At 63.4% G+C, this 57,671-nt stretch carries 54 protein-coding genes, 1 tRNA gene and 2 pseudogenes (2 of these 57 running past the window's edge); 23 read left to right on the top strand and 34 right to left on the bottom strand.

The genetic code is table 11. The features are described 5' to 3' along the window. The 4 genes from FOY51_RS21030 to infC all read right to left on the bottom strand — a co-directional run. A protein-coding gene (locus FOY51_RS21030) for a TrmH family RNA methyltransferase (RefSeq protein WP_149432218.1) crosses the window boundary here: on the bottom strand, positions 1–616 show its 5' portion. 182 nt of this gene lie to the left of the window's left edge; the window shows 616 of its 798 coding nt (coding positions 1–616); it begins with the start codon at positions 614–616; the stop codon falls past the left edge of the window. A gap of 23 nt (positions 617–639) precedes the next feature. Next, the gene (gene rplT, locus FOY51_RS21025; RefSeq protein ID WP_149432217.1) at positions 640–1,032 is read right to left on the bottom strand and encodes a 50S ribosomal protein L20; all 393 of its coding nucleotides are present in this window, start codon (positions 1,030–1,032) and stop codon (positions 640–642) included. 92 nt (positions 1,033–1,124) lie between these two features. Continuing rightward, entirely contained in the window at positions 1,125–1,319 is a 195-nt protein-coding gene (gene rpmI / locus FOY51_RS21020) for a 50S ribosomal protein L35 (protein ID WP_149432216.1), read from the bottom strand. 48 nt (positions 1,320–1,367) lie between these two features. Further along, positions 1,368–2,045 carry a translation initiation factor IF-3 gene (gene infC / locus FOY51_RS21015; protein ID WP_149432254.1) on the bottom strand — a complete coding sequence of 226 codons (678 nt, stop codon included), beginning with the start codon at positions 2,043–2,045 and terminating at the stop codon, positions 1,368–1,370. A 358-nt stretch (positions 2,046–2,403) separates the two neighbouring features. Between infC and FOY51_RS21010 the strand changes: the two genes are divergently transcribed. The 3 genes from FOY51_RS21010 to FOY51_RS21000 all read left to right on the top strand — a co-directional run bounded on the left by FOY51_RS21010 (position 2,404) and on the right by FOY51_RS21000 (position 4,238). Continuing rightward, positions 2,404–2,748, top strand: a complete 345-nt coding sequence (locus tag FOY51_RS21010) for a DUF1844 domain-containing protein (protein ID WP_149432215.1) — start codon at positions 2,404–2,406, stop codon at positions 2,746–2,748. 68 nt (positions 2,749–2,816) lie between these two features. Beyond that, positions 2,817–3,215, top strand: a complete 399-nt coding sequence (locus tag FOY51_RS21005; protein WP_149432214.1) for a GNAT family N-acetyltransferase — start codon at positions 2,817–2,819, stop codon at positions 3,213–3,215. A gap of 174 nt (positions 3,216–3,389) precedes the next feature. After that, the gene (locus tag FOY51_RS21000; RefSeq protein ID WP_235916585.1) at positions 3,390–4,238 is read left to right on the top strand and encodes a YdcF family protein; all 849 of its coding nucleotides are present in this window, start codon (positions 3,390–3,392) and stop codon (positions 4,236–4,238) included. 58 nt (positions 4,239–4,296) lie between these two features. Here the strand turns inward: FOY51_RS21000 and FOY51_RS20995 are convergent, their stop codons facing one another. Both FOY51_RS20995 and uvrA read right to left on the bottom strand, forming a co-directional pair. Further along, positions 4,297–4,791, bottom strand: coding sequence for a DUF1801 domain-containing protein (locus FOY51_RS20995; RefSeq protein WP_149432213.1), 495 nt, complete (start codon positions 4,789–4,791; stop codon positions 4,297–4,299). An 8-nt stretch (positions 4,792–4,799) separates the two neighbouring features. Continuing rightward, on the bottom strand, positions 4,800–7,718 hold the full coding sequence (gene uvrA / locus FOY51_RS20990) for an excinuclease ABC subunit UvrA (protein ID WP_149432212.1): 2,919 nt from the start codon (positions 7,716–7,718) through the stop codon (positions 4,800–4,802). 141 nt (positions 7,719–7,859) lie between these two features. Here uvrA and FOY51_RS20985 point away from each other — a divergent pair, with 141 nt between their 5' ends. Next, positions 7,860–8,543 (top strand): MBL fold metallo-hydrolase, encoded by a 684-nt coding sequence (locus tag FOY51_RS20985; RefSeq protein WP_149432211.1) that lies wholly within the window; start codon positions 7,860–7,862, stop codon positions 8,541–8,543. Between the two features lie 97 nt (positions 8,544–8,640). Here FOY51_RS20985 and FOY51_RS20980 read toward each other — a convergent pair whose 3' ends face one another. The 4 genes from FOY51_RS20980 to FOY51_RS20970 all read right to left on the bottom strand — a co-directional run bounded on the left by FOY51_RS20980 (position 8,641) and on the right by FOY51_RS20970 (position 11,454). Further along, positions 8,641–9,222: a hypothetical protein gene (locus tag FOY51_RS20980; protein WP_149432210.1), complete on the bottom strand. Its 582-nt coding sequence runs from the start codon at positions 9,220–9,222 to the stop codon at positions 8,641–8,643. Positions 9,223–9,313: 91 nt separating this feature from the next. Then, the gene (locus tag FOY51_RS27290; protein ID WP_187776409.1) at positions 9,314–9,460 is read right to left on the bottom strand and encodes a hypothetical protein; all 147 of its coding nucleotides are present in this window, start codon (positions 9,458–9,460) and stop codon (positions 9,314–9,316) included. A gap of 61 nt (positions 9,461–9,521) precedes the next feature. Then, positions 9,522–10,181, bottom strand: coding sequence for a class I SAM-dependent methyltransferase family protein (locus tag FOY51_RS20975; RefSeq protein WP_149432209.1), 660 nt, complete (start codon positions 10,179–10,181; stop codon positions 9,522–9,524). A 79-nt stretch (positions 10,182–10,260) separates the two neighbouring features. Then, complete coding sequence (locus FOY51_RS20970) at positions 10,261–11,454, bottom strand: L,D-transpeptidase (RefSeq protein WP_149432208.1); 1,194 nt, start codon at positions 11,452–11,454, stop codon at positions 10,261–10,263. Between the two features lie 121 nt (positions 11,455–11,575). On the opposite strand from FOY51_RS20970, the gene FOY51_RS20965 reads away from it, so the two are divergent. From FOY51_RS20965 to FOY51_RS20945, 5 genes are all read left to right on the top strand, one after another. Next, positions 11,576–11,902 carry an antibiotic biosynthesis monooxygenase family protein gene (locus tag FOY51_RS20965; protein WP_149432207.1) on the top strand — a complete coding sequence of 109 codons (327 nt, stop codon included), beginning with the start codon at positions 11,576–11,578 and terminating at the stop codon, positions 11,900–11,902. Positions 11,903–11,938: 36 nt separating this feature from the next. Then, entirely contained in the window at positions 11,939–12,790 is an 852-nt protein-coding gene (locus tag FOY51_RS20960; RefSeq protein WP_149432206.1) for a DoxX family protein, read from the top strand. Between the two features lie 79 nt (positions 12,791–12,869). Continuing rightward, positions 12,870–13,649 carry an SDR family NAD(P)-dependent oxidoreductase gene (locus FOY51_RS20955; RefSeq protein ID WP_149432205.1) on the top strand — a complete coding sequence of 260 codons (780 nt, stop codon included), beginning with the start codon at positions 12,870–12,872 and terminating at the stop codon, positions 13,647–13,649. A gap of 78 nt (positions 13,650–13,727) precedes the next feature. Continuing rightward, the gene (locus tag FOY51_RS20950; RefSeq protein WP_371830472.1) at positions 13,728–16,064 is read left to right on the top strand and encodes a HelD family protein; all 2,337 of its coding nucleotides are present in this window, start codon (positions 13,728–13,730) and stop codon (positions 16,062–16,064) included. Then, complete coding sequence (locus tag FOY51_RS20945) at positions 16,061–16,447, top strand: DUF732 domain-containing protein (RefSeq protein WP_149432204.1); 387 nt, start codon at positions 16,061–16,063, stop codon at positions 16,445–16,447. Before FOY51_RS20950 ends, FOY51_RS20945 begins: the two co-directional genes overlap by 4 nt. Here FOY51_RS20945 and FOY51_RS20940 read toward each other — a convergent pair whose 3' ends face one another. Then, positions 16,448–16,900 carry a universal stress protein gene (locus FOY51_RS20940; RefSeq protein WP_149432203.1) on the bottom strand — a complete coding sequence of 151 codons (453 nt, stop codon included), beginning with the start codon at positions 16,898–16,900 and terminating at the stop codon, positions 16,448–16,450. A 196-nt stretch (positions 16,901–17,096) separates the two neighbouring features. Between FOY51_RS20940 and FOY51_RS20935 the strand changes: the two genes are divergently transcribed. Then, positions 17,097–19,889, top strand: coding sequence for an alpha/beta fold hydrolase (locus tag FOY51_RS20935; RefSeq protein ID WP_149432202.1), 2,793 nt, complete (start codon positions 17,097–17,099; stop codon positions 19,887–19,889). Then, entirely contained in the window at positions 19,886–20,752 is an 867-nt protein-coding gene (locus FOY51_RS20930; RefSeq protein ID WP_149432201.1) for an ABC transporter permease, read from the top strand. Before FOY51_RS20935 ends, FOY51_RS20930 begins: the two co-directional genes overlap by 4 nt. Positions 20,753–20,770: 18 nt before the next feature. Here FOY51_RS20930 and uvrB read toward each other — a convergent pair whose 3' ends face one another. Then, on the bottom strand, positions 20,771–22,927 hold the full coding sequence (gene uvrB, locus FOY51_RS20925; protein WP_149432200.1) for an excinuclease ABC subunit UvrB: 2,157 nt from the start codon (positions 22,925–22,927) through the stop codon (positions 20,771–20,773). Between the two features lie 94 nt (positions 22,928–23,021). Here uvrB and FOY51_RS20920 point away from each other — a divergent pair, with 94 nt between their 5' ends. Further along, positions 23,022–23,549 carry a ribonuclease FAU-1 family protein gene (locus tag FOY51_RS20920; protein WP_149432199.1) on the top strand — a complete coding sequence of 176 codons (528 nt, stop codon included), beginning with the start codon at positions 23,022–23,024 and terminating at the stop codon, positions 23,547–23,549. On the opposite strand, the gene FOY51_RS20915 is transcribed toward FOY51_RS20920, so the two are convergent. Next, positions 23,530–24,342 carry a crotonase/enoyl-CoA hydratase family protein gene (locus FOY51_RS20915; protein WP_149432198.1) on the bottom strand — a complete coding sequence of 271 codons (813 nt, stop codon included), beginning with the start codon at positions 24,340–24,342 and terminating at the stop codon, positions 23,530–23,532. The two genes, FOY51_RS20920 and FOY51_RS20915, sit on opposite strands and share 20 nt — an antisense overlap. A gap of 29 nt (positions 24,343–24,371) precedes the next feature. Next, positions 24,372–25,286: pseudogene (gene coaE / locus FOY51_RS27685) on the bottom strand (dephospho-CoA kinase); the annotation flags it as partial. Between the two features lie 124 nt (positions 25,287–25,410). On the opposite strand from coaE, the gene FOY51_RS20905 reads away from it, so the two are divergent. Then, positions 25,411–25,623 carry a hypothetical protein gene (locus tag FOY51_RS20905; protein WP_149432196.1) on the top strand — a complete coding sequence of 71 codons (213 nt, stop codon included), beginning with the start codon at positions 25,411–25,413 and terminating at the stop codon, positions 25,621–25,623. Between the two features lie 73 nt (positions 25,624–25,696). Continuing rightward, positions 25,697–26,608: pseudogene (locus tag FOY51_RS20900) on the top strand (cyclase family protein). A gap of 64 nt (positions 26,609–26,672) precedes the next feature. Here the strand turns inward: FOY51_RS20900 and rpsA are convergent. Then, the gene (gene rpsA, locus FOY51_RS20895) at positions 26,673–28,157 is read right to left on the bottom strand and encodes a 30S ribosomal protein S1 (protein ID WP_149432195.1); all 1,485 of its coding nucleotides are present in this window, start codon (positions 28,155–28,157) and stop codon (positions 26,673–26,675) included. 209 nt (positions 28,158–28,366) lie between these two features. Between rpsA and FOY51_RS20890 the strand changes: the two genes are divergently transcribed. Continuing rightward, on the top strand, positions 28,367–29,215 hold the full coding sequence (locus tag FOY51_RS20890; RefSeq protein ID WP_149432251.1) for a class I SAM-dependent methyltransferase: 849 nt from the start codon (positions 28,367–28,369) through the stop codon (positions 29,213–29,215). A gap of 46 nt (positions 29,216–29,261) precedes the next feature. Here FOY51_RS20890 and FOY51_RS20885 read toward each other — a convergent pair whose 3' ends face one another. The 4 genes from FOY51_RS20885 to FOY51_RS20870 form a co-directional block, all read right to left on the bottom strand. Then, a complete protein-coding gene (locus FOY51_RS20885; RefSeq protein ID WP_149432194.1) occupies positions 29,262–30,023 on the bottom strand; it encodes an amino acid ABC transporter ATP-binding protein in 762 nt (253 codons plus the stop codon). Continuing rightward, positions 30,020–30,976 (bottom strand): amino acid ABC transporter permease, encoded by a 957-nt coding sequence (locus FOY51_RS20880; protein ID WP_149432193.1) that lies wholly within the window; start codon positions 30,974–30,976, stop codon positions 30,020–30,022. The genes FOY51_RS20885 and FOY51_RS20880 overlap by 4 nt, the downstream gene beginning before the upstream one ends. A gap of 42 nt (positions 30,977–31,018) precedes the next feature. Further along, entirely contained in the window at positions 31,019–31,945 is a 927-nt protein-coding gene (locus FOY51_RS20875; protein ID WP_149432192.1) for an ABC transporter substrate-binding protein, read from the bottom strand. A gap of 147 nt (positions 31,946–32,092) precedes the next feature. Then, positions 32,093–33,202 (bottom strand): isocitrate/isopropylmalate dehydrogenase family protein, encoded by a 1,110-nt coding sequence (locus tag FOY51_RS20870; protein ID WP_149432191.1) that lies wholly within the window; start codon positions 33,200–33,202, stop codon positions 32,093–32,095. Here FOY51_RS20870 and FOY51_RS20865 point away from each other — a divergent pair. From FOY51_RS20865 to FOY51_RS20855, 3 genes are all read left to right on the top strand, one after another. Then, on the top strand, positions 33,201–33,722 hold the full coding sequence (locus FOY51_RS20865) for a 2'-5' RNA ligase family protein (protein ID WP_149432190.1): 522 nt from the start codon (positions 33,201–33,203) through the stop codon (positions 33,720–33,722). The two genes, FOY51_RS20870 and FOY51_RS20865, sit on opposite strands and share 2 nt — an antisense overlap. A gap of 43 nt (positions 33,723–33,765) precedes the next feature. After that, the gene (gene trxA / locus FOY51_RS20860) at positions 33,766–34,146 is read left to right on the top strand and encodes a thioredoxin (protein WP_149432189.1); all 381 of its coding nucleotides are present in this window, start codon (positions 33,766–33,768) and stop codon (positions 34,144–34,146) included. A gap of 99 nt (positions 34,147–34,245) precedes the next feature. After that, entirely contained in the window at positions 34,246–34,605 is a 360-nt protein-coding gene (locus FOY51_RS20855; protein ID WP_149432188.1) for a YciI family protein, read from the top strand. Between the two features lie 24 nt (positions 34,606–34,629). On the opposite strand, the gene polA is transcribed toward FOY51_RS20855, so the two are convergent. The 7 genes from polA to FOY51_RS20820 all read right to left on the bottom strand — a co-directional run bounded on the left by polA (position 34,630) and on the right by FOY51_RS20820 (position 43,499). Next, a complete protein-coding gene (polA, locus tag FOY51_RS20850) occupies positions 34,630–37,365 on the bottom strand; it encodes a DNA polymerase I (protein WP_235916581.1) in 2,736 nt (911 codons plus the stop codon). 44 nt (positions 37,366–37,409) lie between these two features. Next, positions 37,410–38,183, bottom strand: coding sequence for an ABC transporter ATP-binding protein (locus tag FOY51_RS20845; RefSeq protein ID WP_149432187.1), 774 nt, complete (start codon positions 38,181–38,183; stop codon positions 37,410–37,412). Continuing rightward, positions 38,170–39,162 (bottom strand): ABC transporter ATP-binding protein, encoded by a 993-nt coding sequence (locus tag FOY51_RS20840; protein ID WP_149432186.1) that lies wholly within the window; start codon positions 39,160–39,162, stop codon positions 38,170–38,172. Before FOY51_RS20840 ends, FOY51_RS20845 begins: the two co-directional genes overlap by 14 nt. Beyond that, positions 39,159–40,367 carry a branched-chain amino acid ABC transporter permease gene (locus FOY51_RS20835; protein WP_149432185.1) on the bottom strand — a complete coding sequence of 403 codons (1,209 nt, stop codon included), beginning with the start codon at positions 40,365–40,367 and terminating at the stop codon, positions 39,159–39,161. Before FOY51_RS20835 ends, FOY51_RS20840 begins: the two co-directional genes overlap by 4 nt. Then, complete coding sequence (locus tag FOY51_RS20830; RefSeq protein WP_149432184.1) at positions 40,364–41,401, bottom strand: branched-chain amino acid ABC transporter permease; 1,038 nt, start codon at positions 41,399–41,401, stop codon at positions 40,364–40,366. Before FOY51_RS20830 ends, FOY51_RS20835 begins: the two co-directional genes overlap by 4 nt. A gap of 117 nt (positions 41,402–41,518) precedes the next feature. After that, positions 41,519–42,769, bottom strand: a complete 1,251-nt coding sequence (locus FOY51_RS20825) for a branched-chain amino acid ABC transporter substrate-binding protein (RefSeq protein WP_235916580.1) — start codon at positions 42,767–42,769, stop codon at positions 41,519–41,521. Between the two features lie 130 nt (positions 42,770–42,899). Beyond that, the gene (locus tag FOY51_RS20820; RefSeq protein WP_149432183.1) at positions 42,900–43,499 is read right to left on the bottom strand and encodes an ANTAR domain-containing response regulator; all 600 of its coding nucleotides are present in this window, start codon (positions 43,497–43,499) and stop codon (positions 42,900–42,902) included. 122 nt (positions 43,500–43,621) lie between these two features. On the opposite strand from FOY51_RS20820, the gene FOY51_RS20815 reads away from it, so the two are divergent. Then, positions 43,622–43,698 (top strand) — tRNA-Leu (locus FOY51_RS20815). A 347-nt stretch (positions 43,699–44,045) separates the two neighbouring features. Then, a complete protein-coding gene (locus tag FOY51_RS20810; RefSeq protein WP_235916578.1) occupies positions 44,046–44,939 on the top strand; it encodes an alpha/beta hydrolase in 894 nt (297 codons plus the stop codon). On the opposite strand, the gene FOY51_RS20805 is transcribed toward FOY51_RS20810, so the two are convergent. Beyond that, entirely contained in the window at positions 44,936–45,598 is a 663-nt protein-coding gene (locus tag FOY51_RS20805; RefSeq protein ID WP_149432181.1) for a hypothetical protein, read from the bottom strand. The two genes, FOY51_RS20810 and FOY51_RS20805, sit on opposite strands and share 4 nt — an antisense overlap. Positions 45,599–45,895: 297 nt before the next feature. Between FOY51_RS20805 and FOY51_RS20800 the strand changes: the two genes are divergently transcribed. From FOY51_RS20800 to FOY51_RS20790, 3 genes are all read left to right on the top strand, one after another. Then, entirely contained in the window at positions 45,896–46,591 is a 696-nt protein-coding gene (locus tag FOY51_RS20800) for a maleylpyruvate isomerase family mycothiol-dependent enzyme (RefSeq protein ID WP_149432180.1), read from the top strand. A 298-nt stretch (positions 46,592–46,889) separates the two neighbouring features. Further along, the gene (locus FOY51_RS20795; RefSeq protein WP_149432179.1) at positions 46,890–47,798 is read left to right on the top strand and encodes a serine/threonine-protein kinase; all 909 of its coding nucleotides are present in this window, start codon (positions 46,890–46,892) and stop codon (positions 47,796–47,798) included. 237 nt (positions 47,799–48,035) lie between these two features. After that, entirely contained in the window at positions 48,036–49,535 is a 1,500-nt protein-coding gene (locus FOY51_RS20790) for an amino acid permease (protein ID WP_149432178.1), read from the top strand. A gap of 44 nt (positions 49,536–49,579) precedes the next feature. Here FOY51_RS20790 and FOY51_RS20785 read toward each other — a convergent pair whose 3' ends face one another. The 7 genes from FOY51_RS20785 to trpB all read right to left on the bottom strand — a co-directional run. Further along, positions 49,580–51,421, bottom strand: a complete 1,842-nt coding sequence (locus FOY51_RS20785) for an ABC transporter ATP-binding protein/permease (protein WP_149432177.1) — start codon at positions 51,419–51,421, stop codon at positions 49,580–49,582. An 83-nt stretch (positions 51,422–51,504) separates the two neighbouring features. Further along, positions 51,505–52,386: an acyl-CoA thioesterase gene (locus FOY51_RS20780; protein ID WP_149432176.1), complete on the bottom strand. Its 882-nt coding sequence runs from the start codon at positions 52,384–52,386 to the stop codon at positions 51,505–51,507. Beyond that, positions 52,382–53,800: a pyruvate kinase gene (gene pyk / locus FOY51_RS20775; protein ID WP_149432175.1), complete on the bottom strand. Its 1,419-nt coding sequence runs from the start codon at positions 53,798–53,800 to the stop codon at positions 52,382–52,384. The genes FOY51_RS20780 and pyk overlap by 5 nt, the downstream gene beginning before the upstream one ends. 216 nt (positions 53,801–54,016) lie before the next feature. Further along, positions 54,017–54,787, bottom strand: coding sequence for a TM2 domain-containing protein (locus tag FOY51_RS20770; RefSeq protein WP_149432174.1), 771 nt, complete (start codon positions 54,785–54,787; stop codon positions 54,017–54,019). Next, a complete protein-coding gene (gene lgt / locus FOY51_RS20765) occupies positions 54,784–56,430 on the bottom strand; it encodes a prolipoprotein diacylglyceryl transferase (RefSeq protein ID WP_149432173.1) in 1,647 nt (548 codons plus the stop codon). The genes FOY51_RS20770 and lgt overlap by 4 nt, the downstream gene beginning before the upstream one ends. Next, positions 56,427–57,227, bottom strand: coding sequence for a tryptophan synthase subunit alpha (gene trpA / locus FOY51_RS20760; RefSeq protein WP_149432172.1), 801 nt, complete (start codon positions 57,225–57,227; stop codon positions 56,427–56,429). Before trpA ends, lgt begins: the two co-directional genes overlap by 4 nt. Next, positions 57,224–57,671, bottom strand: partial view of a tryptophan synthase subunit beta gene (gene trpB / locus FOY51_RS20755; RefSeq protein WP_187776407.1) — the 3' portion only. It continues 851 nt past the right edge of the window; 448 of the gene's 1,299 nt are visible here — the last part of the coding sequence; the start codon falls outside the window, past its right edge; the stop codon is at positions 57,224–57,226. The genes trpA and trpB overlap by 4 nt, the downstream gene beginning before the upstream one ends.

Here is a 57,671-nt window from a genome sequence, read left to right as displayed (position 1 = left end):
GATCGTCGGCGTCGTCGAGGTCGATCTCGCCGTCGGCAGCCGTCGCGAGCAGTTGCACACCCGCCGCCTGCAATCCGTCCAGCGCATCCGCCGCGTTACGCACGCGAGCGATCGGCAGGTGAAAGATGCTGCCCGCCGACGATCGCACTGCCTTGCCGTTGTGCGGATCGACGGTATCGCCCGCGAACACCACGGCGTCGGCACCCACCGCGTCGGCGACCCTGATGACGGCGCCGGCATTGCCGGGCTCGGCGATCTCGACCGGCACCGCGAACAAGCGCGGAGTGCCCTGCAGCGCTTGCTCCAGCGGGATGTCGACAAGCCCACACACCGCAACCAAGCCCGGCGGCGTGACGGTATCGCCCAACCCGCGAGCAGCTTTGTCGGTCACCAAAGCTGTTCGTACACCGGTCGATTCAGCACGCGTGATCAGGTCTGCGTAGCGATCAGCGGCGTCCGCCGTGAAGTACAGCTCACGCGCACGCCCACCGTCGAGTGCCGCTTCCACCGAGTTGGCGCCCTCGACCAAGAACTGGCCGACCTTGCGCCTGCCGGCGGAACGTAGCAGCTTGACAGCGGAAACGACCCGCGGAGTGCGCTCGGTGAGAGCGTCCACGGGCCGTTCCGGATGTGTATGAATCAGGCAGCCGAGTCGGTCGATGCCGCATTGACATCGGCCGGCAGTGCAGCCTTCGCGAGAGCAACCAAGCCGGTGAAGGCTTCGGCGTCGGAGACGGCCAGCTCCGCGAGGATCTTGCGGTCCACCTCGACACCAGCGGCCTTGAGGCCCTGGATCAGACGGTTGTAGGTGATGTCGTTCGCGCGGGCTGCAGCGTTGATACGCGTGATCCACAGCTTGCGGAAGTCACCCTTGCGCGCCCGACGGTCGCGGTAGGCGTAGGTGAGCGAGTGGAGCTGCTGCTCCTTGGCCTTGCGGTACAGGCGCGAACGCTGTCCGCGGTAGCCGGCGGAGGCTTCGAGAACTGAACGGCGCTTCTTCTGGGCGTTGACCGCCCTTTTTACGCGTGCCACTGGTAAATCCTGTCGATCTGGGGGCAAGAACTGCCCGGTTGGTCACATGTCATTTGTGCACCGGCAGGGGTGCGCCAAAAAAGCTTGGTGCGTCAGATACCGAGCAGACGCTTGATGCGCGGGGCATCGTTTGCGCTGACATCTTCCGTGCCGCTCAGACGACGAGTGCGTCGCGACGACTTGTGCTCGAGCAGGTGGCGACGGTTGGCCTGCTCACGCAGGAGCTTGCCGCGGCCGGACACCTTGAAGCGCTTCGAGGCGCCGCTGTGGCTCTTCATCTTGGGCATACGATCCTCAGTTCTGTCTTCGTACTCTGCTTTGTCTGACGCTGCGGTCTAGCTGGTCGCTGCGTCACCCGGGGCATCGGCCGGGGCGGCCGGTGCTGCCGGAGTGGCTGGTGCTGCAGGGGCGTTGGCCGGTGCGGGTGCATTGGCTGCGGCCTCGGCGCCCTGCTGCGCCTTCACTCGGGTCTTCGCACCCTTGTGCGGGGCGAGGACCATGGTCATGTTGCGGCCGTCCTGCTTCGCGGATGTCTCGACGAATCCCAGGTCGACCACGTCTGCGGCGAGGCGCTGAAGCAGTCGGTAGCCCAATTCGGGGCGGGACTGCTCGCGGCCACGGAACATGATGGTCACCTTGACCTTGGACCCGACCTCGAGGAAGCGAACGACGTTGCGCTTCTTGGTCTCGTAGTCGTGATCGTCGATCTTGGGCCGGAGCTTCTGCTCCTTGATGACGGTCTGCTGCTGGTTCTTGCGAGACTCGCGCGCCTTCTGCGCCGTCTCGTACTTGAACTTGCCGTAGTCCATGATCTTGCACACTGGTGGACGGGCGTCGGGCGCTACCTCGACCAGATCGAGATCTGCTTCGATTGCGACGCGGAGCGCATCTTCAACACGCACGATCCCAACTTGTTCGCCGCCCGGTCCGATGAGTCGAACCTCGGGAACTCTGATGCGATCGTTGATGCGGGTCTCAGTGGTGATGGGGCCTCCTAGGTTGAGCGGTGTCAGTGATGACCGCGCGCAGCAGGCTAGGGCCTTCCAACTCAACGAGAAAGCCCCGCTCGGCTCGAATGCCGATACGGGGCCCGCTGTCGACCGGTCAATGACGATCAACGCCGTCAGCGCTGCTCGCATTCCCTCATATGCTCGAGGGAGCCCACTCGAAACTGGCCGTTCGAACGGGCGACCGGGACCGCTGAACAGCCGTCGTAACTGCCGTAAAGCGGTGGGAGTCGGGCTCCACTTGATGCCCTACGCATAAGCGCAGGGCGGTCGTCGGCGTCTACTTTAGCATTTACCCACGTCGGAGCCGAATCGGCCGCGCGGAGTGCCGACAGATGCTCGAGCTGTGGAATCGTCTTCAAGTATGACGCAGAACGACGAGCCCGACTCGGTACGCGAACTGGTGGACATTCCAGCAGTCGAGGTGATCAGCCGTGCAGCCGTGATGCTCATGAGTTCGGCAGCCGAGAAGCTCGGATTGTCGGATCCCGACCCGGAGAACAGCCCACATCGCGATCTCGACGAGGCGCGCCGGGTGATCACCGCTCTGGCCGGCCTGGTCACATCGTCCGTCGAATACCTCGGGCCGCACGCGGGTCCGATCCGCGATGGCTTGAAGTCGCTGCAGAAGGCCTTCCGAGAAGCGTCCGCTCACCCCGACGAGCCGGGCAAGGGTCCCGGCGAGAAGCTGACCGGCCCGGTCTACTGATAGTGGCCCCGCTGGTCGACGTATCTCTCGGGTCCCCTCGCGCCGATGGAGTCGCGGCGTTGCTGCAAATGAGCGCGGCCTATGCCAAGTCGCTCTATCCGGCGGAGAACTGTTTCATGCTCGACGTTCACGAGCTGGAGGGTCCCGATGTGTCCTTCTACCTGGCCAGCCTCGACGCGATTGCCGTAGGTACCGCGGCACTGGTGTGCAAAGACGGCGCCGCGGCCGAATTGAAGGCGATGTTCGTCCACCCCGATGCACGTGGGAGCGGTGTGGCGGGCGCGCTGCTCGGTCGTGTCGAGACGGACGCACGGGATCGCGGCGTCGACGAAATCGTGCTCGAAACCGGCACGCTGCACACGATGGCGCGGCAGCTCTATCGCAAGCACGGATATCGCGAAATTCCGCTGTTCGGCCAATACATCGGAGAACAATTCAGCGTGTGCATGGCAAAGAATATCCACTGATCCACTGCGGGTAACGCGACTCTGTATCTACAAATGCAGCAATACATTTGTCGTGGTAAATAGAATCGTTATTTCCCGGCTCGATTATTTGTGTACCTTGAAGCGATGATGAGTGGTGCGGACGAGGTCGACTCCAGAACATCCCTTCACATAACTCGAATCGCGCGAATTGCCGTGACAGCAATTGTGTCCGCGTTGCTGACCATCGGACTGTCCGTCGCGAATGCGCCGCTGGCAGCGGCGGCGAATACGACTCAGTTGTACAACGACGCGCAGAATGCTTTCGCCCATGGCGACGCCGCAGGGGGCATCGGCAAGCTCGGCGAGCTGCTCGGCGCGGCACCCAACGACACCGATGCGCTCGCATTGCGCGCAATCTGGGCCGATTACGCCGGTGATCGTGGCGCGAAGATCGATGCGAGCGCCAAACTCGGTGCCGACGATCCCAGTAGGCAAGCCGGCGTGGACAACGTCCTACGCGTCATATCGACCGCTGCACTCACCCCGCCCAATCCGTTCCCGTCCTTTCAGGGTCCGCAGACCGCGGTTGTGGTCCTCGGCTTCGGACTGCTACCGAACGGAGCGCTGCGCCCTGAGTTGGTCAGTCGCCTGCAGGCCGTTGCCATCCAATCGATCACGGCACCTGCGTCTCCGATCATCGTCACCGGCGGCAATCCACAGAACGGGATCACCGAGGCCGCGGCCATGAAGGACTGGCTGGTCCGCCACCTCGTGCCGGAGGGACGGATTCACGTGGAGGACCGCGCCGGCTCGACGGTCGAAAATGCCCTGTTCTCGACGCAGATGATTCGGGACCTGGGCGCCGTCAACGCTGCGGTGGTCACTTCTGCCAACCACATCCGCCGAGCCACCGCGGACTTCACCATCGCAGGCACCCCGGTGGTCGGCGCAATGAGCACCCTCGACCAGATCGTGTCGCAAATTCTCCCGCTGTCGAAGGCCAATCAGCGGGGAATGTATCTGGATGCGACGCGCGTATTCGGACTTCCCGCGACGCGATGAATGGGTTGGCGATTGGGCATTCTTTGCTCAATCCAAATAGCCGGATTACTCGAATTCGCTAAACGGTTTTCGCACTACGGCCGTGCCGGAGCACCAGCGATCCTGCCGTAAGTCCCGCGTCGAGAGTGGCGATCATGGTGCTGAATTTATGCGAGTCGACGTCAGCGGCTCGCGCAAATCGCAGCGCACCGGTCGGGCTGATATTCACCGAGCCGATCGAGTGCGGATACGTCGTCGTAAACGGTCGATCGCCGTCACGTGCAGTGATATCGACAGCAGAGATATACACGCTGAAATAGCTTTTCTGCAGCGCAAGCCCGACGACTGGCCAGGCGACGCGCACCGTCGAACTCTTCACCGTGTAGTGGAACTGGCCGTATCCGATCATCGACATCGCCATGCCCGGCTCACCCGCCGGTGTTCCCCCGACGAACCAGCGGTTCAGCGACGGCGCAGCCGATCTGATGATCGCGTCCACGGCCCGAAGGTCGGCCTCGCGAACTGCATCGAACGCGAAGTACTCGTCGACAGAGGCTGCGGTGACGCGGAACATGACGACTCCTATCCGACGGCTGCGACCTTCCGGGGCGCGCGCTTCTTCGGGGCACGTTTGACCGCGGTCGGTTTCGCTGCCAACACAGGCTTCAGGAACTGCCCCGTGTAGCTCTCGTCGACCTCGACAATCGCCTCCGGCGCTCCCTCCGCGACAACCATGCCGCCAGCCGAACCGCCTTCGGGTCCCATGTCGATGACCCAGTCGGATGTCTTGATCACGTCGAGGTTGTGCTCGATCACGATCACGGTGTTGCCCTTGTCGACAAGTCCGTTGACCACGAGCAGCAACTTGCGAATGTCCTCGAAATGCAAACCGGTCGTCGGCTCGTCGAGGACGTAGACAGTTCGACCGGTCGATCGCTTCTGCAATTCGGCGGCCAACTTCACGCGCTGCGCCTCGCCTCCGGAGAGCGTCGGCGCGGGCTGTCCGAGCCGCACGTATCCGAGTCCGACGTCGTTGAGCGTCTTGAGGTAGCGGTGAATCGACGTGATCGGCTCGAAGAAGTCGGCTGCCTCCTCGATCGACAGGTCGAGCACCTCGGCAATGGTCTTGCCCTTGTAGTGCACCTCGAGGGTCTCGCGGTTGTAGCGGGCGCCGTGACACACCTCGCACGGCACATATACGTCCGGAAGAAAGTTCATCTCGATCTTCAACGTGCCGTCACCCGAGCAGGCCTCGCAGCGACCGCCCTTGACGTTGAACGAGAACCGCCCTGGCTGGTAGCCGCGGACCTTCGCCTCGGTGGTCGCCGCGAACAAGGTGCGAATCTTGTCGAAGACTCCGGTGTAGGTGGCGGCGTTGGATCGCGGGGTCCGACCGATCGGCGACTGGTCCACCTGGACGAGCTTGTCCAGATGATCGAGTCCCTTGATGCGGGTATGGCGGCCGGGCACCTGGCGTGCGCCGTTGAGCTTGTTCGCCATCGCGGTGGCCAGGATGTCGTTGACCAACGTCGACTTGCCCGACCCGGACACGCCGGTGACCGCGGTCAACACTCCGAGCGGGAAGCTCACGTCGATGCCCTGCAGGTTGTGCTCGCGCGCACCGACCACGGTCACCTGGCGTTTGCGATCGATCGGCCGCCGAACCAACGGAACCGCGATCTCGGACCGGCCGGAAAGGTATGCACCGGTGAGGGATTCGGTATCGGTGAGCAATTCTTCGTACGGCCCGCTGTGCACCACGTTGCCGCCGTGCTCGCCCGCGAGTGGACCGATGTCCACCACCCAATCGGATGCGCGGATCGTGTCTTCGTCGTGCTCGACGACGATCAACGTGTTGCCGAGGTCGCGCAGCCGCGTCAGGGTTTCGATGAGTCGCCGGTTGTCGCGCTGGTGCAAGCCGATGGACGGTTCGTCCAGTACGTAGAGCACACCGACCAGCCCGGACCCGATCTGCGTCGCCAATCGGATCCGCTGTGCTTCGCCTCCCGACAACGTGCCTGCGGCGCGGGACAACGACAGATACTGGAGTCCGACGTCGAGTAGGAATCCGAGACGCGCCTGCACCTCCTTGAGGACCTGACCGGCGATCGCCTTCTCGCGAGGGCCCAACGTCAGGTTGCCGAGAAATTCGGCACAGTCGGAAATCGAGAGTTCGCTGACCTGGGCGATCGACTTCTTGTCGTCGCCCGCTGCAATGGTGACCGCCAGAATCTCGGGTCGCAGACGAGCACCGTCGCATGCCGGGCACGGCACGTCGCGCATGTAGCCGTCGTAGCGCTCCTTCATCTGCTCCGACTCGGTGTTCTCCAGCCTGCGATGCAGGAAGGGCATCACACCCTCGAAGTCCGCGTAATACGAGCGCACGCGACCGTAGCGGTTCTTGTACTTGACGTGGACCTGATCGGAGCTGCCTTCGAGTACGGCTTTCCGCGCCTTCGCGGGAAGGTCTTGCCACGGCGTCCGCATCGAGAAACCCTGGATATCGGCGAGGCCGGACAGCAGCCGACCGAAGTATTCGGCGGTCTGGCCCATCGACCACGGTGCGATCGCGCCGTCCTCGAGACTCAGTTCGGGATCGGGCACCACAAGGTCCGGGTCGACCTCTTTGCGGACGCCCAGACCCGAGCAATCCGGGCAGGCACCGTAGGGCGAGTTGAAGGAGAACGAGCGCGGCTCGAGATCGTCGATGTCGAGTGCGTGGCCGTTGGGGCAGGCGAGCCGTTCCGAAAAGCGACGCTCTCGGTCGTGCGCGTTCTCGTCACGATCGACGAAGTCCAGGACGACGATGCCGTCGGCCAACCGCAATGCCGTCTCCACCGAGTCCGTCAGACGCAGCTTGGAGCTCGCCTTCACGGTCAACCGGTCGACGACCACCTCGATGTCGTGCTTTTCCTGCTTCTTGAGCTTCGGCGGATCGGTGAGTTGGTGGACGACGCCGTCGACGCGAACACGGGCGTAGCCCTGCGTCTGCAGCTGTTCGAAGAGGTCGACGAATTCACCCTTACGAGTGCGAACGGCCGGCGCGAGGACCTGAAACTTGGTGCCCTCGTCCATGGCCAGAACCTGGTCGACTATCTGCTGCGGCGTCTGCTTGGCAATCGTCTCGCCACACACGGGGCAGTGCGCGTTGCCTGCACGCGCGTAGAGAAGGCGCAGGTAGTCGTACACCTCGGTGATGGTGCCTACCGTGGATCGCGGGTTTCGGTTGGTCGACTTCTGGTCGATGGACACCGCGGGCGAGAGCCCTTCGATGAAGTCGACGTCGGGCTTGTCCATCTGACCGAGGAACTGACGGGCATACGCGGACAGCGACTCGACGTAGCGCCGTTGCCCCTCCGCGAAGATGGTGTCGAACGCGAGGCTCGACTTTCCAGAACCGGACAGGCCGGTGAATACGATGAGGCTGTCCCTTGGCAGGTCGAGATCGATCCCGCGCAGATTGTGTTCCCGCGCACCTCGCACTATCAGGCGATCCGCCACAGACAATCCCTTCAGTTTCGACGACACTCACACGACATACTCGTCGCGCGGTGCACATGCTATTCCCGACCACCGACACGTTTCCGTCGACGATCGGTACCAGCGGTTATTCGGCGATCAGGGCGCGGTAGCGTGCGAGACATGGCGCCGCACATCGACCTCGACCGCAACTACACCGGCCATCTCTCCCCTGGTTCGCTTCCTCAACAACGCGAAATCCCGGGGGCATCGATCATCAAGATGTCGGTGGGCCCCATGGACAACAACGCGTACCTGGTCCAGTGTTCCGCAACTGGCAAATCGGTGCTAATCGATGCGGCCAACGAAGCTCCTCGGCTGATCCAGTTGATCGGCGATCACTCCGGGTCGTTGCAGCTGATCGTGACCACCCACCAACACCCCGATCATTGGCTCGCGCTGAAGGAGGTAGCCGGTGCGACGGGCGTTCAAACAGCGGCCCATCCGCTCGACGCCGATCCGCTGCCGGTGACGCCCGATCGCTTGCTGGACGACGGCGACACGGTTTCGGTCGGTGACCTGAACTTCGACATCGTCCACCTGAGCGGGCATACGCCGGGTTCGATAGCGCTGGCGTTGACCGAGACCGGCGGCCGCGTGCACCTGTTCACAGGTGATTCGTTGTTCCCGGGCGGCGTAGGCAAAACGGCGGATGCCGAGAAGTTCACGTCCTTGCTGGGCGATGTGGAAAGCAAGCTCTTCGATCGCTTCGGTGACGACACGGTGGTGTATCCCGGTCATGGCGACGACACGACGCTCGGCACTGAACGTCCGCAGCTGGCCGAATGGCGTGCCCGGGGCTGGTAGCGGACCGGAGTGAAGGTCACCTTCGGTCCGGCAGACGACACGAAGGTGACGTTGACTCCGACGGAATCGGACTCGACGGATCATCAGCAGACGTCGCCTATACCGCGACAGCCATGCGACGAACACGCACCGCGCGGGCGACGAGCAACGAACCGACGAGGATCAAGATCCCGTGCGCGATGCGCAGCTCCGGCGGGGCAAAGAACTGCGGGAGGAACAGTACGAATCCGACGGCGAGGACTCTTGCGTAGCGGTGCTGTCGAGCGAATGCGACAGTGCCGATCGCGATCAGCACCAGCCCAACCCCGAACATCGTCATCTGCACTGCCGAGTAGCGGATCGAGCTGGCCAGGTCGAGCAGCGCCGGATTGGATGCGTCGACCGCCGATCGACCGATTGCGTTGAGCGCGAACGCCTCCGCGCCGTAATACGGCAGCACCAATCCGATACCTATCCAGGTGCTGATAACCGCTGTGTTCGGCAGCCCGGCGCCCCTGGCGTAGAGCATGCCGAGGCCGAGGGCGATGAAACCGAGCATCGCGCAGGTATGCGCGGCGACCCACAGCGGCGAGCCGAACGCCTCGGCACCCGCCATTCCGGTCTCACTCGAATACGGCCGCAGAATCGGATACACGGCGAACATGACGCCGGCGAAACCGAACAAGGTTGACGTTCTCATGTGACTGCTCCTTCATTCGAGAGCGGCGCTCTCTCTATAGAGCAGTATTCACAAGACCGTCGGTAATTTCAAGAGCACTGCTCTCGCAATTTCACCGACCGAGGATGTGGTCCATGAATGCCCTGTCTGGATTACCCACATCGAAGTTCCCGACCATGGCTGTGCCACCGTCGGCCAAGTGGTCGTGGATCCAGTCGAGCAACACCACGACCAGATTGTCGTCGAGGTAGTCGATCAACCCGACCGAGTAGATCAGGTGTTGCCGCGGCAGCTCGATGACCCTCGTCCGAGCGCGAGCTTCACGACGTCGGCGCGAACGAATGTGAACCGATCGTCGACGCCGGCCCTTTTGCGATCGACGACGCGTGCGCGAGTGCCTGATCATCGATGTCGACACACGTTGCGTGGAGGTCGACGGACGTGTTCGACACCAGTACGTCGACAAACTCTCGGGCCGGGCCGCTGGCAAGACTGGTGACGAGGCATCGTCCACCTGCCGATCGGACGGTATCGAGTATCACCGCACCGAGAAGTGTTCGGCGATTCTTGACTGCCCGCGCGGCGGGAATGTCGAGAAACCAACGGTCGACGAACCGGCCGAGCCGACCGCTGCCGGTCGCGACGTCGTCGTAGACCTTCTCGATCGTCAGGTAGTCGCCCGCATACCCACGTGGCTTGACGAACGACCTGTCGATCAAGTTGCTCATCGCGAAGAACGGGAACGTCTCGCGAAAGTAGGCGCCCACGGCCGACTCGTGGTCGCGATCGAGCTCGAGTTGCTCGCGAAGATGCGCGGTGACGAAGTACGACGCCGCGCTTATCTTGTCTTGAACCTGATCGTGCACGACCCTGCCCGCGATGATCGAGCGGTCAGCGGCAAGCAGGGCCGTCTTGAATTCCTCTACGGTCTCGCGCAGGGGTTCGGGTACGACGAAAGCAGCGACATCAGGTGCCACCATCCAAGCAGCATCTGCCGACCGCGCCTCGACGCCGTGAGTAGTCGGCTACTCCATTTCGCGAGCGCTGTGTGTGAACCAGCTAGGCGTTCGCGTTACCCGCTTGCCATTCCGGCCACGGCACCGACCAGTCGCCATAGGTGTCCCACACCGGCAGCGCGCCGCCACCGGAGTTGGATATCTCGACGACATCGCCGATGTTGAAGTTGTCGAACATCCACTGCGCATTCGCCGGGGCAAGGTTCACACAGCCGTGTGAGACGTTGCTGTTGCCCTGGTCCCCCACCGACCACGGCGCCGAGTGGACGAATTCACCGTCGTTCGAAATGCGCAGGTCGAGGTCGACCTTTTCGTTGTAATAGTCGGGATCGCCCTTGCACACGCCGTAGGTGCACGAGTCCATGATGATGCTCGGCTGTTTGTCGGAGATGACGTGTGTGCCCTCGTGCGACGGATGCCCAGGGGAACCCAAACTCATAGGCATCGAATTCACCTGTTGACCGTTGTGGAACACCGTGAGCACCTCGGAATTGCCGTCTGCTCGTGCCACCCAGGAGTCGTGCACGGTGTAATCGGCGGAGTTGTCCTCGGCGGCGAACACGCCGTTGCCCAGATCGAGGCCGTACACATCTGCCTCGATATGAATTTTGGTCCCGGGCTGCCAGTAGTTCTCGGCGCGATAGTGCGCGTTGGAGTCGTCGGTCCAGTACCAGGCTCCGGGCTGCGGCGGGGTGGTCGTCACCTTCAGGTGCTTCTCCACCTCGGCCTTGTTGACCACCGGCTGGGTGAATTGAAACACCATCGGCTGACCGACCCCGATTCCGGTCTCGGCGACCACGTCGGGCGCGGGGACCACGTTGGCGTACGCCGTCTGCGCAGGCGCAATCGTCGTGACGGTGAACGACTTCTCGACCGGCTTCTTCTCCGCGTTCACCGCGTCCGCCACCACCGTGTACGACGCCGCGTAGCCGAGGACGTCCTTTGCGGTCCAACTCAGATGATCGGGTGCGAAGTCGCCGTTGACCGCCTTGTTGTCCTCGGCGGGGTTGGTCACCGTGACCTTCGTCAGGGTGCCGCCTGCAACGTTGACCACAACGGGGGCGGTGGGGTTGATCGGGCCTTGATCGGCTGCGGGAACGGTGATGGTTGCCGGCGGCAGTGCCACCGTGGTGTGCGTACTCGATCCCGAATCGCCGCTGCCGATGGTGCAACCCACCACGAGCGACGCGGTAGCCGCCAAAATTGCGGCACCGATCAATCGTTGGCGCTGAATCACGACTGCCTCTTTCGTCCTTTTCGACAATTTCGCCGCCGCGACACCCCGGATCGCTTCTGGCGGTTACCGATCCAGACTAGTCTGCCCGCGGACCCGAACCCCCTCACGCAACGGAGAGTCCGTGATTCTCGAACACGCTCTATTGCCCGTACGACCTGGCCTGGAGGCCGATTTCGAGGCAGCATTCGGGCAAGCCCACGCGATCATCGCGTCGATGCCCGGATTTCGATGTTTGCACCTTTCCCGAAGTATCGAGACGCCCAGCACCTACTTGTTGCTGGTCGAATGGGATCGACTCGAAGATCACACCGAAGGTTTCCGAGGCTCGCCCGAATATCTGCGCTGGAAGCAGCTCCTCCACCACTTCTACGATCCGTTTCCGCAGGTGGAGCACTTCGCCTCGGTCCACACCGTCGACGACCCGTTTCGCGATCGAAAGTCTGGGTAACCCCTGTCGGTAAACCGACAAAATGGAGGACTGCCAATGCTGATTCGCCGAATTGCTCGCCCACTCTTGGCAACCGCGTTCGTCGCCGAAGGGGTCGATGTGTTTCGCAACACTTCCGAGTCCGCTGCTGCCGCTGGACCGGTTCTCGACAAGGGTCGTGAAGTCCTGCCGGACGGCGTTTCGCAACAATTGCCCTCGGATGCCGCAACCCTGATTCGCATCAATGCTGCCGTCCAGATCGGCGGCGGTGCTCTGCTTGCCTTCGGCAAGTTCCCCCGCGTCGCGTCACTGGCGCTCGCGGGCACCCTGGTGCCGTCGAAGCTGGGCTCACACCAATTCTGGAACGAGACCGATCCGGACAAGAAGAAGGCAGAACGCAAGGAATTCCTCACCGGCGTGAGCTTGCTCGGTGGGCTGATGATCGCCGCGGTCGATACCGAAGGCAAGCCGTCGCTCGGCTGGCGCGGACGACGAGCCGCAAGCCGCGCATCGAGCGCAGTGGTCGGAGTGCTGCCGATCGGTTCGTCCAACAGCGCGACCGCCGATCATCTCAGCGAGGGCTGGCATGCGGCGGCCGAGAAGGGCAGGGACCTCGCGGCAGTCGCTCAACAGCGTGGTGCCGAGCTGGCAGAGACCGCACGTGATCGCGCTCCCGATGTCGCCGACGCCGTTCGCGAGCGCGGCAGTCAGCTTGCGGACCTTGCCCGCGACCGTGGACCCGACCTGGCTGACGCCGTGAAGGATCGCGGCAGTCACTTGGCCGACGTCGCCCGCGACCGCGGCCCCGACGTCGCCGACGCGTTCAAGAATCGCAGCGGCCTTGTCGCCGAGGCTGCTCGCGAGCGCGCTGCCGCTGTCGCGGAGGCCGCCCGGGAGCGCCGCAGGTAGAGATCGACGAGTCGCCCGACAGGTGCAGGCCCGGCGAAACGCGATCTCTCGCCTGGCATTCGCTCGTAGTGTGGTGCGCATGACAAACCTCGCACTTGTCACGGGTGCTTCCTCCGGCATCGGCAAAGCATTCGCCGAGCGACTGGCCTCGGACGGCTACGACCTGATAGTCGTCGGCCGTCGCAAGGATCGGCTCGACGAGCTTGCCGCATCACTACCCGACGTGCATGTCCAGGTCGTGGCCGCCGACCTCTCCACAGACGAGGGCGTCGACTCGCTCGCAGAGGTCTGCGCGACCCAACCACTGACGATGCTTGTGAACAACGCGGGCGTCGCGCACTACATGCCGATCGCCGATCTCTCGGCGGCGCAAGCGCGCGAATTGGTTCACGTGAAGGTGGTGGCACCGACCATGCTGTCGCGGGCTGCGGTACCGGGGATGTTGTCCCGCGGCACGGGAACGATCGTCAATATCGCGGGAATGATCGCGTTCTCCGGGCCCGCACCGTCGTCGCAGATGCCTCGTCGCGCGGTCTACGCCGGGACATTGGCGCATATCGTGGCACTGTCGCAGACGCTGAGTGCCGAACTGGAGGGCACCGGCGTCCAGGTCCAGGTGGTCTGTCCTGGAGTGGTCGCCACCGAGTTCCACACCGTGCAGGGCATGGACCTGTCCGCCGTTCCACGAATGACCGCGGCCGACGTCGTCACCGGCTCGCTGCGCGGCCTCGAGCTGGGCGAGGTGGTGTGTGCACCCGGCGTCGAGGACGCCGGGTTGCTGCAGACCGTCTTCGATGCCGACCTAGCTGCATTCGGTGCCCAGAGCCCGCAACTCGCAACGCGGTATCGGACGAGCTGAGCTGCTGGTTCGGCGGGAATTTCGATATCGCATTAGACTCCTCTAGGCATTTTCGCGCCCGACACACGAGGAGATCTGTTGCCTGAGGACGGCCAGGATCGCGACACCAGCGACTCCACTCGACCGGCCGAGTTCGATCGTGAACAGGCATATGTTTCCGTGCTGTACCAGCAGCTCGACGGCATGCGCAGCTACGCGAAGACTCGTTTGAGCAAGGTGCTGTTGGAATCCGGGGGCACCCCGCAAGCTCGCAGCGAACGCGAATCGTTCAGCCAGATGTACACCGAGGATCTCGCGAAGTACGACGCCGCCGAGAACGGCCTGTGTTTCGGCCGCATCGATCTGGCCGACGACGAGGAACGTTATGTCGGTCGCATCGGCATTCTCGACGAGCCCAACGACTACCAGACGTTGCTACTCGATTGGCGTGCGCCGCTTGCTCGACCGTTCTATCTCGCTACGCCCGCAGCGCCCGACGGCGTGACCCGGCGACGCCACATCCGTACCCGCAGCCGCCGAGTGACCGCCGTCAACGACGAGTATCTGAGTCTGGATGCTGCACAGCAGGCCGGTATCGCCGAGGACGCGGGCGGTGTCGGTACCGAAAGCGCTCTGCTCGCAGCGCTGAATGCGGCCCGCACCGGTCACATGAACGACATCGTCGAGACCATCCAGAGCGAGCAAGACGCGATCATCCGGTCCGAACACAAGAGCGTGCTGGTGGTCCAGGGCGGTCCCGGCACGGGCAAGACGGCCGTCGCGCTGCACCGTGCCGCCTATCTGCTCTACACCTATCGCCAGCAGCTCGCGAAGAGCGGCGTCCTGATCATCGGCCCTAATGCGACCTTCTTGGACTACATCGGTCAGGTACTCCCGTCGTTGGGCGAGACCGGAGTGCTGCTGTCCACGATCGGCGACCTGTACCCAGGGGTGCAGGCGACCGGCGAGGATCCGCTGCGCGCAGCCGAGCTCAAAGGCTCGCTCGACATGATCGGCGTGCTGAAGAACGCCGTCCGCGACCGGCAAGAACTGCCGCGCGAAGCCATTTCGCTGCGCTTCGAGTCGAACACCCTCACGTTGGATCGCAAGGTGGTGACCCGGGCGCGGGGTCGGGCTCGGTCGTCGCGACGGCCGCACAACCTGGCGCGGCCGATCTTCGTATCCGGGGTGATCGATGCGCTCGCCGATCAGTTGGCCGCCGTGCTCGGTGCGAACGTGGTGGGCGGCGCAAATCTGTTGAGCCGCGACGACATTGCCGATATTCGAGACGAGATGCGCTCGGATCCCGACGTGATGCGCGAGATCGGGCGACTGTGGCCGGAGCTGTCACCGCAGGAGGTGCTGTTCGATCTGTTCGCGTCGACGGACCGATTGGCAAGTGCAGCAACGGATCTCGACGAGACCGATCTCGACGCTCTGCTACGCACCCCAGGCGCAGGCTTCACTGCGGCCGACGCTCCCCTGCTCGACGAACTTGCCGAACTGCTCGGCGTCGACGATGCCGAGGAACGGGAGCGGGCCCGGCGACGCTGGCGTTCGCAGATCGAAGATGCACAGGGTGCGCTGGACATCCTCACCGGTTCGGCGCCACAAGATCTCGACGACGAGCACTCTCCGGAAATCCTCATGGCCTACGACCTGATCGACGCCAGCCAGCTCGCCGAACGCCAGAACGTGGGCACTCGGTTGACCACGGCCGAGCGAGCTGCAGGCGATCGAACGTGGACCTACGGGCACGTGATCATCGACGAGGCGCAGGAACTGTCCGAGATGGCGTGGCGAATGGTGATGCGCCGCATCCCCAATCGGTGGGTGACGGTGGTCGGTGATGTCGCACAGACCAGCGACCCGGCAGGTGCGGTGTCCTGGCAGCGCATGCTGGAACCGTATGTCGCACAACGCTGGAAGCTCGCCGAACTGAGCGTCAACTATCGAACACCGTCCGAGATCATGGTTGCCGCACACGATGTGCTCGCCGCCATCGATCCCGGCAGTTCGCTGCCCCGGTCGGTGCGCGACTCCGGCGTTCGCCCGTGGTCGCTACGCGTTGCCGAGAGCGCGGTATCGGATACCGTTCGCGAGATGGTCGCCGCGCAGCGTGGCCCTGGTCTGACCGCCGTGATCGCCGACCACGCAACGGCCGCGAGTCTCGCCGACATCGCCGGCGACTCGGTCAGCGTGTTGACGGTGCGCGAGGCGAAGGGCCTGGAATTCGACCACGTGATAATCGCGGAGCCGCAACGCATTCTCGACGAATCGCCGCGTGGGATGAACGATCTCTACGTTGCGTTGACCCGCGCCACGCAACGCCTCGCCGTAGTGCACTCCGGCCCGTTGCCCGACGTGCTGACTGCGCTGGACGACGTTGCGTCGAACCAGTGGGTCGACGATCGAACGGCGGCGGGCACCCGGTGAGAAGAGTTGCCCTGCTCGCTGCGGCCTGTGTCGTCGTCGCGGGTTGCGGGTCGACGGAATCACCTGCCGCATCGGAGGTTTCGTCTACCCCGGTGGTCACCGGCAGTGCGCCGCAGCCACCGCTGGACACCCGCGCCCAGCAATACCGGGACGCGTTGTTCGCCGCGGGAATTCCTCGCAGCCAATCCGATTCGACCACCCTGCTGTTGGCAGAGGGGATCTGTCGCCAGTTGACGGCAGGCACACCCGAACCCGCGATACTCGACAACCTGCGTCCGCTCGCGGATTACACCGCGACGCAATCGCATGGGTCGCTGACCGGAGATCGAGTGGCCCACCTCTACCTCGACACCGCCAAGGCGGGTTACTGCACGTCGAGCTGACTAGCGAACGGTGTGGACGATCAGCACGTCGGACGTGGACTTGCGTGCGGCGTCGGACGGCACCGATCCCAGTAGGCGGCCGGTGAGGCTGTTCAGCCCACGGTTACCGATGACGAGCAGGTCGCCACTGACTTCTTCCACCAACGCAAGCAACGATTCGACGGGTGCGCCGACAACCGGCCGCTCGACGACATCTTGCGCTCCGGCCGCATGGGCCTTCTCTCGCGCGGTTCGCAAGATCTCGTTGGTGGGCGCGGAGCCGTGCACCTGGTACGCGTCGTCCTTGAGAATGTCGCTTGCGGCGGAAACGTCGCGGTCGTCGGTCGGGTAGTACGCGCACGCGATCACGAGCTTGGCGCCCGCCGCACCCGCCAACGCGGCTGCCTTCTCGACGGCTTTGTACGACGAATCCGAACCATCGGTACCGACGACGATCGTCTGGTAGGCGGTCATCTATTTCCTCCAAAGGTGCTCATGGTCATAGCCGAAACACCGACACATCAGCTCGACGGGGCGTCTCGGCAGCTTCGCTGACCCTATCGGTATCCGGAGCGCCATAGAAAGGATTTGCGGTAGAAGCCACATGGGTGCCGCATTCCGACGACCGTCACCCGCCGCCCGATTGTGAATCTCGCATAGATTGGGAACCATGCGGCTGCCACGGTTCCGGAGGCCGACGCGCCGTGGCTATCTTCGGATCGCCGCATCGGTTGCGGTGCTCGCCTTGATCGCAATCCTGATCGCGACGACGTCCGGCACCGACGACAAGCCTGCGGTGGCCGCGCACGACGAATCGATGACGCTGCCCGAGGCCCCTGGATCGGCGGCGACGGTGACCATCGACGCGAGGGAATACCTCCCCGCGCACACGCCCGCACCCGCCGTGCTGCTGGCGCACGGCTTCGGCGGAAGCAAAGAATCGGTCGACGGTCAGGCGCGCGCGTTGGCGCGCGACGGCTTCGTCGTACTCGCATACAGCGCAAGAGGATTCGGCAAGAGCACCGGCACCATTTCGCTGAACGATCCCGACCGCGAAGTCGCCGACGCGCATGCGCTGATCACCTGGTTGGCGGGACGACCGGAGGTGAAGCTCGACGCACCGGGCGATCCGCGCGTCGGCGTCGCGGGCGGATCGTACGGCGGGGCACTTGCCTTGATGCTCGGCGGAACCGACAAGCGCATCGATGCGGTGGCGGCGGCGATCACCTGGAACGACCTCGGCCAAGCGCTCTTTCCAAATTATGGGACGACCGTCCCACCGGGGCAGCCGACACCGGGCGTCCTCAAGCGCGGTTGGGCAGGTGTGTTCTTCGGCGCGGGCGCAGCGCCTGCGGTGCCGGGCGTGTCGACGGGCGATCTGCAGACCGACATCTGCGGCCGTTTCGACGTCGGAATATGCCAGGGCTACGTGCAGGCAGCCGTCACCGGCGCACCCACCCCTGAGCTTCTTGCGTTGTTACGCGCGCACTCCCCTACTGCGGTTGCGCGAAACATCACGGCGCCCACACTGCTCGTGCAGGGCGAGCGCGACACCCTGTTCGGGCTTGATCAGGCGGATGCCAATGCGCGTGAGATCGCCGCGGGCGGTGCGCCTGTCACGGTTCGCTGGTTCAACGGCGGGCACGACGGTGACGCCGACCGCTCGGACGGCACCGTGCGGTCGTTCCTCGACGATCAGTTGCTCGACAGTCACACCGACCGGACCGACGATCCGGCATCGTTCGGCTTCTCGCTGCCTGGTACGCCGGACGAGCAGGGGCAGACGCAGAGTCGCAGAATGAGTGCGGACAGCTATCCCGGCCTGCCCGGCACCGGCGAGATGCCGCAGGCGACACTGCAGTTGACCGAGGCATCGGCACCGATGCAGAGCATTTCGCGCCCACCGGGTGCGTCGCCGGGTGCGGTGTCGAGCATTCCCGGTTTCGGATCCGCCGTATCGGCGCTCTCCGCCGTCGGCGGGGGTGGACTCGGCATCGATCCACCGGGGCAATTCGCGACGTTCCGCACCGCGCCGCTGGGTCGAGCGATGACCGTCACCGGCTCGCCCAGCGTCGAGGTCCGAGTCCAATCGTTCGCGGCGCCAGGCGAATCGGTGCTGTTCGCGAAGCTCTACGACGTCGGAAGCGGCGGGCGTCGAATACTTCCAGGCGGCGCGGTCGCCCCAATTCGCCTACCTGACGCGTCGGGCGCGCCGGTGGACGTTCGTATCGCCCTCCCTGCCGTTGCCTATCAAATCCCCGAAGGCCATCAGCTCGAACTGTCCGTCGGGACAACGGATCAGGCCTATTCGGTCCCGCTGAGCCCAGCGCGATTCACTGTGTCCCTGGCGAATTCGCAGCTGACCGTTCCGAGCGTCGCTGCCACGCCGACGAGTCGGGCGGTACCGCTGGCTCCCCTGGTGGGGATCGGTGTGATCGCGGGCTGCCTGGCGTTGCTGATCGCCGGAGCCACCATCAGATCTCGGCGCCGCGGAATTGCCGATGTCGACCCAGAATCGATCGACGTTCCGATCGTCGTCACGAACCTGTCGAAGACGTACAACAACGGTTTCACGGCGGTCGACGGTGTCAGTTTTGCTGTGCAGCACGGCCAGGTACTCGGTCTGCTCGGGCCCAACGGCGCGGGCAAGACCACCACGTTGCGAATGCTGATGGGCTTGATCACGCCGTCCAGCGGCGACATTCGCGTGTTCGGCCATCGCATAACCCCGGGCGCACCTGTTCTGTCGCGCCTCGGCGCCTTCATCGAAGGGCCCGGGCTGCTGCCTCACCTGTCCGGCTCGGACAATCTGCGGCTGTTCTGGCAGGCGACCGGACGACCGATCGAGGATGCCCACCTCGACGAGGTGCTGGCCATCGCCGACCTCGGTGTGGCGGTCGATCGCAAGGTCCGCTCGTACAGCCAGGGCATGCGCCAACGATTGGCCATCGCGCAGGCCATGCTCGGTCTGCCCGACCTGCTGGTGCTCGACGAACCGACCAATGGCCTCGACCCGCCGCAAATTCGGACCATGCGCGATGTATTGATCCAGTACGCGCGCGGTGGCCGGACCGTCGTGGTGTCGAGTCATCTCCTAGCCGAGGTCGAACAGACCTGCACCCACGTCGTGGTGATGGACCGAGGGAAGGTGATCAGCGCCGGCACGGTCGCCGATCTCGTCTCTACCGGTGGACCGACCGAGATCCGAGTCGACGACGCTGCAGCGGGTGCTGCGGCTCTCGCACAGGTCGACGGCATCGGCCACGTCGTGGAAACCGACGGCGCACAACCGACGCTGCGCGTGGACCTGGGCACAGCGGGCACTGCCAAAGTGATTCGGGCGCTCGTCGAGGCAGGAGTCGCGGTGGACGGAGTGTCGACGTCGACCAGACTCGAAGACGTGTTCCTCGCGCTGGTGCACGATCCGCGTGCTGTCAGCCAATCCGATGAGGTCGCGACATGACAGATTCGACGCCCGTGCACGACGACGGTCGTGCCCTCGGTCACCGACCGAGCCGCACCCTGCCGTTCCGCACCGAATTGGAACGCCAGCTGCGACGCAGGCGAACACATGTGGCCCTCGGATTCCTCGCGATACTGCCTGGAATCCTGGCGATCGCGTTCGCGGTCGGCGGGGCGAGCTCCGACGCAGGCACTCCCGGCCTGGTCGAGCTCGCGACCCGCGGCGGCGTGAATTTCACGGTGTTCGCATTACTGATGTCGGTGGGGTTTCTGCTGATCGTCGTCGTGGCACTGTTCTTCGGCGACTCCGTGGCCAGCGAGGCATCCTGGTCCAGCCTGCGCTATCTGTTGGCGATACCGGTGCCGCGCTCACGTTTGCTGCTGCAGAAGGCGGCCGTGTCGGCGACGCTGTCCGCACTCGCCCTGCTGGTGCTCGTGGTGTCTGCGCTGGCGTTGGGCACGATGCTCTATGGGACCGACCCACTGGTCAATCCATTCGGCGACTCGCTGCCGTACGGCACCGCCGTGCTGCGGTTGCTGATATCGCTGGGCTACATCGCCGTCAATCTCACCTGGATCGCCGGATTGGCGATGCTGTTGTCCGTGGTCACCGATGCGCCGTTGGGCGCGGTCGGCGGCACTGTGATGGTGTCGATCCTGGTGCAGATCCTCGATCAGATAACCGCGTTGGGAACGTTGCGCGACTACCTACCGGGCCACTTCTCGTTCGGCTGGACGCGCGCGCTGTCGATGACAATCGATTGGCACGACATCACCGTCGGATCCTTCTCAGCCCTCGCGTACGCATCCGCGTTCGCAGTGCTGGCGTGGATCCTGTTCTCCCGCAAGGACATCACGAGCTAGGACTTATTTCGGGCTCGTCTATTTCAGGCCCGCCGCATCCATTCCGCGCAGCTCCTTCTTCAGATCGTGAATCTCGTCGCGTAGACGGCCTGCAAGTTCGAACTGCAAGTCGCGAGCGGCACTCATCATCTGAGCTGTGAGCTCCTTGACCAGATCGGCCAATTCGGCTCGCGGCATCGACTTGACGTCGCGACCCTCGTAGATGCCCGCACTGACCGCCCGGCCCGGCTCACCTTGGGCACGACGACCACGACTCGCGTTGCGACCGGAACCGCCGACCTCGACGTTCTCCGTGTCTTCGGCCTCTTCGTAGACCTGGTCGAGAATGTCCGCGATCTTGCGTCGCAGCGGCTGCGGATCCACACCCTTCTCCAGGTTGTAGGCGATCTGCTTTTCGCGGCGGCGCTCGGTTTCCTCGATCGCGTAGGCCATGGAATCGGTGATCTTGTCCGCATACATGTGCACTTCGCCCGAGACGTTGCGGGCGGCACGGCCGATCGTCTGGATCAGCGACGTGCCGCTGCGCAAGAAGCCTTCCTTGTCCGCGTCGAGAATCGCGACCAACGACACCTCCGGAAGGTCGAGGCCCTCACGTAGCAGGTTGATGCCGACCAGCACGTCGTACTCGCCGAGCCGAAGCTGGCGCAGCAACTCCACCCGACGCAGTGTGTCGATGTCGGAGTGCAGGTAGCGGACCTTGATGCCGAGCTCGAGCAGATAGTCGGTGAGATCCTCCGCCATCTTCTTGGTCAGCGTGGTGACGAGGATGCGCTCGTCCTTCTCGGCCCGTTCCCTGATCTCGTGGATCAGGTCGTCGATCTGCCCCTTCGTCGGCTTGACGACCACCTTCGGGTCGATCAGTCCCGTCGGCCGAATGACCTGCTCGACGAATTCGCCGCCGGCCTGGCCCAACTCGTATTTACCCGGCGTCGCCGACAGATACACCGTCTGCCCGATCCGCTCGGCGAACTCTTCCCAAGTGAGCGGTCGGTTGTCCACGGCCGACGGCAGACGGAACCCGAACTCCACCAGGTTGCGCTTGCGAGACATGTCGCCCTCGTACATGCCGCCGATCTGCGGGACCGTGACGTGCGACTCGTCGATCACCATCAAGAAGTCGTCCGGGAAGTAATCGATCAGCGTTGCAGGTGCGGTACCCGCACCGCGCCCGTCGATGTGCCGCGAGTAGTTCTCGATGCCCGAGCAGAATCCGACCTGCCGGATCATCTCGAGGTCGTATTGCGTGCGCATCCGAAGCCGTTGCGCCTCCAGCAGTTTGCCCTGGTTCTCGAGTTCGGCGAGCCGCTCTTCCAACTCGGTCTCGATGTCGCGGACCGCACGTTCCATCCGCTCGGGCCCCGCTACATAGTGCGTCGCGGGGAAGATGCGCAGCATGTCCACCTTGCGCACCACATCGCCGGTCAGCGGATGCAAATAGTAGAGCGCCTCGATCTCGTCGCCGAAAAATTCGATGCGCACCGCCAGCTCTTCGTACGACGGAATGATCTCCACGGTGTCGCCGCGTACCCGGAACGAGCCACGGGTGAACGACAGGTCGTTGCGCGTGTACTGCACGTCGACCAGCAGGCGCAGCAGGGCGTCGCGCGGCACCTCGACGCCGACTTCCAGCTGCACGGACCGGTCGAGGTAGGACTGCGGTGTGCCGAGACCGTAGATGCAGGAGACCGACGCGACCACGACCACATCACGGCGAGACAGCAGATTCGACGTTGCCGAGTGCCGTAGCCGCTCGACGTCGTCGTTGACCGAGCTGTCCTTCTCGATGTAGGTGTCGGTCTGCGCGATGTACGCCTCGGGTTGGTAGTAGTCGTAGTACGAGACGAAGTACTCGACCGCGTTGTTCGGCAACATTTCGCGGAGTTCGTTCGCAAGCTGCGCGGCGAGCGTCTTGTTGGGTGCCATGACCAGCGTCGGCCGTTGCAACTTCTCGATCAGCCAGGCAGTGGTCGCCGACTTACCGGTACCGGTGGCACCGAGCAGGACTACGTCCTTCTCCCCCGCGTTTATCCGTCGTTCCAGGTCAGCGATGGCGGCCGGCTGATCGCCGGCGGGCTTGTGGTCGCTGACAACCTCGAATACGCCGTCGGTGCGCTCGATCTCGCCCACCGGCCGGTGCTCCGAGTGCGCGACTGGATGTTCGGATGCAAACGCCATGACTCCAGGGTATGTGGCCCCACCGACACGTTTCGTGTCGAACAGGTCATTTCGCTCAGCGCGTGATTTCGCTGAACGGTACTGTCGGGTCGTCATGACAGTTCATGTGCACGCACCCAAGGTCGAGACCTTCGACGTGGCGGCCATGACGAACACGGATCCCAAGGGGTTCGTCAGGCAAGTCGAGGAATATCGGCTGGAACCGTGGGGTCTCTACATGGCCCGACCGTCCGATCACCCGACGTTCCACTACCTCGAATCCTGGCTGTTGCCGAGTCTCGGCATTCGGGTCTCGGTGTTTCACTACCTGCCCGAGTTTCGACGCGATCAGGACTTCTACGTCGACATCGGCGAGTTCACGGCGGGCGACACCGTGTGGACATCCGTGGATCACTATCTGGATCTGGTGATCCGGTCCGGGCAGGACACCGAATTGCTCGACGTCGACGAACTCCTCGATGCTCGAGTTGCGGGTCTCCTCGACGCGAAAACCGCTCAGGGCGCCATCGAATGTGCAGCGGCAGCGATCGACGGTATCGCCGCGCACGGCTATCTGCTGGAGGGTTGGCTGGCGTCGCAGGGGGTTCAGTTGAGTTGGCGCACTAGGACAGAGACCGCGTAACCCATTTCGGAATCTCTTTCGCCTTGCCCGCGGCCCGCGCGATCTTGTGGTTCTTGCCCAGGATCAGGCGCAACTGCAGCTGGCTCTCGGTCCAGAATGCCGAGCGCGGCGAAGACGTCCAGGTGTCGTGGAAAAGCCGCTTCGTCAGTGCAACGGAATCCGGTGAGCGCGTGCAGATCTGGGCTGCGAGTGCCTTTGCCGCGGCAAGCGGGTCACTGGACACCTCGGTAACGAGCCCCAGTTCCTTGGCCCGCGTGCCGTCGAACACCTCGGCAGTCATGGTGAGGCGCTTAGCGACGTCGATGGGAACCAACTCGCGCAGGGTCACCGATCCGGTCATATCAGGGATCAGCCCCCACTTGCCTTCCATCACCGACAGTTCGCAATCGGGGGTCGAGATCCTGAAGTCGGCCGCGAGTGCCAGTTGCAAACCACCGCCGAAGCAAAATCCACGCAGCACAGCGATCACCGGCACCGGCAACTCCCGCCACGCCCAACACGCCTTCTGGTAGAGGTTCGTGGTCTGCACCGGCAGCTTCGCGAAGCCGCGGACCTGCGCAACCTGGTCTTTGCCGATCGACGCGAAATCCAGGCCGCTGCAGAATGCGGTGCCATCACCCTGCAAGATCACAGCGCGGATCGTGCGATCCTCAGCGATCCGGCCAGGCACCGATGCCAACGCCTGCAGCATCGGCATGTCGAGCGCGTTCAGCTTGTCGGCACGGTTCAACGTCGCGTAGGCGATTCCGTCGATTACGTCGAGGGTGACGCGATCTTCGCGTGGTTCGGACACAGTGCCCACCTTAGCGGCGGCTACTCCCCTACTCGAACGTCGACGTTGGCCGGGCGGCCGGGATCGGCACTGCCATAATTGCCTGCCTCGATTTGTGGAAAGCCTGCGGCAGCGAGCGGTTCGACGAGTTGTTTTGCCGCTTCCTGGTTCGCGGTCGTGATCTGCAGTTCGATCACGTCTTGCGCTTCCGTACCCGCCGCGGTGGACCCGACGTGATCGATGCGCGTCACCTTGTCTCCACATACAGCGCGAAGCCGCGCGACCAAACGTGCTGCCTGAGCGGGCCATTCATGATTTGCAGGCACAATTTCCGGCAAATACTGCGAGGCGATGCGCTCACGGACGTTGCGCTCGAAGGGAACCAGACGCTCGTCCCACAATTTCCGCACCACGCTGTCGAGGCTGCCGGGTTCACCGCTGTTGTCCAGCCACACGTCGGCGGCGGCCCGGCGCTGGTCGTCGGTGGCCTGCGCCGCAATACGTGCTCGCGCATCGGATTCCGGGATGTCGCGGAACTCCACCAACCGCCGCACTCGTTCTTCGGCGTCGACCCACACCACGATCACAAGGTTGAAGAAGGCACCGAGCTTGCCCTCGACCAGGAGTGGAATGTCTTGCACCACAATTGCGTCCGCAGGAGCACCGTCGATCAGTTCGGCGGTGCGAGCACCCACAAGCGGATGCACGATCGCGTTCAACTTCTTTGTCGACTCAGGGTCGGCGAAGGCTTTGGCGGCCAGCGCTGCACGGTCGAGGGTCCCGTCCGGGCGCAGTAGGTCGTCGCCGAAAGCCGTTACCAGCGAGGCGAGTCCGGGCGTTCCCGGCTCGACAACCTCACGCGCGATCGCATCCGCGTCGACGATGACGGCGCCCAGTTGCGCAAGCACCTTGGACACCGTCGACTTACCTGCTCCCATGCCTCCTGTGAGGCCAATTCTCAGCACGTTGTTCAGTCTCTCATCCAACACGCCGAAAGATCATCAGTCCCAAATGCACCAAGTTCAACATTCCGTCGGTTATCTTCGAACTCGGCGAGCCAGGCCACCGAATCTCTAACAAAGGAACACCATGCGAAGCAATGAATTCCAGGCCGGTCGGCACCGCCTGGGTATGGCGAGTGGGATGCACTGCGTCCTTATTCCCGAAGTTGCGGCCGCGCTCGCGGAGCACCGTCGCAACTGGTTCACCTCGCTGATCAGCCCTGCCCGTCACAGCTTTGCTGCTATGCGCAAGCAGACCGCATCGGCTGCAACTCACTGGGTGCCTGCCACGGCCAGCTGAACCGACAAAACCACCTCGAGTGGCCCGGTCCGCAACTGCGGGCCGGGCCACTCGTGTTCGATAGTGTCGTGCGATGGAACAGTATCGAGCCGTATTCGACGCAGAGATCACCTTTCTGAACGGTGGCGGCCTACAGGCCAACGGTTTTCGGCTGGACGTACCGGATGGCGACGCAACGGAAGAACAGGTCGGCGCGCTTCTCGTCCGCCATCTTGGCCTACTCATGGTCGATCAGGTGCGACTTGCCGACTTCCAGATCGTGGCCGAGGAGCATCGGGGCTCCCGCGGCGGACCCTCCGATACAACGCAGCGCGAAGAACCCGGCCGATGGCTGATCGAACTGTCGCACGTGATTCGCGAAGGATTGATCACCTATCCCGGGCTGCCCGGACCGCACATCACTCCGCACATGACTCGAGCGGATTCACGTTCCAAATACGCCGAGGGCACCGAGTTCGCGATCGACGCCATCACGATGGTCGGCAACACCGGCACCTACCTCGACAGTCCGTTCCATCGCTATGCCGACGGACCGGACCTGTCCGGGTTGCCGTTGGAATCCATTGCGGACCTGCCGATCTCGATCGTCCGACTCGATGGCAGTGGTCGGCGCGGGATCGAGCCGCAAGCCTTGGCCCACCTCGAGATCGCGGGCCGCGCTGTGCTCTAGCACACGGGGTGGGACAAACACTGGGACACAAAGGAATACGGCGATCCCGCACCCTATCTGACCGCGGCCGGAGCACAGTTTCTCGTCGACGCGGGCGCCGCCCTTGTCGGAATCGACTCGGTCAACATCGACGACACCGTCGGCTCGGAACGTCCCGCGCACACGATCCTGCTCGGCGCGGATATCCCAGTCCTCGAACACCTCACCGCGTTGCGCAACGTACCGACATCGGGTGCCCGCCTGCATGCCGCTCCCCCGCTGGTCGCCGGCTTCGGGACCTTCCCCGTTCGGGCCTACGCCGTCGTCGGCGGTTAACCCCCGCCCACGCGAAAGGCCCTGATCCCGTTGGGGATCAGGGCCTTTCGAGTACTAGCTGCTATCAGGCGTTGCCGGACAGCTTCTCACGCAGTGCGGCGAGCTGCGCATCGCTCGCCAGCGAGCCACCAGCGGACTCGGCCGGTGCCGCGGCACCGGTCTCGCCGTCGGCGCTGTCACCCGAGCCGGTCTCCGAGGAGTAACCGGCGGCGGCCTGAGCAGCCTCGGTTGCCTCGTCGGCGGCCATCTTCTCCATCTGAGTGGTGTGCATCTTGTGGCGACGCTCGGCCTCGGCGTAACGGCCTTCCCACTCTTCCCGGACCTTGTCCGAACCCTCGAGCCATTCGTTGGTCTCGGCGTCGAAGCCCTCGGGGAAGATGTAGTTGCCCTGATCGTCGTAGCTGTCGGCCATGCCGTACTTCGACGGGTCGAACTCGGCGTGGTAGTCCTCGTTCGCCTGCTTCAGCGAGAGCGAGATACGACGACGCTCCAGGTCGATGTCGATGACCTTGACCATCGCGTCGTCGCCGACTGCGACAACCTGGTCCGGGACCTCCACGTGGCGCTCGGCCAGCTCGGAGATGTGGACCAAGCCCTCGATGCCCTCTTCGACGCGCACGAATGCACCGAACGGAACCAGCTTGGTGACCTTGCCGGGCACGATCTGGCCGATGGCGTGGGTACGGGCGAACTGACGCCACGGATCTTCCTGCGTTGCCTTGAGCGACAGCGAAACCCGCTCGCGGTCCAAGTCGACGTCGAGAACCTCGACGGTGACCTCGTTGCCGACCTCGACAACCTCGGACGGGTGGTCGATGTGCTTCCAGGACAGCTCGGAGACGTGCACCAAGCCGTCGACGCCACCCAGGTCCACGAAGGCACCGAAGTTGACGATGGAGGACACGACGCCCTTGCGGACCTGGCCCTTCTGGAGCTGGTGCAGGAACTCGCTGCGGACCTCGGACTGAGTCTGCTCGAGCCATGCGCGACGCGACAGGACCACGTTGTTGCGGTTCTTGTCGAGTTCGATGATCTTGGCCTCGATCTCCTTGCCGACGTACGGCTGGAGGTCGCGGACGCGACGCATCTCGACGAGCGAGGCAGGCAGGAAGCCACGAAGACCGATGTCGAGGATCAGGCCGCCCTTGACGACCTCGATGACGGTGCCCTTGACGGCCTCGTCCTTCTCCTTGAGCTCCTCGATGGTGCCCCAGGCACGCTCGTACTGAGCGCGCTTCTTCGACAGGATCAAGCGGCCTTCTTTGTCCTCCTTGGTGAGGACGAGAGCTTCGACCTCATCGCCCACGGAGACGACCTCGTTGGGGTCGACGTCGTGCTTGATGGAGAGCTCACGAGAAGGGATGACGCCTTCGGTCTTGTAACCGATGTCGAGCAGAACCTCGTCGCGATCGACCTTGACGATGGTGCCTTCGACGATGTCGCCATCGTTGAAGTATTTGATCGTTGCGTCGATGGCTGCGAGGAAGTCCTCGGCGGAGCCGATGTCATTGACGGCTACCTGCGGCGAGGTGACGGTGGAGGAGGGCATATGTTGAATTGCTCCGGACGGGTTGATGGTCGGTTGGTGGATGTTTTGTCGGACACGTGCATCGCCGTCCCGCCTGTCTCAGCGCAGCACAAAGGACACTCGCGGGTAACAGGGTACGCGACCCGGGCGGAGGCGGGCAAACCGGCGACCGCTTTCCGAAGCCCTACTGTATTCCCATGTCGGAAGAGCGCCACGCGGTGCCGATTGGCATGTCCGAAGAGCGCCATGCGGAAGCAAACGCCCTGCTCGGAACGGTCGGCGTGAGTCGAACCAAGATCGACTCGGTGACCAGCGAGCGGGCCAGTCGAGCGTGGTGGGACGCCGATGCGTCTGCCTATCACCACGAACACGGCGAATTTCTGGGTGTCGATTCCGATGCCGGCGAGTTCGTGTGGTGCCCGGAAGGGCTCCACGAAGGCGATGTGGGCTTCCTCGGTGACGTTGCGGGCAAGCGAGTGTTGGAGATCGGCTGCGGCTCCGCGCCGTGCGCGCGCTGGCTGGCCGGACAAGGTGCGCATGCCGTCGGGCTCGATCTGTCGATGGGAATGCTGCGACGCGGCGTCGAAGCGATGGACAAGGGTGGGCCGCGGGTGCCGTTGGTGCTGGCAGGTGCCGAATCGCTGCCGTTCACCGATGCCAGTTTCGATATCGCGTGCTCGGCATTCGGTGCCGTGCCGTTCGTCGCCGATTCGGCGCTGGTGATGCGCGAGGTCGCGCGCGTGCTGCGACCGGGCGGGCGCTGGGTGTTCGCGGTCAACCACCCGATGCGCTGGATCTTCCCCGACGATCCGGGCGAGGCCGGATTGACGGCGACCATCCCCTATTTCGATCGGACCCCGTACGTCGAGGTCGACGAGACGGGAACGCCGACGTATGTGGAGCATCACCGAACGATCGGCGATCGAGTCCGTGAAGTGGTGGCAGCCGGTTTGGTACTCGAAGACATCATCGAACCGCAGTGGCCTGAGCACCTGGACCGCGAATGGGGTCAGTGGAGCCCACTCCGCGGCAATCTCTTCCCCGGCACTGCCATCTTCATCGCTACCAAACCAGGGTGAATGGCACTCTCGTTCGGTTGAACCGAACGAGAGTGCCATTCACCCATCACAACAGCTTCGAGAGGAAGGCCTTGGTCCGCTCGTGCTGCGGATTGGCGAGCAGACCGCGCGGCTCTCCCGATTCGACGACGACGCCGCCATCCATGAACACCAGCTGATCGGCGACCTCACGAGCGAATCCCATCTCGTGCGTCACGACCACCATCGTCATGCCCTCACGCGCGAGGTTCTTCATGACGGCAAGCACCTCGCCGACCAGCTCGGGGTCCAACGCCGACGTCGGCTCGTCGAAGAGCATCAGCTTCGGATCCATCGCAAGGGCGCGGGCGATGGCGACGCGTTGCTGCTGACCACCCGACAGCTGCGCCGGGTAGGCGTTCGCCTTGTCCGACAAGCCGACCTGGTCGAGCAGGTCCTTGGCTCGCGTCACCGCGTCGGCCTTCTTGATGCCCTTCACCTGAGTCGGCGCCTCGATGATGTTCTCCAACGCCGTCCGATGCGGGAACAGGTTGAAATGCTGGAACACCATGCCGATGTCACGGCGCTGAACTGCGGCATCCTTCGGCGCCATTTCGTAGAGCTTGCCGTTCTTCTCCCGGTAGCCGATCAGGTCGCCGTCGACGTAGAGACGACCGGCATTCACCTGCTCGAGGTGATTGATGCACCGCAGAAACGTCGACTTGCCCGATCCCGACGGACCGACAAGGCACAGCACCTGTCCGCGATCGATCTCGAGGGTGATGCCCTTCAAAACACGCAGCGCTCCGAAGCTCTTGCAGACCTGCTCGGCCTTCACCATGGCGGTCATACCGCACCTCCTCCGGTCTGAGGTGCACCCAGCCCCTGCGCCTTCGCCAACGCTTCGAGTTGCTTCGTCGTCAGTTTCCTCGACGCGCCCTTCGAGAAATATCGCTCCAGATAGAACTGTCCGACCATGAGGATGCTGGTGATCGCGAGGTACCAGGTCATCGCAACCAGCAACAGCGGGATCGGCTGAAAGTTGGTGCCCGAGATGTCGCGAGCGACGCCGTACAACTCGGTACTCAGCGGAACAGCCGTCACCAACGACGTGGTTTTCAGCATGCTGATCAGCTCGTTGCCGGTCGGCGGAATGATCACCCGCATCGCTTGCGGGAGAACGGTGCGCCTGATGGTCTGCGACCACGACATGCCCAGTGCCGTCGACGCTTCCGACTGACCTTCACCGACGGAGTTGATACCGGCCCGGACGATCTCCGCCATGTATGCCGACTCGTTGAGGCCGAGGCCGATCATCGCGAACGTGAATGCCGCACTGAGCGTTTGGATGTCGAAATGCGCGAACTGCGGACCGAAGGGAATGCCCAGATCGATCGATTTGTAGAGCGACGGGAACAGTCCCCAGAACACCAACTGCACGTACACGGGTGTTCCACGGAAGAGCCAGAGGTAGGCCCACGCCGCCGACCGTAGGACCGGATTCGGCGACAGCCGCATGACGGCGAGCACCACACCCAGCACGATCGCGATCACCATCGCGAGCACCGTCAGCTGCAGGGTGACCCACGCCGCGGCCGAAATACGTTTGTCGAAAAGGTATTTCGCGTAGGTATCCCACCCGTAGGCCTTGTTGGTGGCCGCCCCGTAGATGAACAGGGCGACCAACACCACAACGACGATGGCGGCTATCCATCGGCCCGGCCTGCGGAGCGGGATGGCCTTGATGGCCTCCGGTTCCGCCGACCCGGCGTCGAACGTCGGCCGCGATTCGGACACGAGAATCTCCTGGGGTTGTGCTGCGCAGTCAGTGAATCGAAGGGCCGGTCAGTTGACCGCGCCGTTGATCACCGATTTGTCGATCACGCCTGCCTCGACGCCCCAGTTCTGCGCGACCTTCTTGTAACTGCCGTCGTCGATCAGATGCTGCAACGCCTGCTGCAGAACGCCCGCCAGCGGCGAGCCCTTGGCAACCGGCCAACCGTACGGCGCCGAATCGAACAGCTGACCGGCTGCTTCGAGCTTGCCGCCGCTCTGCTTGATGGCGTACGCGGTCACCGGCGAATCAGCCGACATCGCATCGACTTTCCCGAGCGCGAGTGCGCTGGCGGCGTCGTCCTGGCGATCGAACTTCTGCTTGTCGATGGCCGGCTTACCCGCCTTGACACAGGCGTCGCTCTTGGCCGGGATCTCGTCGGTGTCCTCGACAGTGGTCGACTGCACGGCCACCCGCTTGCCGCACGCATTGTTGGGGTCGATCGGCTTGCCGGTCTGCTGCGCCCACTGGATACCTGCGCTGAAGTAAGTGGTGAAGTCGACCGTCTGCTCGCGCTCCTTCGAGTCGGTGAACGACGACATACCCATGTCGTACGTTCCCGCCTGAATCGCGGGGATGATCTTGTCGAAGTCGGATTCGGTGAACTCCGGCGTCACGCCGAGCACCTTGCTGACCGCGGTCATCAGATCCACGTCGAATCCGACGATCTTGCCGCTGCTGTCCTTGAACTCGTTGGGCGCGTAGGGAACGTTGACACCGATGACCAATTTGCCCGCGCTCTTGATCTTGTCGGGCAGCGTCGCCGCAATCGAGTCCACCTTGGCGACGTCTACGGTCGCAGTTTCGCTGCTCGACCCCGACGAACTTCCACTGTCGCTGTTGTCCGCACATCCGGCGAGCAGCAGTGCACTGCTACCCGCCAACGCACACACAACGCGAACTACCCGACCACGAGCAAAGACGGATCGACCAGACACTGCAGTCCTCCAAGTTTCGAATTTTTCACAGACAGGCAGGCGCTGCCCCGTCGCAAGAAATCTAGGCCACGTCCGGGCAGTGCGCTGTCTCGTAACCGAACATTAATCCCCCGAGGGCGGCAGTGGTGTCCATATTCACCTGGCGGGTCACCGTCGATGAACGCGCGCGATCACGTTCTCGGTGAACTCGCTCGTAGATACCAGTCCACCCAGATCTGCGGTGGCAATTCCCGCCTCGAACGTCGCAGCAACCGCATGCTCGATTCGCTTGCCCGCCTGGGCAAGCAGCGGATCCGTATGGCGCTCCGACAGCCAGTGCAGCAGCATCGCGGCCGACAGGATCATCGCCGTCGGATTGGCTCGGTTACGCCCGGCAATAGTCGGTGCGGCACCGTGCGCGGCTTGCGCCATCGCCTGCGACTCCGAGCAATTCAGCGACGCCGCGGTGCCCAGCGAGCCGCTCAACTCGCCTGCCAGATCGGACAGGATGTCGCCGAACAGATTCTCTGCGACCACGACGTCGAAGTCCGCACCGCGTCGCACCAGATGCGCGGCCATCGCGTCGACGTGCTCGTCGTCGATCGTGACATCCGGATAGGACGCCGCCACGTCGCGGCACACGTCGAGAAACAACCCCGTCGTCATCGACAGGACGTTCGCCTTGTGCACGATCGTCACATGCTTACGTCGCGTCTGCGCCAGCCGAAAGGCATGGTGCGCAATACGTTCCGTCGCGGCGCGAGTGACAACTCCCACGCTCATCGCGACGTCCGGCGTCGGCATGAACTCACCCGCGCCCGCGAACATGTTGCGATCGGCGTAGAGACCTTCGCTGTTTTCCCGCACGATCACCAGGTCCATGTCAGGCGCAATGGACTGGACGCCGGTGAACGCCCGAGCGGGCCGAACGTTCGCGAACAGATCGAATCGCTTGCGAATGGCACCGCCCGGTGGCGGGCCGGTGCGCACCTCCGGCGGATACGACGCGCTGTCGTGCGGGCCCATCAGCCAGCCATCGACGTCGTCGAGCGCCTGCATGGTCGATTCCGGGAGCGGCTCACCATGCTGGTCGATCGCGGCGTGGCCCATCGTCGCACTCACCCACTCCACGCGAGGACCGTGCACAACGGCGAGCACCTCGTCGACCACGCGTCGAGCGGCAGGAACTATCTCGCGTCCGATCCCATCTCCATCGACGACGCCGAGCCGAATGCCAGTTGATGCCTCAGTAGCCACAAGGCCATCATTACTCACCATGGTTCAGTCGGTAGAACTACTCCTCGACGACGGCGCGGACAGCGCTGTCCGCAGGCAATGGCAGGTACTTGCCGACGCCGGGTTGCCGAGTCAGAGCAAGCACACGGGGCCCAGCAATCGTCCGCACGTCACGCTCGCCGTCCACGATCGGATCACGCCCGAAACCGATGCCGCGCTCGAGCGGGATCTGCACTTCTACGGCATCGCAATCCAACTGGGCGGACTCGTCGTGTTCGGCGGCCGCAACGCGACATTGGCGCGATTGGTGGTCCCAACCGAGGAACTGCTCGATGTTCATGAGCACATCCGGGACCTGTTGGGTCCCGGTCGAATGCACACCGATGTCGGGCACTGGACACCCCACGTCACGCTGGCGCGGCGATTGCATCCCGACCAGGTGGGGTCGGCGATCGGGCTACTCCTGGGCGAGGACGACATTCACGGGCGATCGGTGGCGTTGCGACGCTGGGACGGCGACAACCGGATCGAACGGCTCGTAGCGTGGGAAGAATCGACGTGATCGACGCGTTGAAAGCGGAAAGCACTTCAACGAGAGGAAGCAAGTGTCGACTCAGACCCTGACTCAGCAGAACTTCGACGAGGTAGTCACCGGCAGCGACATCGTGTTGGTGGACTTCTGGGCATCGTGGTGCGGTCCTTGCCGTAGCTTCGCGCCCACCTTCGACAAGTCGTCCGAGCAGCATCCCGACGTGGTGCACGGCAAGGTGGACACCGAAGCCGAACAGGGACTTGCCGCCGCTGCCAATATCCGGTCGATTCCGACGCTGATGGCGTTCCGCGAGGGTGTCTTGGTCTTCGCACAGCCCGGCGCCCTGCCACCGGCCGCACTGGAAGACCTCGTCACCCAGGTGAAAGGCCTGGATATGGACGACGTTCGTAAACAGTTGGCCGAGCAGCAAGCCGCTTCCGACACAACTGCCTGAAGTCGCGTAAGAATCTTTTCGGCAATCGTGTCGAAATCGAACTGGACCGTTCGACGCGATGGTGAGGGCAAGACGGCCCCCATACCGAAGGAGAACGCGATGAAGTACCTCAGCTGGGTCAAGAGCAACAGCGAGTACGGCGTGCCACCGGCTGCGTTGACCGACGCAATCGCACAGTCCGGTGCCGAGCAGTTTGCATCCGGCAAGATGCTCGACGCCGGTGGCTTGAGCACGCTGCGCGAAGGCGGTGCAAAGGTCTCGCTGACAGGCGGCAAGATCACGGACGGTCCGTACAGCGAGGCGAAGGAACTGGTCGGCGGCTACGCGATCCAGAACCACGCATCGCTCGACGAGGCCAAGGCAGGCGCTGTCTGGATGCTCGAACTGCACAAGCAGCACTGGCCCGAATGGGAAGGCGAAATCGAGATTCGCCAGATGTTCGGACCGGAAGACTTCTGATACAGCGCTGGGGCGCTGCCGCACTCAGTGTGCGGCGGCGTCCCAGCTCCGTCCGGTCCCTACCGACACTTCCATCGGCACCGACAGCTCGATGGCCGATGCCATCTCGTCACGCACCAACTTCTCGACGGCCTCGCGCTCGGCCGCGACCACCTCGAACAGCAACTCGTCGTGGATCTGCAGCAACATTCGCGACTTCAGTTTCGCGTCGGCCAGCGCCTGCTGCACGTTGATCATCGCGACCTTGATGATGTCGGCCGCGGTGCCCTGGATCGGAGCGTTGAGCGCGGCCCGCTCGGCAACGTCGCGCCGCTGCCGATTGTCGCTGTTGAGGTCCGGCAGGTAACGACGGCGACCGAAGAGCGTCGACGTATACCCCACCTTGCGCGCTTGATCGACAGCATCGCGCAGGTAATCGCGCACCCCGCCGAACCGCGAAAAGTATGTCTCCATCTGCTCTTTGGCCTCGTCGGTGCTGATTTTCAGCTGGGCCGACAGTCCGTACGCGCTGAGCCCGTAGGCAAGACCGTAGGACATCGCCTTCACCCGCCGACGCAGCTCGGGCGTGACCTCCTCGATCGGCACACCGAATGCCTTGGAGCCGACGAACGTGTGCAGGTCCTCCCCCGTGTTGAAGGCCTCGATCAGACCCTCGTCGCGCGAAAGGTGCGCCATGATGCGCATCTCGATCTGGCTGTAGTCGGCGGTCATCAGCATGTCGAAGCCGTCGCCGACGACGAATCCGTCACGAATCTGCCGACCGGCATCGGTCCGAATCGGGATGTTCTGCAGGTTCGGCTCTGTCGATGACAGCCGACCCGTCGCGGCGATCGTCTGGTTGAACGTGGTGTGGATACGACCGTCGTCTGCCACCGATTTCAGCAGACCGTCGACCGTCACTTTCAGCCGCGTCGCGTCACGGTGAGCCAACAGGTGTTCGAGGAACGGGTGGCTGGTCTTCTCGAAAAGTCCTTGCAGCGCATCGGCATCCGTGGTGTAGCCGGTCTTGGTGCGCTTGGTCTTCGGCATTTCCAACTCGTCGAAGAGCACCACCTGCAGCTGTTTCGGTGAGCCGAGGTTCACCTGTTTGCCGATGACGTCGTACGCCGAATTGGCCGCGCTGCTGATCTGCTCGGCGAACGTGCTCTGCAGATCGTGCAGGTGAGCGGTGTCGACAGCAATGCCGTCGGACTCCAACGTGCCGAGTACACCCGAGAGCGGAAGCTCCATCTCCGAGAGCAGAGCCGTCGACTCGATCTGTTCGAGCTCGGCGTCCAGTGCGTCCGCGAGATCGGCGACGGCTTGCGCCCGCAGAATCTCGGCTTCGGCAACGGCGGTGTCGAGTTGCTCCTCGTCGTCGAGCAACGACAGTTGCGCTTCTTCGGGCTTCTCCACGCGCAGTTCGCGACGCAGGTAGCGCAACGAGAGGTCGTCGAGGTTGAAGCTGCGCTGACCGGGACGCACCAGGTAGGCGGCGAGCGCGGTGTCGGTGGTGAGTCCGTTCAACTTCCAGCCGCGCCCGCCGAGTGCGTGGGTCGCGGCCTTGGCCTCGTGCAGAGCCTTCGGCTGACCGGCATCCGCCAGCCACGCACCGAGCGCCTTCTCGTCCTCGGGATCGAGGCCCGCGACATCGATGTAGCCACCCTCGCCATCGGAGGCTGCGATCGTGATCGCTTTGACATCGCCGCCGAACGGTGTGGTGGTGCCGACGATCGAAACGCCATGGCGTTCGCCGGTGCTCGCGTGCTTGTCGAGCCACCCGCTCACCTCGCCCGCACCGATCGCGCCGCCGCTGATCTCGAACCCTTCGTCGGCTTCCGGCTCGGCCGAGGCGAGGGTCTCGAACAGGCGGTCGCGAAGGACGCGGAACTCGAGGTCGTCGAAAAGCTGGTGGATCTTGTCGCGGTCCCAGGCGCCGTGCTCGAGCTGCTCCGGGGTGTACGGCAGCGGGACATCGCGCACCATCTCGGTGAGCTGACGGTTGAGCAGCACGCTCGACAGGTTTGCACGCAGGGCGTCGCCGACCTTGCCGCGAACCTCGTCGACGCGGTCAACCAACGTCTCGAGATTGCCGTACTCCTTGATCCACTTGGTCGCGGTCTTCTCCCCCACACCCGGAATGCCGGGCAGGTTGTCGCTGGGATCGCCGCGCAGCGCAGCGAAATCCGGGTACTGCGCAGGCGTGAGCCCATACTTGGTGAACACTTCGTCGGGTGTGAACCGAGTGAGTTCGGAGACACCCTTGCGCGGGTAGAGCACCGTGACGTTGTCGTTGACCAGCTGGATCGCATCACGATCGCCGGTCACCACGAGCACCCGATAGCCGAGCGGCACGGCCTGGGTCGTCAAGGTGGCAATGATGTCGTCGGCCTCGAAACCTGCCTCGGCCATCACCGGAATTCCCAAGGCGCCCAACACATCCTTGGTGAGTTCCACCTGCCCCTTGAACTCGTCGGGTGCGCTGCTCCGGTTCGCTTTGTACTCCGGGTACGCCTCGGCGCGGAAGGTCTGACGGGAAACGTCGAACGCCGCGGCGATGTGGGTGGGCTGCTCGTCGCGAAGGATGTTGATCAGCATCGACGTGAAGCCGTACACCGCGTTGGTGGTCTGACCGCTGGTGGTCTTGAAGTTCTCGGCAGGCAACGCAAAGAACGCGCGGAACGCGATGGAATGGCCGTCGAGCAGCATGAGGACGGGCTGCTTCGACTCCTCCGTCTGTACCTTCGCCGAACTCTGACCGGTGCTTGTCGCTGGGCTCACGGCACCGAGTCTAAGGACGGCTACCGACAGGACGTCTCGCGCCCTTATCCCACTCCCAGATAGGCAGCCTTGATCGACGGATCGGCCAGCAACTCTTTGCCCGTTCCGGTCTTGGTGACCTCACCGGTTTCCAGGATGTACGCGCGATCGGTGCGGGTCAGCGCCTGCTGCGCGTTCTGCTCGACCAGCAGAATCGTCGTGCCGCGCGCATTGATCTCCGAAATGATGCGAAAGATCTGCGCGATGATCATCGGCGCCAGCCCCATCGACGGCTCGTCGAGCAGCAGCAACCGCGGCCGCGCCATCAACGACCGCCCGATCGCGAGCATCTGCTGCTCGCCACCGGACATGGTGCCGCCGACCTGGGTGCGCCGTTCCTGCAGTCGCGGGAACAGCTCGAACACCCAGTCCAGGGTCTCCGTGTACGCGGCCTTCGACTCGAACTTGCGCGCGTAGTGGCCCATGTCGAGGTTTTCCTGGACGGTCATGCCGGGGAACACACCGCGGCCTTCCGGCGATTGCACGATGCCGGCGATCACCCGCTCGTGCGCCTTCATGTGCGTGATGTCCTTGCCGTCGAACACGATCTTGCCCGACGTCAGCGGCAACAGCCCGGACAGCGCCTTCATCGTCGTCGTCTTGCCCGCACCGTTCGCGCCGAGCAACGTGACCAGCTCGCCGTTGTCGACGCGCAGCGAAATCCCGTGCAGCGCTTGGATTCGCCCGTAGTTGACGACGATGTCGCTGATCTCGAGTAGTGGTGTACCGGTTGTCGACGGCTCGGTCAACACGGCCTCCGGCTTCCTATGCGCTGGCATTGGTTGCATCCCCCGTCACTTCGTTCGCCCCGTCGTCAGGCACTCCCAGGTAGGCGGCGATCACTGAGGGATTCTCACGAATCGCGGCGGGCAGGTCGTCGGCGATCTTCTTCCCGAACTCGAGCACCACGATCCGGTCGGTCACACCCATCACCAGTCGCATGTCGTGCTCGATGAGCAGCACGGTGAAGCCGTCGTCGCGAATCTTGCGAATCAGATCCATCAACGCCGACTTCTCGGCCGGGTTGAATCCGGCTGCAGGCTCGTCGAGGCACAGCAGCTTCGGTTCTGTCGCCAACGCGCGGGCGATTTCGAGGCGCCGCTGATCGCCGTACGACAGGTTCTTCGCCTTCTCCACTGCACGCGGAGCAATGCCGACGAATTCCAGAAGCGCCATGCCGCGTTCTATCGCGTCACGTTCCTCCCGGCGATGCCGCGACGTACGAAATATTGCGCCGGGCACCGAAGTCTTGTGTCGCGCATCGGTTCCGACCACCACGTTCTCCAACGCGGTCATCTCGCTGAACAACCGAATGTTCTGGAACGTGCGGGCAATGCCGAGTCGCGTGATCGCGTTGCGCTTGGTCTTGGTCAACGGCGCACCGTCGAAGTACACCGTGCCAGACGACGGCTTGTAGACGCCGGTGATCGCGTTGAAGCAAGTGGTCTTGCCCGCACCGTTCGGTCCGATCAGCCCCAGAATTTCGCCGCGGCGGATCTCGAAGCTCACCGAGTCCAATGCAACCAGACCGCCGAACTTCACGCTCAGATTCTCGGTGCGCAGCAGTGCTTCGCCGACGGCCGTGTCGATATCGCGGGTAGGCGCGACCACCTCGGCGACGGCGTCGGGATCGGACAGAACCGGATCGATCGCGCTGACGTCGACCACACCCGCGCTCTGCACATCGGTGTCCGGTGAAACCTGGGCGGCGATGTCCTCGTTGCCGAAGAGCGCGTCCCCACCTCCGTGCGTGGTCATTTGCCGACTCCCAGCGCTTGGGCAGGCCTGCGTACCGCCTGATAGATCTGCCGACCGTATGCGAGAAGCTTCTGCCGCACCGGGAACAAGCCCTGCGGACGGAAGATCATCAACGCGACCAACGAGACGCCGAAGAACAGGTACTTGTAGTCGCCCAACGATTGGTCGCCGACCTGGATCGACATGGCCCGGTTGGGCAGATACACGATCAGAAACGCACCGACGATCACGCCCAGCTTGTTGCCCTGACCACCGATCACCACCGCGCAGAGGAAGAGCATGGAGTTGATGATGTTGAATCCGGTCGGGTTGATGAACTGCACCTGACCCGCGTAGATCGCACCGGAAAGCCCGCCGATCGCCGCGCCGATGGTGAACGCCCACAGCTTGAACTTGAAGGTGGGGACGCCCATGATCTCGGCAGCGTCCTCGTCTTCACGAATGGCGACCCAAGCCCGGCCGACCCGACTGCGTTCGAGGTTGCCGACCAGCAACAGCACCACGATCACCAGTGCCATGCCGACCCAGAACCACCACACACCGGCATTGACGCCGTCGCCGGTGTTGCCTGCCGAGAACACGCCGAACGGCTTGTCGGCCGATTCGCCCAGGCGTGGATAGGCGGTCTGCGGAAGGCCCTGGCCGCCGTTGGTGACGTCTTTGAGATTGTCCGCGAGCAAACGCACGATCTCGCCGAAGCCCAGCGTCACGATCGCGAGGTAGTCACCGCGCAGCCGCAGCGTCGGGGTGCCGAGGATCAGGCCTGTCAGTGCTGTCACCGCTACCGCAAGCGGCAGACATGCCAGCCACGCCCAGTCCTGACTGAACCAGCCACCCGGGCCGGTTTGATTCCACGGACTGCTGGGGCTGGTCAACAAGCCCACCGTGTAGGCGCCGACGGCGTAGAAGCCGACATAGCCGAGGTCGAGCAGACCCGCTTGTCCGACAACGACATTCAGCCCGATCGCGATGAGCGCGTACATGGCGAACTGCGCCATCACACCAGAGAACGACGTACCCGGTGTGTTGATGATCGGCGGCGGAAACACGGGGATGATCGCGATGAGCGCAAGCGCGGGAACGCCCACCAGCCACTGCATGGGCCGGGACAGTCCGTTCCACCAGGTGCGCAGCGAATCGCCGATGCCGCGTTTGGGTTCTTCGGCCTTGGTCGGCACCTCGATCGGTGCCTTCGACTCGCTCATACCCGCGCCCTTCCCAAGCTCTCACCGAGAATGCCGGTGGGGCGGAACATCAAGACCAGCACCAGCAGCACGAAGGCAACGACGTCGCGCCATTCGGTACCGAAGAGGACCTGCCCGTAGTTCTCCATCAATCCGAGTATCAACCCGCCGAGCAAGGCGCCGCGCAGGTTGCCGATACCGCCGAGGACGGCTGCGGCGAAAGCCTTGATGCCGAGGATGAATCCGCCGTTGAAGATGATGCCTGACGGGATCTTCAGCGTGTAGAGCAATGCGGCCGCGCCTGCGAGGATGCCGCCGAGCAGGAACGTCAGCATGATGATGCGTTCGCGTGAAATGCCCATCAGGGTGGCGGTATTGGGGTCCTGTGCGACCGCCCGAATACCGCGTCCGAACTTGGTCCGGTTGATCAGAATGTCCGTGCCGACCGTCAACACGATCGCGGCGACGATGATCACGATGGTCACGTTGCTGACCGATGCGGTGCCGATCTTGAACACTTCCACCTGCTGCACCAGTTTGATCGGCTGCTGCGCGTTGGTACCGCCGAGGCCGGGCTTGATCTTCGGCAGCACGTAGTGCACGAACTCCTGCAGCACGAACGACATGCCGATCGCGGTGATCAGGAAGACCAGCGGCTTGGCTCCGCGCTTTCGCAAGGGCCGGTACGCGACTCGCTCCAACCCGACGGCGGCACCGCCCGAGACCAGCATGCCGAACAGCATTGCCAGACCGAGGAACACGACGGTCATCGCCATGCCCTCTTTGTAGACGTTGCCGCTGGGTGTGAAGCCGAGCAGTTCCAGCGCCACGTATTGGCCGAACATGCCGAGCATGAAGATCTCGGAATGGGCGAAGTTGATCAGCCTCAGCACGCCGTACACCAGCGTGTAGCCGATGGCGACCAGGGCGTAGATCGCGCCGTACGCCAACCCGTCGACGGTCAGTTGCCAGAAGCTCTTTCCGAGCCCGGCGATGTTGAAGTCGATCGAGCCTGCGTAAACGCTGGCCGAGTGGGCTAGTGAAGTCGCGATCATTCGGTCACTTTCGCAATGTTTGTCGGTGCGTTTCGTGCGACTGCTTTTCGACAACGACGCGGCCGGGCGTCTGCCTCAGGCAGAGCACCCGGCCGCGTCGTCGGAGTCGATGAAAGATCAGCCGACCTTGTAGATCTCGATCAGAGCGTTGGAAAGCTCGCCCTTGTCGTTCCACTGGTACTTCTTACCGATGCCCTGACCGTTGTAGCTCTTGACGAAGTTCAGCATTCCGGCGCGATCCTTCACACCGGAATCGATGCCCTTGAGCATGATCGTCGTCAGATCGTAGCCCTCGACGGAGTAGACGCCGGGAGCCTGCTTGTTCATGTCCGTGTACTTCTTGACCCATTCGGCCGGGCCAGGCACACACGGGCAGGTCAGGATGGCGTCCTTGGCGGCTTCGCCGGCCTGCTTCACGAACTCCGGATCGTTGGTGCCGTCGCCCGAAGCGAACGTGGAGGTGACGCCACCTTCACGCAGCTGACTGACGAACGGTGCGGCCTCGGCGTAGTAGCCCGAGTACCAGATCGCGTCCGCGTTCTCGCCCTTGATCTGCGAGACCGTGGCCGAGAAGTCCTTCTGGCCCGACTTGACGCTCGCCGAGCACGCGGCATCCGCTGCGCCACCGAGGCTTTCGGTGACGACCTTCGCCAGCCCGACGCCGTAGTCGGTGTCGTCCTGAACGACGCAGACCTTCTTGGCGTTGAGCGTGCCGGTCAGGTACTTGGCGACTACCGAGCCCTGGCTGTTGTCGTTGCCCAGACCGCGGAAGAACGTGGTCCAGCCCTTCTCGGTCAGCGACGGGTTGGTCGCCGACGCGGTCAGGAACGGCAGACCGGCCTGATTGAACTGTGCGCCGGTCGCGTTGGTCTCACCGGAGAATGCCGGGCCGAGCAGGCCGATGATCGAGGTGTCCGACGTGATCGGACCTGCAACCTGAGTGGCCTTCTGCGGATCGCCTTCGGTGTCGAACTGCTTGAGCTCCACCTGGCAGTTCGCGTTCGCTTTGTTGTGCTCGTCGAGGGCCAGCTTGGCACCGAGCAGAATGTTCTGGCCGAGCGCGGCGTTGGCGCCGGTGAGGGCACCCGCCATCGCCAGGGTCGAACCCGAGCAGGTAGCCGACCCGTCGCCGGCGGGGTTGGCAGCATCGCTGACGCTGGCAACCGGTGCTTCTTTGCCTTCGGAATCGAGCAGCGTCTGCGGCTTGATGCTCAAGCTCGTCGACGACGCGCTACCCGACGTACCGCTGGTGTCCGACGAACCGTTGTCCGTCGACTTGCTGCTACATCCCGCAACCGCGAGCGTGGCAGCAACGCCAACGATCAGCGCGCCCCTCGCTACCCGGCCCCGATTATTAGGACTACGCACTTTCCACCTCTGATTCCATTCACTCCCCGGCAGCACCGGAGAGGCCGACTACGCCAGCCCGGGGAAAAACATATCGTCGCTGCGTTACCTACGCATCACAAAGCGCTCAATTCGGCGCTGTGTCGGCGCGCTATTTGTCCAAATTCTCCAACACCACATCGGCGACGGCCTTCATGGTGGTGCGTCGATCCATCGCGGTGCGCTGAATCCACTTGAACGCCTGCGGTTCGGTGAGACCCTGCGTACGCATAAGCACGCCCTTCGCGCGCTCGACGAGCTTGCGGGTTTCGAGGCGATCGGACAGATCGGCGACTTCACTCTCGAGTGCGGAGATCTCCGAATACCGGCTCGCCGCAAGTTCGATCGCGGGAACCAGATCCGATTTCGAGAAGGGCTTCACCAGATACGCCATCGCACCGGCGTCGCGCGCGCGCTCCACCAGATCGCGCTGGCTGAACGCCGTCAGGATCACGACCGGCGCAATACGCTTCGACGCGATTTCAGCAGCCGCGTCGATGCCGTCGCGTCGCGGCATCTTCACATCCATGATCACCAGATCCGGCTTGTGCTCGATCGCAAGGTCGACGGCCTGCTGCCCGTCGCCTGCTTCGCCGACCACGTCGTAGCCTTCCTCGCCCAACATCTCGACCAGGTCCAAGCGGATCAGCGTTTCGTCCTCGGCGACCACGACACGGCGTGGCCCCGTCCCAACTGGTGCAGATTCGGTCATCGAAGTAGCCCCCTCTGATCGGCAACGCGGGACAACACCCGAATGTAGGCAGGGTACCGGTGCTCGACATCGGGAGGGTGTTCTCTAGACTGGTGCACCGCGAGCCGCGCAGGCTCGCACACGCCCTCGTATCCCAATTGGCAGAGGAAACGGATTCAAAACCCGTGCAGTGTGAGTTCGAGTCTCACCGAGGGCACCACACTTCTGGACCGTCCAGCTCATTCGTCGAGCGGGCGATGAGGGTTCACTTTCCAGCCGAATCACAGCCCGGAGGGCCTGTTCGGCGGCCCTCGACCAATCCGGAACGGCCGCGGCAGCGAATATTCGGTAATGCCGTACCAGAAATTTGCATGTCTGGTGCCGCATTTCGAACTGACCGACACGTCGTATACGAGAGTGGTCCGCAACTTGAGAACGCCGCGATCGACATGGAAGACAGCACTGCGAGGGGTCGTTTCCGGCTTGCTCGTCGCCGCCGCTATAACGGGGGTCGCAGGTAGCGCCACCGCCGCGCCGAGCAGCGCGCACGTTGTATCGGTGGAGAGCGTGAACGACAGACAGCAGAACGTCATGGTGTTCTCCCCCGCCATGAACCGCCCGATCAAGATCCAGGTGATCCGCGCGGCGGACAAGTCGAAGCCCGCGCCGACGCTGTACTTGCTGAACGGATCCGGTGGCGGCCCGAACGCCAGCGGGTGGGACGCGCAAACCGACGCAGTGAGCTTCCTGCGCGGCAAGGACATAAACGTCGTCACCCCCTACGGTGGCGCCAACTCCTACTACACCGACTGGATCCGCAACGACGCCAAGCTCGGCTTCAACAAGTGGCAGACCTTCCTCAACGACGAGCTGCCTCCGGTCATCGAAAGCTTCTTGGGCGCCAACGGAAATCGGTCGCTTGCAGGCGTCTCGATGAGCGGTACTTCGGTGCTCAACCTCGCGATCGCCAAGCCCGGCTTCTGGAAGAGCGCCGCCTCGTATAGTGGCTGCGCGCAGACGTCGGATCCGATCGGACACGAGTTCGTCAAGATCACCGTCGAGACCTGGGGCGGTGGCCAAAGCGTCGAAAACATGTGGGGCCCGGCTGACGGGCCGCTGTGGCGCGCAAACGATCCGCTCGTCAACGCAGAAAAGCTGCGCGGCACCGCCATCTATTTGAGTTCAGGAACCGGCATCCCCGGGTTTCCGCACGACACACCGCTCGACGCACGGGTAGCGGATGGCCGATTCCCGTTGCCGCTGCAACTCGGATTCGGCGCACCGATCGAGGCAGCGATCCATATGTGCACGGTGAACCTGGAGAACCGACTGAATCAGCTGAACATCCCTGTGACGGTGAACAATCGGCCAGTCGGGACGCATTCGTGGGGGTACTGGGAGGACGACCTCAAGAGCTCCTGGCCGTTCATCGCGCAAACGGTCGGCGCCCCGGTCAACTAGATCCGCCGAGTGCATGGAAACGGTCGCTCATGATGGGGCCGAACAGCGACCGTTTCCATGCACTCGATCCAGGGGTGTCCTGGATGGACCAGAGATAGCCAATTACAGAGCCGCTCCCGTCGCTCCGCATCCAGCACGGGCAGCACCTGGTGGAAGTCGGCCTGATCCTTGCTACGCAGATGTTTGGCCTTGAACAACAGCACGACCTCGGGGATCACATACGGGATGCCGTCGTCGGTGCGCAGGATCAGATCCTCGTATGGCAGGGTGATCGATGTGCCGCGCCGGCATACCCAACGACTGCCGACGTGAGGCTCTCGAAATACGTCGACACGATAGCGGCCGGTCGCTGGTTGTCGTAGCCACGTCTGGAAGTGATCGGCCATACCTTCGGGTAGCGGCCAAATTCGACCGTTGCCGGCGACGTCCCACTCGAAGCCGGAAAATGCAGCAACGATCTGGTCGAATTGCGAACTCGGCACTGCGATTTCGAGGTCGCTGTGGACCCGGGCAGCACGGTCGGAGAACAACTCCAAAGCCCACCCGGCAGCGACGCACCAAGGAGCCGTGACGTTCGAGAGTCGCTGGGCAACCTCGCTGGGCGTCCATGCGTCCCAGAGTTCTTCGCACTCAGCTATGGAAACCTTCCGTCCCGGCATGTTCAACCTCCGATAATTCGCAAGCACTTTAGATAGTTGGTAGCACGCTGAGTGAGCGGAGTCGGCGGTAGGAACCTGCGGATGCCTCTGCATTTGTCAAGATTGGTCGAGTTCTAACACGTTCATATCTTTTGTAGCAAGACAGTTGTCCTGCAGGACAGTTCGAAGTGTTCCCGCTGCTGGATGCGCGTCCGCGCTAGCTGCCGCCCTGAATCAGCACAGGTGACCTAACGGCCCAAACCGGTTGCGACGGAGCAGACTCGCAACGCGGGCAACTGATCATGCGACGATCCATCGATGACAGACATCTGGGACTTCCTCGAACGCGAACGTGCCGAACTCGCAGACTTCCTGGAAACGCTCACCCCCGAAGAATGGGAGGTCCAGTCGCTTTGTAGTGAATGGAAGGTACGCGACGTGGCTGGTCATCTCTGTGCGATCGGAGAATTCCGTCAGCGATGGTGGACATTTGGGCTGGCACTACCTCCAGGCAGGCTTGTCGGCCGACTCTCGAAATCGGGATTCCGGTTCGAGCGTTTCGCGGCGGAAGACGGAAGGACCCGCGGAGCCGAACCACCCACGGCAATCATCGCCGCGCTGCGAGAGTTGGTGCCACGGCGGGAACATCCGCCCGGCATGCCGACGGTCGCACCACTTGTCGACATCCTCGTCCACAACCTCGACATCCGCCGTCCCCTACTCAAACCGCGTCCGATGCCCGCCGAATCGTTCGCACTTTGTGCGCCATTATTCACCCGAATCGGGTTCGGTTCGTTGTACTTCCGAAGCCGAAATCGTATCGCCGGACTGCGAATCGTCGCCGACGACGTCGGCTGGTCGACCGGCGACGGGCCTGAGGTGCGGGGTTCCGCCGAAGCGATCTTGCTGACGCTCGCCAACCGTCCAGTCGGTCCGAACGAGTTGACCGGCGAGGGCGCTGATCAGCTTCGTAACCGGCTCCGCGGTAGTAGCAAATTGATCTCTGACGACTGAGTCCGGCGCCGAGGAGCAGCTGGTCTGCGGCTCGTTTCGCCGTACTCCTAGAACGCATGTTCGAACTCTGATATAGTCACCTGGGCGGGTCGGTGGTAGATGACTACGGGAAGCACTGGCCCGCCTTCAGCTCCTGCGCGACTGACGGCCCAGAGCCGTTTCACGACTTACCGTTTGAGACTTTGCTGCGTCGCGTTCGAACGCGGTTTGCACCATAGATACAACTCGGAAGCGCCGACCCCGCCGTTTCGGTACTACTCTGCGGACTACCAATCGCATCGGCCGAGGACGGTGAAGCATGACGCTGTCGGCGGGAAACACGTTCGCTGGATACGTCGTGCAATGCCACCTCGGTCGCGGTGGGATGAGCGAGGTGTATCGCGTCACCAACCCGACCAGCGGTCGTACCGAGGCACTGAAAATCCTGGAGCCCGAGATCGCGTTCGACGGTGCCGCCCGCGCCCGCTTTCAGCGTGAATTCGACATCGCGCACACCCTGCACCATCCGAATCTCGTTTCTATGTACAGCGACGGGCTGACCGATGATGTCCCCTGGCTCACAATGCAATTCGTCGACGGGCCGAGTGCGTCGACGCTCATCCCCCTCCTGGGCGCGCGCCCTGATCTGAACGCCGTGATCGACGTCGTCGACCAGATAGCCGACGGCCTCGACTACGCACACGGCAGGGACGTGCTGCACCGAGATGTCAAGCCCGGCAACATACTCGTGGAATCGACGCCATCGCTGGCGGTGTTGACGGACTTCGGCGTCGCTTACCTGCTCGACGACTCGCGCCCACTGGTTCGGAAGGGTCGAATCCTGTCGACCATTCCCTACGCCGCGCCGGAATTGCTGCAAGGCCAGCAACTGCTGCCCGCAACGGACCAGTACGCGCTTGCGTGCACGCTGGTGGAATTACTGACGGGTAGAACGCCGTTTCCCTACTCGACCACCTTCGCCATCGCGCACGCACACATCGCGTCGACCCCACCACTGCTGACCAAGCGCGCACCGTGGTTGCCGCCGGCGATCAACGCGATCGTCGGAAAGGCTCTCGCAAAAGATCCGACAGATCGGTATCGAACGTGCGGCGAGTTCATCGATCTCGCCGCGGCCGTTCTCGAAAGCACGTCGGACGAAGTTGCCGGACGAACGCCCCTCGGATTTCGACGCTGGCTTCGCACCAGAATGGCGTCCGGTCACTGAATTCGGACAAATGCACCAACGCATTTCGCTTCCCTGGCAACGGTCCCGATCAACTCACTTTGCTTCGGCAGTTCCCCGAGAATTCGCGTCTTCGCCGTGTTTGACTGGACGGACCCGAAAGGCCAAACGCGCCGTGGGACAACGATGTCGACCCTTCAGCGGCTCCACGCCGAACTGAGTCGTCTCGGCACCGCAGTGTGCACGACCTGGTTCTCGACCCTTGAGAAGGACCCGCTAATGACTCAATCGAAAGATCAACCCGCGCAGGTCTACGACAATTCCGCATTGTCCGAAGAAGACGAGGGTTACCAAAAGGGCCTCAAGCCCCGTCAGCTGCAGATGATCGCCATCGGCGGCGCGATCGGAACCGGACTGTTCCTCGGCGCCGGCGGACGTTTGGCCGATGCAGGTCCTGGCCTGTTCATCGTCTACGCCGTCTGCGGCGTATTCGTATTTCTCATCCTGCGCGCACTCGGCGAACTGGTGCTGCACCGGCCGTCGTCCGGGTCGTTCGTGTCCTACGCACGCGAATTCCTCGGCGAGAAGGCGGCTTACGTCGCAGGCTGGCTGTACTTTCTCAACTGGGCGATGACGTCGATCGTCGACTCCACCGCCATCGCCACCTACTTCCATTTCTGGAAGACGTTCGAGCACGTCCCGCAGTGGCTGATCGCGTTGATCGCCTTGGCAATCGTGCTGACGATGAACTTGATCTCGGTGAAGCTGTTCGGTGAGCTCGAATTCTGGGCGGCACTGATCAAGGTCGTCGCGCTGATCACCTTCCTGGTGGTCGGCACGATCTTCCTGGCGGGCCGCTACGACATCAACGGCAACAGCACAGGCATCAGTGTCATCTCGCATTCGGGCGGGTTGTTTCCGACGGGCATCTACCCGCTGGTGATCGTCACATCCGGCGTCGTCTTCGCCTACGCCGCAGTCGAACTCGTCGGTACCGCGGCAGGCGAGACCCAGAACCCCGAGAAGATCATGCCGCGCGCCATCAACTCGGTCATCGCCCGCATCGCGGTCTTCTACGTGGGTTCCTTGGTCTTGCTCGGCTTGCTGCTGCCGTACACGGCGTACAAGGCGGGAGAAAGCCCCTTCGTCACGTTCTTCTCCAAGATCGGCGTCGACGGTGCAGGGACGATCATGAACATCGTCGTGCTGACCGCCGCATTCTCGAGCCTCAACGCCGGCCTCTACTCGACGGGCCGCATCCTTCGCTCGATGTCGATGAACGGCAGCGCGCCCGCGTTCACCGGCCGGATGTCAGGGAACGGCGTGCCGTACGGCGGCATCTGTCTGACCGCGGTGTTCGGCTTGTTCGGCGTCGTTCTCAACGGCATCGTGCCCGGGCAGGCATTCGAAATCGTGTTGAACATGGCGTCTCTCGGAATCATCGCGTCGTGGGCGACGATCGTGATCTGCCAGATTCAGCTGTACCGCTGGTCCCAGAAGGGAATCTTGGAGCGCCCGAAGTTCCGGCTGTGGGGATCGCCCTACACGGGCTACGTGACACTGTTGTTCTTGGGCGCGGTGCTGGTTCTGATGGCGATGGACCATCCGATCGGCTCGTGGACCGTTGCGACCCTGGTTGTCATCATCCCGATGCTCATCGGCGGCTGGTACCTGGTTCGCAAGCGCGTGCAGGCGGTTGCGCAGGAACGGCTGGGTTATACCGGCGAGTACCCGGTTGTCGCCAAGCGGCCGCTCCCGAACGACGGCGACAACTCATAGTTCGCTTCGCACACGAGTGAGGATCCCTCACTCGTGTGCGAAGGTCAGCTGACGGGCGAAAGCTCCCAGGTGCCATCGCCTTCGAGTTCCAGCTTCTGCGTGTGATGCTGATCGACGGTGCTGCGATGGGCGACGCTGACCAGGATGCACTCGGGCACCTCGGACCGAATCAGTTGGTAGATAGCGAATTCCAGGCCCTCGTCGATGGCCGACGTCGCCTCGTCGAGGAACACGACCTTCGGCTTGATCAGCAGGATTCGAGCGAACGCAATTCGCTGCTGCTCGCCGGGCGAGAGAATCTTCGCCCAGTCGGCCACCTCGGTCAGCCGGTCGGTGAGATTGCTCAGGAACACCTTCCGCAAGGTCTCGCGCAGGGCTTCGTCGTCCAGTTCGCCAGGTGCCGCCGGGTACGAGATCGCTGTGCGGAGATCGCCGAGCGGCAGGTACGGCATCTGCGACAGGAACAGCGTGTCGTGACCGGGCGGCCTGCGCAGCTCGCCGTCCGCATACGGCCACAGCTCCGCGAGACTTCGCAGCAGTGTCGTCTTTCCACTGCCCGACTTGCCCTTCACGACCAGCGCGTCACCCGGCGTCATCCGCAGACTCAGATCGTCGATGAGAACTTCACCGTCGGGACGACGAACACCGACGCCGACGATCTCGAGCGCATCGGCGGTGTCCGCGGACGCCAACTTGGGGAGTTCGCGAGATTGACCGTCTGCGGCCATCAAGCCGTCGAGTCGGATCAGGGTCGCCCGGTAGCCGGCGAAGGTGTCGTAGGACTCGCGGAAGAACGAGAGCGAATCGTGTACCTGGCCGAAGGCACTACCTGTCTGAGTCACATCACCGAGTGTTACTGCCCCACTGAAGAATCGAGGCGCCTGGATGATCAGCGGGAAAACCACCGCGGTCTGATTCACCGACAGGTTCCAGCCGTTGAACTTCAGGAGTCGATAGACGATCTGCCAGTAGTTCTTGATCACCGCGCGGAAGCGGCTCAGCAACCCGACACCCTCCACGCGCTCGCCACGATAGAAGGCAACGTTTTCCGCGCTGTCCCGTAGGCGGACGAGTGCGTAACGGAACGTTGCGGTCAGGCTTTCGTTGAGGAAGTTCAGCTTGATCAGTGGTCGACCGATCCAGAACGCGATCACCGTAGAGATGAGCACGTACGCGAACACCAAGAACATCATGGCGCGCGGAATCTCTACTCCGAGCACCGTCAACGGACCGGACAGGTCCCACAGAATCTTCGTGAACGATATGACGGACGCGATCGCGCTGACAGCACCGATCGCCAACGTTCGCGTGGTCTGCACATAATCAGTGACGTCTTGCTCGATGCGCTGATCCGGGTTATCGATCGTGTCGTCGATGAACCTGCCGCGGTAGAACGCCCGACCGTCCAACCAGTCGTCGACCAGTCGATCGGTCTGCCACAACCGCCATCGGATATCGAACGCCTGACCGGCGTAGAGATCCAGCATCGAGCGCACGACGTGAATGGTGGCCAGCACCGCGAACACGATCAGGGAGTGCCAGAACGCCGTCTTGGCAGCGTCGAGCGACGCGGTGTCACCGGAACCGAGCGCCTGCGCTGCGCCCTGAAGAGCCGTGTACATGTCGTTGCCCTGATACGACAGCAACACGTTCATCCGCACACTCCACAGCGCGAAGATGAGCAGAACCGCGATGAAGAGATACGTCTTCCATGCGCCCTTACCGGAGAAGTAGCCGCCGCCGATCCGCCAGAATTGCCGACCCCATCGGGTGAGGCGAATCAACAGAACGGAGACCAGCGCAAAACACACAGCCGTTATTGCAAAGGCTTTCAACAGCCACCAGAGGCTCTTGACCAACTCGTTGGACCAGTCGAGACTTTGCATACAACTCCATCATCAGGTGGATCCCCCCGCCTATGAGCTGGCGAAGTTTAACCCGACGACCGCCGACATGCGCGCCGCAGTACCTACTTTTCTTTCCGCGGGAAGTGCCTGATCAAGCCCTCCTGCACCACCGTTGCCAGCAGCTCACCCTCGAGCGAGAAGAATCGACCGGTTCCCAGGCCCCTCGATCCGGCTGCGACGGGCGACTCGGTGGCATAGAGCGCCCAGTCGTCGAACCGGAACGGACGGTGGAACCACATCGAATGGTTCACCGTCGCAGCGACAATGCGGTCGAGTCCCCACGACAAGCCGTGGGTGGTGATGATCGAATCGAGCACGGTGGTGTCCGACGAATAGCCCATGGTTGCCACGTGCACCAGCGGGTCGTCGGGCAGGTCGCCGTCGGCCTTCATCCAGACCCTGTTGTGATTGAGGCGCTCGCCTGTGCCCTTCATGATCCACGTTGGATCGTTGGCGTAGCGCATGTCGATCGGCTTGAGCGCGTTGACGAACAGCTCCAGGCGATCCTCGTAACCGACGAAGTGATCGCCGAGTGGCGGCAACACATCCGGATACGGAACGTCGGGCACCTCGACCGCGTGCTCCAGACCCTTGGTCCAGTCCTGGAACGCGGCAAGCATGACGAAGAGTTCCTGGTCGTCTTGAAAGGCGGTGACGATGCGATTGGCGAATGCGCGGCCGTCGCGGTGCCGTTGCACCCGGAACTCGATGGGCTCCTTGACATTTCCACCGCGAATGAAGTGTGCGTTGATGGCGTGCACAGGACGGCCGTCGCCGACGGTACGCCCGGCCGCCACCATCGCTTGCGAAATAAGCTGTCCGCCAAAGGTTCTGCTACCCACGGCGTTCGGCGGATTGTGACCGATGAATGTGTCGTCGTCGACCTGATCCAGGTCCAGCAACGTCAGCAGTATTTCGAGGTCGGTCCCCGCCTCGCTGCTAATGGTCTTCCTCGCCGATCCTGTGAACGTGAATCATGTTGGTAGATCCCACAGTTCCGGGCGGCGAGCCGGCCACGATCACCACCAAGTCGCCCTTGGCGTAACGATCGAGGTTCAGCAGCGACTGGTCGACCTGGCCGATCATGGCGTCCGTACTCTCCACCCGCGGCACCAAGAACGTCTCGGTGCCCCACGTCAGCGCCAACTGACTCCGCACCTCCGGCAACGGCGTGAAGGCCAGCAACGGCAGCCGAGTGTGCAACCGAGCAAGCCTGCGCACGGTGTCACCGGACTGCGTGAAGGCGACAAGAGCCTTCGCATCGAGCCGCTCTCCGATGTCGCGGGCAGCATACGAAATGACACCGCGCTTGGTACGCGGCACATGGGTCAGCGGCGGGATGCGCGCCAACTCCGGTTCGACGGCTTCGACGATGCGTGCCATGGTGCGAACGGTCTCCATCACGTACTTGCCGACGGAAGTTTCGCCGGAGAGCATCACGGCGTCGGCACCGTCGAGCACGGCGTTGGCGACATCCGACGCCTCGGCTCGCGTCGGCCGCGAGTTCTCGATCATCGATTCCAGCATCTGCGTCGCGACGATCACCGGCTTGGCATTCTCGCGGGCAATCTGGATCGCACGTTTCTGTACCAGCGGCACCTGCTCCAACGGCAGTTCCACACCCAGATCACCGCGCGCCACCATCACGGCGTCGAATGCGAGCACCACAGCTTCGAGATTGTCGATGGCTTCGGGCTTTTCGAGTTTTGCGATGACAGGAATCCGGCGCCCGACGCGGTCCATCACCTCGTGCACCAGTTCCACGTCCGCGGGTGAACGGACGAAGGACAATGCGATGAAATCGACGCCCAGTCGGAGCGCGAACTCCAGATCGGCAATGTCCTTCTCCGACATCGCAGGGACCGAGATATCCATGCCCGGCAGCGAAACACCCTTGTTGTTGCTTACCGGCCCGCCCTCGGTGACGCGGCAGACCACGTCGTTGCCCTCGACGCGCTCGACGACCAGCCCGACCTTGCCGTCGTCGACCAGCAGCCGATCGCCGGCCTTCGCGTCGTTGGCAAGCTGCTTGTAGGTGGTGGACACACGATCATGCGTGCCCTCGATGTCGTCGACCGTGATGCGGACCTGCTCGCCATCCGCCCACGTGGTGCGGTCGTTCGCGAATCGCCCTAGACGGATCTTGGGACCCTGCAGATCCGCAAGGACTCCGACGGCGTGGCCGGTCACGTCGGATGCCGTGCGCACCCGCTGATAATTGGCTTGGTGATCGGCGTGTTCGCCATGGCTGAAGTTCAAGCGGGCGACATCCATGCCGCTTTCGACGAGCTCCCGAATCTTCTCGTCAGTCGCAGTTGCAGGTCCGAGCGTGCAGACAATCTTGGTCCGTCGAGTCACGGTTCGAGCCTAGGGCATGCCGCCTGAATCCGGCTGGATGCACCCGGGAGATCAGATCGCCGACCGGCAAGGCGGAGGAGGCTTCGATACCGATGTTGTATCGAAGTCGACGACAACGCAGCCGAGCGGCGATCTGGCTCCTGGGGCGCCAGATGGGATTCAGGCGGCGTGACCCCGTAGTTCACGGGTCTCGATCACGAAACAAGGGTTGACGACTCAGTTACGAAGCTGTCGGCCCTGGGGGTCGCGAACGCTGCCGGTGAGCATCATGATGCCGTCGACGAACGCCCAGATCCACACGATAGGAACGATGAAGAACCCGATCAGAACGAAGATCGTCGCAAATCCGGCCAGCACCAGCAGTAGCTGAGTCAGCCCGATTCCGGTGCTGCCGATGTACAGCCGACCCACGCCGCAGATGCCGAGAAACCCGATCAGGATCTGCAGCAGTCCCGCTGTGGTCTTCGACTTGTCCGACAGCGGTTCGCCACTGATCGGATCGCGACCGTACGGTGCCATCGGATCGGTCGGTCCGTAGCCGGGTGCGGGCTGATACCCACCGTAGGGCGCTTGGGCGTAATTCGGTTGCCCATATTGCGGTTGGCCGTACTGGGGCTGACCGTACTGGGGTTGACCGTAGGACGGTTGGCCGTACACAGGCTGGCCTGGCTCGGTGTAGTTCTGGCCACCGTAGGCCTGTTGGCCGGTGTCGAATTGTGAACCACCGTTCTCGGTCGGCGGATAGGTCGGCGCATCCGACCAGCCGGGCCCGTTGCCGACGCCCGAGTAGGTGTTCCAACCGGGACCCGTGCCGGGGGCACCGATGGCACCCGGCTCAGGCGCCACCGGCGAATCGGAGAGCGATGCGCTGGCGGTCGCGTCGTAGTCGTACGTGGAGCCGAACTCGGGGCCCAGCTCAGGTGGGCCGTCCGAGGATGAGTCCGGCTTGGAGTCGTCGGTGTTGCCTGTTCCGTCGGATTCGCTCAACGATTCACCCCTCGTCTCAGGAGACCTCTGAGCTGACTACCACGCTTGCGGACCTCGGACTCGACGCTGGACCTCAGCGACGACGTGGATTCCTCGACAGGGTCGGGCTCCGGTGCCGGATCAACTTGGGATTCAGTCTCCGCCACCTTCGGCTCAGTCTCTACCTTCGGCTCAGTCTCTACCTTCGGCTCAGTCTCTACCTTCGGCTCAGTCTCTACCTTCGGCTCAGTCTCTACCTTCGGCTCAGTCTCTACCTTCGGCTCAGCTACTGTCGCTGCCGGCTTTTCTGCTGCGACGGTCTCCTTCGACTCGGCAGCTTGCTGCTCGACCTTCCCAGAAGGCTCGACATTGTCCGAAGACTCGGCGCTTTCCGACTTCTTCTCCGGATTGTCGACCTTTGCGACTGCGGCCTGCGGCTCGTCCTTCTTGGCTTCGGTCTTCTCGCCCTCGATCCGGGTCTTATCGGCATCATCCTTGCCGCCGCCCACCGCAACATCTGCCTTTGCAGCGTCGGATTTCGCGTCATCGCCTCGAGTAGTATCGGCGTCGGCAGCCGCGTCAACCTTTTCGTCGCCCTCCTTGGCCTCGTCGGCCTTCTCCCCGCCGACTTTGTCGCCACCGTCCTTCTCTCCGTCAGCGCTCTCCGCCGCTGCCGTCTGTGCAGCGGCCTCTGCGCGGGCGGCAGCCGCCGCCTCGGCACGAGCACGAGCAGCCGCTCGTCGTGCAACGTCCGCGCGTGCCGCAGCGGCTCGCTCCTCCGCTACCTGCTCACGAATACCTGCGGGAACAAGTTCGATCGGGTCTTCTCGACCCTTACGAGCGAAGATCAGGTAGGCAACAGCGAGCACGAAGACGATCGCCGATGTGAAGGTGTTGATCCGGATGCCACCGATGTGTGTTGCGTAGTCGTCGCGCATCAGCTCGACGCCGAATCGACCGACGCAATATCCGGCGACGTAGAGCGCGAACAGCCTGCCGTGACCCAGCTGGAAGCGACGATCCACCACGACCAACAGCACAACGATCAGCAAGTTCCACAGCAGCTCGTACAGGAACGTCGGGTGCACGACCTTCTCGACCACGCCGGTCGAGACACCGTTGAGTGCATCGACCGCGCCGTTGGAGTTGACCCGCTCGTAGATCTTCATGCCCCACGGCACGGTGGTCTCGCGACCGTACAGCTCCTGGTTGAAGTAGTTGCCGATGCGGCCGATCGCCTGAGCCAACAAGATGCCCGGTGCGATTGCATCGCCGAGCGCTGCCAGCGGAATCCCTCGCACTCGGCAGCCGATCCACGCACCGATGGCGCCGAGGAACACAGCGCCCCAGATGCCGAGCCCGCCCTGCCAGATCTTCAGGGCGTCGATCGGATGGCCACCGTCACCGAAGTACGTCGTCCAGTCCGTTGCTACGTGGTAGAGCCGGCCGCCGACCAGACCGAAGGGAACGGCCCAGATCGCGATATCGAGCACCGTGCCCGGCTCGCCGCCCTTGGCAACCCAACGCTTGTCGCCCCAGTAGATCGCAACGATGATGCCGACGATGATGAAAAAGGCGTAAGCGCGCAGCGGCAACGGGCCTAGATCCCAGACGCCACGCGGCGGGCTGGGAAAGTACGCGAGCAGGTCTGGAGTCGAAGTCACGACGCAACGGTAGCCGAGCGCACTCCGGTCGCCAGTTCTGCCGTCAGACGGCGCACCGAATCAAGGCCTTCGCCTGCCGCACTCACCAGCGCGGAACCGACGATCACGGCATCCGCGTATTGCGCGATCTCCGCAGCCTGCGCGCCGGAACGTACACCGATTCCGATGCCGACCGGGATATCCGAGTGCACCTTGACGCGGGCCGTGAGTTCCGGAGCAGCCGACGACACGACATCACGCGCACCCGTCACGCCCATCGTCGCGGACGCGTAAACGAAGCCGCGGCTCGCTTCGAGCGTCTTGACCAGTCGTTCCTCGGTCGACGACGGCGCCACCAGGAAAATGCGGTCGAGTTCGTGTGCGTCGGAGGCGGCCATCCACTCGTCGGCCTCTTCGGGAATCAGATTCGGGGTGATCATGCCCGATCCGCCCGCTGCAGCGAGGTCGCGCGCGAACGCGTCGACGCCGTAACTCAGCACCGGGTTCCAGTACGTCATGACGACGGCCTGACCACCGACCGAGGAGATCTGCTCCACGACGGTGAAGACATCACGCACCCGGACGCCGTTGCGCAACGCCTGCCCGGCGGCAGCCTGAATGGTCGGGCCGTCCATCACCGGGTCGGAGTAGGCGATGCCGACCTCGATGAGGTCGCAGCCGGCGTCGACCATTGTCTTGACTACGTCGATCGAGCCCTGCAAATCCGGGTAGCCGGCCGGCATGTAGCCGACGAGGGCGGAGCGGTTCTCGGAACGGCATGTGGCGAAGATCGGTGCCAGCCGTGAATTCTCGGTCACTGCGATGCCTCTTCCGCGTCGTCCTCGATCAGCCCGAACCACTTGGCGGCCGTGTCCATGTCCTTGTCGCCACGACCGGACAGGTTCACCAAAATGATCGATCCGGTTCCCATTTCGCGACCCAATTTCAGGGCCCCGGCGAGGGCGTGCGCTGATTCGACCGCGGGAATGATGCCCTCCCGACGGCTGAGCAACAGCAAGGCGTCCATCGCTTCAGTGTCGGTGATCGGGTAGTACTCGGCCCGACCGATGTCCTTGAGATACGCATGTTCCGGACCGACGCCCGGGTAGTCCAAACCTGCCGAGATCGAGTGCGACTCGATGGTCTGGCCGTCCTCGTCCTGCAACAGATACGAGTACGCACCCTGGAACGCGCCCGGTGTGCCGCCAGTGAACGTTGCTGCGTGCCTTCCGGTTTCGACTCCGTCGCCCGCGGCCTCGTAT

This window comes from Antrihabitans cavernicola (assembly GCF_008297975.1).
Taxonomy (GTDB): domain Bacteria; phylum Actinomycetota; class Actinomycetes; order Mycobacteriales; family Mycobacteriaceae; genus Antrihabitans; species Antrihabitans cavernicola.
This window is presented reverse-complemented; position numbering and strand designations above follow the sequence as displayed.

Excerpts from the sequence above, each read along its gene's own strand:
- rpmI (WP_149432216.1), bottom strand. The coding sequence starts at position 1,319 with ATGCCCAAGATGAAGAGCCACAGCGGCGCCTCGAAGCGCTTCAAGGTG.
- FOY51_RS21010 (WP_149432215.1), top strand. The coding sequence starts at position 2,404 with ATGACGCAGAACGACGAGCCCGACTCGGTACGCGAACTGGTGGACATT.
- FOY51_RS21005 (WP_149432214.1), top strand. The coding sequence starts at position 2,817 with ATGAGCGCGGCCTATGCCAAGTCGCTCTATCCGGCGGAGAACTGTTTC.
- FOY51_RS20995 (WP_149432213.1), bottom strand. The coding sequence starts at position 4,791 with ATGTTCCGCGTCACCGCAGCCTCTGTCGACGAGTACTTCGCGTTCGAT.
- FOY51_RS20985 (WP_149432211.1), top strand. The coding sequence starts at position 7,860 with ATGGCGCCGCACATCGACCTCGACCGCAACTACACCGGCCATCTCTCC.
- FOY51_RS20980 (WP_149432210.1), bottom strand. The coding sequence starts at position 9,222 with ATGAGAACGTCAACCTTGTTCGGTTTCGCCGGCGTCATGTTCGCCGTG.
- FOY51_RS20975 (WP_149432209.1), bottom strand. The coding sequence starts at position 10,181 with ATGGTGGCACCTGATGTCGCTGCTTTCGTCGTACCCGAACCCCTGCGC.
- FOY51_RS20960 (WP_149432206.1), top strand. The coding sequence starts at position 11,939 with ATGCTGATTCGCCGAATTGCTCGCCCACTCTTGGCAACCGCGTTCGTC.
- FOY51_RS20955 (WP_149432205.1), top strand. The coding sequence starts at position 12,870 with ATGACAAACCTCGCACTTGTCACGGGTGCTTCCTCCGGCATCGGCAAA.
- FOY51_RS20940 (WP_149432203.1), bottom strand. The coding sequence starts at position 16,900 with ATGACCGCCTACCAGACGATCGTCGTCGGTACCGATGGTTCGGATTCG.
- FOY51_RS20935 (WP_149432202.1), top strand. The coding sequence starts at position 17,097 with ATGCGGCTGCCACGGTTCCGGAGGCCGACGCGCCGTGGCTATCTTCGG.
- FOY51_RS20930 (WP_149432201.1), top strand. The coding sequence starts at position 19,886 with ATGACAGATTCGACGCCCGTGCACGACGACGGTCGTGCCCTCGGTCAC.
- uvrB (WP_149432200.1), bottom strand. The coding sequence starts at position 22,927 with ATGGCGTTTGCATCCGAACATCCAGTCGCGCACTCGGAGCACCGGCCG.
- FOY51_RS20920 (WP_149432199.1), top strand. The coding sequence starts at position 23,022 with ATGACAGTTCATGTGCACGCACCCAAGGTCGAGACCTTCGACGTGGCG.
- FOY51_RS20905 (WP_149432196.1), top strand. The coding sequence starts at position 25,411 with ATGCGAAGCAATGAATTCCAGGCCGGTCGGCACCGCCTGGGTATGGCG.
- rpsA (WP_149432195.1), bottom strand. The coding sequence starts at position 28,157 with ATGCCCTCCTCCACCGTCACCTCGCCGCAGGTAGCCGTCAATGACATC.
- FOY51_RS20890 (WP_149432251.1), top strand. The coding sequence starts at position 28,367 with ATGTCCGAAGAGCGCCATGCGGAAGCAAACGCCCTGCTCGGAACGGTC.
- FOY51_RS20885 (WP_149432194.1), bottom strand. The coding sequence starts at position 30,023 with ATGACCGCCATGGTGAAGGCCGAGCAGGTCTGCAAGAGCTTCGGAGCG.
- FOY51_RS20865 (WP_149432190.1), top strand. The coding sequence starts at position 33,201 with ATGGTTCAGTCGGTAGAACTACTCCTCGACGACGGCGCGGACAGCGCT.
- FOY51_RS20870 (WP_149432191.1), bottom strand. The coding sequence starts at position 33,202 with ATGGTGAGTAATGATGGCCTTGTGGCTACTGAGGCATCAACTGGCATT.
- FOY51_RS20855 (WP_149432188.1), top strand. The coding sequence starts at position 34,246 with ATGAAGTACCTCAGCTGGGTCAAGAGCAACAGCGAGTACGGCGTGCCA.
- FOY51_RS20845 (WP_149432187.1), bottom strand. The coding sequence starts at position 38,183 with ATGCCAGCGCATAGGAAGCCGGAGGCCGTGTTGACCGAGCCGTCGACA.
- FOY51_RS20840 (WP_149432186.1), bottom strand. The coding sequence starts at position 39,162 with ATGACCACGCACGGAGGTGGGGACGCGCTCTTCGGCAACGAGGACATC.
- FOY51_RS20835 (WP_149432185.1), bottom strand. The coding sequence starts at position 40,367 with ATGAGCGAGTCGAAGGCACCGATCGAGGTGCCGACCAAGGCCGAAGAA.
- FOY51_RS20830 (WP_149432184.1), bottom strand. The coding sequence starts at position 41,401 with ATGATCGCGACTTCACTAGCCCACTCGGCCAGCGTTTACGCAGGCTCG.
- FOY51_RS20820 (WP_149432183.1), bottom strand. The coding sequence starts at position 43,499 with ATGACCGAATCTGCACCAGTTGGGACGGGGCCACGCCGTGTCGTGGTC.
- FOY51_RS20805 (WP_149432181.1), bottom strand. The coding sequence starts at position 45,598 with ATGCCGGGACGGAAGGTTTCCATAGCTGAGTGCGAAGAACTCTGGGAC.
- FOY51_RS20800 (WP_149432180.1), top strand. The coding sequence starts at position 45,896 with ATGACAGACATCTGGGACTTCCTCGAACGCGAACGTGCCGAACTCGCA.
- FOY51_RS20795 (WP_149432179.1), top strand. The coding sequence starts at position 46,890 with ATGACGCTGTCGGCGGGAAACACGTTCGCTGGATACGTCGTGCAATGC.
- FOY51_RS20790 (WP_149432178.1), top strand. The coding sequence starts at position 48,036 with ATGACTCAATCGAAAGATCAACCCGCGCAGGTCTACGACAATTCCGCA.
- FOY51_RS20785 (WP_149432177.1), bottom strand. The coding sequence starts at position 51,421 with ATGCAAAGTCTCGACTGGTCCAACGAGTTGGTCAAGAGCCTCTGGTGG.